Annotated in this window: 37 protein-coding genes (1 of these 37 running past the window's edge); 22 read left to right on the forward strand and 15 right to left on the reverse strand. The window is 45.3% G+C overall.

Annotation, left to right across the window (positions count from 1 at the left end; all coding sequences use genetic code 11):
* The 4 genes from QUF61_RS06770 to QUF61_RS06785 all read left to right on the forward strand — a co-directional run.
* A partial coding sequence (locus QUF61_RS06770) for a winged helix-turn-helix domain-containing protein (RefSeq protein WP_289681082.1) occupies positions 1-311 on the forward strand: 311 nt, incomplete at its 5' end.
* A gap of 6 nt (positions 312-317) precedes the next feature.
* Entirely contained in the window at positions 318-542 is a 225-nt protein-coding gene (locus tag QUF61_RS06775) for a hypothetical protein (protein ID WP_289681084.1), read from the forward strand.
* Between the two features lie 286 nt (positions 543-828).
* Positions 829-2,613, forward strand: a complete 1,785-nt coding sequence (locus tag QUF61_RS06780) for an ATP-dependent nuclease (RefSeq protein ID WP_289681085.1) — start codon at positions 829-831, stop codon at positions 2,611-2,613.
* Positions 2,600-4,495 (forward strand): ATP-dependent helicase, encoded by a 1,896-nt coding sequence (locus QUF61_RS06785; RefSeq protein ID WP_289681086.1) that lies wholly within the window; start codon positions 2,600-2,602, stop codon positions 4,493-4,495. The genes QUF61_RS06780 and QUF61_RS06785 overlap by 14 nt, the downstream gene beginning before the upstream one ends.
* Before the next feature lie 58 nt (positions 4,496-4,553).
* On the opposite strand, the gene QUF61_RS06790 is transcribed toward QUF61_RS06785, so the two are convergent.
* The 7 genes from QUF61_RS06790 to QUF61_RS06820 form a co-directional block, all read right to left on the reverse strand.
* Positions 4,554-5,801: a transposase gene (locus QUF61_RS06790; RefSeq protein WP_289681087.1), complete on the reverse strand. Its 1,248-nt coding sequence runs from the start codon at positions 5,799-5,801 to the stop codon at positions 4,554-4,556.
* A gap of 541 nt (positions 5,802-6,342) precedes the next feature.
* Positions 6,343-6,996 carry a histidine phosphatase family protein gene (locus QUF61_RS06795; RefSeq protein ID WP_289681088.1) on the reverse strand — a complete coding sequence of 218 codons (654 nt, stop codon included), beginning with the start codon at positions 6,994-6,996 and terminating at the stop codon, positions 6,343-6,345.
* The gene (locus QUF61_RS06800) at positions 6,993-8,663 is read right to left on the reverse strand and encodes a methyltransferase (RefSeq protein WP_289681089.1); all 1,671 of its coding nucleotides are present in this window, start codon (positions 8,661-8,663) and stop codon (positions 6,993-6,995) included. Before QUF61_RS06800 ends, QUF61_RS06795 begins: the two co-directional genes overlap by 4 nt.
* Positions 8,660-9,703, reverse strand: a complete 1,044-nt coding sequence (locus tag QUF61_RS06805) for a radical SAM/SPASM domain-containing protein (protein ID WP_289681090.1) — start codon at positions 9,701-9,703, stop codon at positions 8,660-8,662. The genes QUF61_RS06800 and QUF61_RS06805 overlap by 4 nt, the downstream gene beginning before the upstream one ends.
* Positions 9,696-10,997, reverse strand: coding sequence for a glycosyltransferase (locus QUF61_RS06810; protein ID WP_289681091.1), 1,302 nt, complete (start codon positions 10,995-10,997; stop codon positions 9,696-9,698). Before QUF61_RS06810 ends, QUF61_RS06805 begins: the two co-directional genes overlap by 8 nt.
* Entirely contained in the window at positions 10,994-11,917 is a 924-nt protein-coding gene (locus QUF61_RS06815; RefSeq protein WP_289681093.1) for an NAD-dependent epimerase/dehydratase family protein, read from the reverse strand. The genes QUF61_RS06810 and QUF61_RS06815 overlap by 4 nt, the downstream gene beginning before the upstream one ends.
* A 65-nt stretch (positions 11,918-11,982) precedes the next feature.
* Positions 11,983-12,258 carry a hypothetical protein gene (locus QUF61_RS06820; RefSeq protein ID WP_289681095.1) on the reverse strand — a complete coding sequence of 92 codons (276 nt, stop codon included), beginning with the start codon at positions 12,256-12,258 and terminating at the stop codon, positions 11,983-11,985.
* Between the two features lie 381 nt (positions 12,259-12,639).
* On the opposite strand from QUF61_RS06820, the gene QUF61_RS06825 reads away from it, so the two are divergent.
* Positions 12,640-13,113, forward strand: a complete 474-nt coding sequence (locus tag QUF61_RS06825) for an REP-associated tyrosine transposase (protein WP_289681096.1) — start codon at positions 12,640-12,642, stop codon at positions 13,111-13,113.
* Between the two features lie 24 nt (positions 13,114-13,137).
* On the opposite strand, the gene QUF61_RS06830 is transcribed toward QUF61_RS06825, so the two are convergent.
* Positions 13,138-13,464, reverse strand: a complete 327-nt coding sequence (locus QUF61_RS06830; protein WP_289681097.1) for a nitrilase-related carbon-nitrogen hydrolase — start codon at positions 13,462-13,464, stop codon at positions 13,138-13,140.
* 131 nt (positions 13,465-13,595) lie between these two features.
* Between QUF61_RS06830 and QUF61_RS06835 the strand changes: the two genes are divergently transcribed.
* Positions 13,596-14,216, forward strand: a complete 621-nt coding sequence (locus QUF61_RS06835) for a thermonuclease family protein (RefSeq protein ID WP_289681098.1) — start codon at positions 13,596-13,598, stop codon at positions 14,214-14,216.
* 211 nt (positions 14,217-14,427) lie between these two features.
* Here QUF61_RS06835 and QUF61_RS06840 read toward each other — a convergent pair whose 3' ends face one another.
* From QUF61_RS06840 to QUF61_RS06850, 3 genes are all read right to left on the reverse strand, one after another.
* A complete protein-coding gene (locus QUF61_RS06840; RefSeq protein WP_289681100.1) occupies positions 14,428-18,438 on the reverse strand; it encodes a ribonucleoside-diphosphate reductase subunit alpha in 4,011 nt (1,336 codons plus the stop codon).
* A 449-nt stretch (positions 18,439-18,887) separates the two neighbouring features.
* A complete protein-coding gene (locus QUF61_RS06845; protein ID WP_289681101.1) occupies positions 18,888-24,551 on the reverse strand; it encodes an ATP-binding response regulator in 5,664 nt (1,887 codons plus the stop codon).
* A 1-nt stretch (position 24,552) separates the two neighbouring features.
* On the reverse strand, positions 24,553-25,149 hold the full coding sequence (locus tag QUF61_RS06850) for a response regulator transcription factor (RefSeq protein ID WP_103918454.1): 597 nt from the start codon (positions 25,147-25,149) through the stop codon (positions 24,553-24,555).
* Between the two features lie 168 nt (positions 25,150-25,317).
* Here QUF61_RS06850 and QUF61_RS06855 point away from each other — a divergent pair, with 168 nt between their 5' ends.
* From QUF61_RS06855 to QUF61_RS06925, 15 genes are all read left to right on the forward strand, one after another.
* Positions 25,318-25,617: a hypothetical protein gene (locus QUF61_RS06855; protein WP_103918453.1), complete on the forward strand. Its 300-nt coding sequence runs from the start codon at positions 25,318-25,320 to the stop codon at positions 25,615-25,617.
* Positions 25,618-25,892: 275 nt separating this feature from the next.
* Positions 25,893-27,008 (forward strand): aminotransferase class I/II-fold pyridoxal phosphate-dependent enzyme, encoded by a 1,116-nt coding sequence (locus QUF61_RS06860; RefSeq protein ID WP_103918452.1) that lies wholly within the window; start codon positions 25,893-25,895, stop codon positions 27,006-27,008.
* A gap of 248 nt (positions 27,009-27,256) precedes the next feature.
* On the forward strand, positions 27,257-28,840 hold the full coding sequence (locus QUF61_RS06865) for a peptide chain release factor 3 (protein ID WP_103918451.1): 1,584 nt from the start codon (positions 27,257-27,259) through the stop codon (positions 28,838-28,840).
* A 580-nt stretch (positions 28,841-29,420) separates the two neighbouring features.
* Positions 29,421-29,657: a DUF6364 family protein gene (locus QUF61_RS06870; protein WP_289681102.1), complete on the forward strand. Its 237-nt coding sequence runs from the start codon at positions 29,421-29,423 to the stop codon at positions 29,655-29,657.
* Positions 29,654-30,091 carry a PIN domain-containing protein gene (locus QUF61_RS06875; protein WP_103918449.1) on the forward strand — a complete coding sequence of 146 codons (438 nt, stop codon included), beginning with the start codon at positions 29,654-29,656 and terminating at the stop codon, positions 30,089-30,091. The genes QUF61_RS06870 and QUF61_RS06875 overlap by 4 nt, the downstream gene beginning before the upstream one ends.
* Positions 30,092-30,094: 3 nt before the next feature.
* Positions 30,095-31,420, forward strand: coding sequence for a tRNA (N6-isopentenyl adenosine(37)-C2)-methylthiotransferase MiaB (gene miaB, locus QUF61_RS06880; protein ID WP_289681103.1), 1,326 nt, complete (start codon positions 30,095-30,097; stop codon positions 31,418-31,420).
* Between the two features lie 139 nt (positions 31,421-31,559).
* A complete protein-coding gene (locus QUF61_RS06885; RefSeq protein WP_289681105.1) occupies positions 31,560-33,962 on the forward strand; it encodes a transporter substrate-binding domain-containing protein in 2,403 nt (800 codons plus the stop codon).
* A gap of 46 nt (positions 33,963-34,008) precedes the next feature.
* Positions 34,009-38,712 carry a PAS domain S-box protein gene (locus QUF61_RS06890; RefSeq protein ID WP_289681107.1) on the forward strand — a complete coding sequence of 1,568 codons (4,704 nt, stop codon included), beginning with the start codon at positions 34,009-34,011 and terminating at the stop codon, positions 38,710-38,712.
* A gap of 140 nt (positions 38,713-38,852) precedes the next feature.
* Positions 38,853-39,578, forward strand: coding sequence for a substrate-binding periplasmic protein (locus QUF61_RS06895; protein ID WP_103918446.1), 726 nt, complete (start codon positions 38,853-38,855; stop codon positions 39,576-39,578).
* A gap of 5 nt (positions 39,579-39,583) precedes the next feature.
* The gene (locus QUF61_RS06900) at positions 39,584-41,809 is read left to right on the forward strand and encodes an ATP-binding protein (RefSeq protein ID WP_289681108.1); all 2,226 of its coding nucleotides are present in this window, start codon (positions 39,584-39,586) and stop codon (positions 41,807-41,809) included.
* Positions 41,810-41,856: 47 nt separating this feature from the next.
* Positions 41,857-44,913, forward strand: a complete 3,057-nt coding sequence (locus QUF61_RS06905; RefSeq protein ID WP_289681110.1) for a response regulator — start codon at positions 41,857-41,859, stop codon at positions 44,911-44,913.
* Positions 44,914-45,128: 215 nt separating this feature from the next.
* Complete coding sequence (locus QUF61_RS06910) at positions 45,129-45,512, forward strand: DUF6394 family protein (RefSeq protein ID WP_103918443.1); 384 nt, start codon at positions 45,129-45,131, stop codon at positions 45,510-45,512.
* A gap of 27 nt (positions 45,513-45,539) precedes the next feature.
* The gene (locus tag QUF61_RS06915) at positions 45,540-47,258 is read left to right on the forward strand and encodes a potassium channel family protein (protein ID WP_103918442.1); all 1,719 of its coding nucleotides are present in this window, start codon (positions 45,540-45,542) and stop codon (positions 47,256-47,258) included.
* Entirely contained in the window at positions 47,255-47,476 is a 222-nt protein-coding gene (locus QUF61_RS06920) for a hypothetical protein (protein ID WP_289681111.1), read from the forward strand. Before QUF61_RS06915 ends, QUF61_RS06920 begins: the two co-directional genes overlap by 4 nt.
* A gap of 149 nt (positions 47,477-47,625) precedes the next feature.
* Positions 47,626-50,553 (forward strand): laminin B domain-containing protein, encoded by a 2,928-nt coding sequence (locus QUF61_RS06925; RefSeq protein WP_289681112.1) that lies wholly within the window; start codon positions 47,626-47,628, stop codon positions 50,551-50,553.
* A gap of 271 nt (positions 50,554-50,824) precedes the next feature.
* On the opposite strand, the gene QUF61_RS06930 is transcribed toward QUF61_RS06925, so the two are convergent.
* From QUF61_RS06930 to QUF61_RS06945, 4 genes are read right to left on the reverse strand one after another with little or no spacing between them, the layout of a single operon-like run.
* Positions 50,825-52,555: a GspE/PulE family protein gene (locus QUF61_RS06930; RefSeq protein WP_103918438.1), complete on the reverse strand. Its 1,731-nt coding sequence runs from the start codon at positions 52,553-52,555 to the stop codon at positions 50,825-50,827.
* A gap of 36 nt (positions 52,556-52,591) precedes the next feature.
* On the reverse strand, positions 52,592-53,878 hold the full coding sequence (locus QUF61_RS06935) for a GGDEF domain-containing response regulator (protein WP_289681114.1): 1,287 nt from the start codon (positions 53,876-53,878) through the stop codon (positions 52,592-52,594).
* A gap of 24 nt (positions 53,879-53,902) precedes the next feature.
* A complete protein-coding gene (locus tag QUF61_RS06940) occupies positions 53,903-54,592 on the reverse strand; it encodes an RDD family protein (protein WP_289681116.1) in 690 nt (229 codons plus the stop codon).
* A gap of 2 nt (positions 54,593-54,594) precedes the next feature.
* Entirely contained in the window at positions 54,595-55,524 is a 930-nt protein-coding gene (locus QUF61_RS06945) for an RDD family protein (RefSeq protein WP_103918435.1), read from the reverse strand.
* A 327-nt stretch (positions 55,525-55,851) separates the two neighbouring features.
* On the opposite strand from QUF61_RS06945, the gene QUF61_RS06950 reads away from it, so the two are divergent.
* Positions 55,852-57,671, forward strand: the 5' portion of a protein-coding gene (locus tag QUF61_RS06950; RefSeq protein WP_289681118.1) for an autotransporter domain-containing protein. It continues 601 nt past the right edge of the window; 1,820 of the gene's 2,421 nt are visible here — the first part of the coding sequence; its start codon is at positions 55,852-55,854; the stop codon falls past the right edge of the window.

Below are 57,671 nucleotides of genomic sequence, written 5' to 3' on the forward strand. Positions count from 1 at the left end.
AGAGCAAAGAACGGGTATTGATTTATTTAAGTGCACGTAAACAAGGATATGCGCGAGAAATTGCCCAATTCTTTAACACCAGCGTGACACCCATCCAGAGACAACTGGATTTACTGGAAGAATACGGGATTTTATATAGTGAAACGCAAGGGCGAACCATATTATATGCACTCAATCCACGCTATCCACTCCATAAAGAACTCCGGCTATTAATGACCAAAGCCTTACAGTTTTATCCTGCGGAAGAACAGGAGAAACTGACGATGGAACGCCGTCGCCCACGTAGAAAAAATAAGCCGTTAAGCTTATGAAAAACTTTGAAAACATATCAAGGGGAATTGCTTTTATTAATTGTGACAGACTATATTAAAGATCGTTTGAGTGCTTATTTTTATTGGGATAATCAACAACCTTTTGTGCAGGCGGTAAATATTGCCAAAGAACAGGTTTTTGATTTGGAAAATATTCGGCAATGGGCTGAAGAAGAACACAGTAGTTCCCAGTCAGAATCGTGTAACACACTGATATTTAACGCATATTAGAATATTAGTGCTCACTAAGTTGTAAAAATACAACCTGGTTTATCAATGACTTGCAAGGCGACCGGGAATTGCTAAGAAGAACATGAACTGGAAAAATTTACTACATTTGAAAAAAAATTTATAGATAAACCCCATCTAAGTTGAAAATCACAATTTTTATCATTCCCGTGTACGTCATCCTGCGTAGGCAAGGACTGGAATCCAGGCATTGCAAATAGCGGCTGGATACCTACCTGTGTAGGTATGATATTAAGAGAAAATTTTTTCTGATTACAGGTTCCGTGAAATGAGTATTTTTATTGAAAAAACCCGCATTCGTAATTTTCGTTCTTTACGGCAAGTTGATATCACTCTCTCACCTAATGTCACGCTTTTGGTTGGTGCCAATAATGCCGGAAAAACCACATTCTTACGCGCCTTAGGCATTGCCCTGAATGCTGATCGTCGCTTTATCAGTCAAGACGACTTGTTTATTGATAAAGATGGAAATGCTCTCGGTGAGGATGAAAGGGCTATTTGGATTGATGTAAAAATCGTTCCTGCTGATGGTCGTAGTGAGTTTGACGATTTGTGGCTTGATGCATTTGGAGTTGACGCAAAGATAGATGCAAGTGGTCAGCAGTTTTTCGCATTCAGAACGCAGATAGAATTTGGTGTACTCAACAAACAAGCGCAAATAAAACGCTATGTTATTAACACTTGGGAATCTAATTCCGCTGACGAAAACTCGGAAGTCTCTGCGAACTTATCAGGTATTCCATTTCATTTTATTGATGCGCAACGGGATTTAAATGAAGACGTGCATCAGCGTACTTCTCACTTCGGCAGTTTAACCGGCAAAATTGAATATGATCAGGCTCAGCGAAGAGCCTTGGAAAATGCGCTTGCGCAGCTTAATGAAGATGCGGTTGCCAGAAGTGCAGTTTTATTGCATTTGCGCACTTCCTTGGCCGAACTCAATAAAACGGTGCAGGAAAGAGGACGCGGGGTTGAAATTACCCCGTTTCCAAAAAAAGTACGCGATTTACACAAAGGCATGAAAGTGCATTTTCAAGATGGTGGATCAGATACCTTCAGCCTTGAATATCACGGTATGGGTACGCGCAGTTGGGCATCTTTGCTGGCATTCAAAGCTAAAGTCAGTTGGGATTCTGCTGAAAAACAGGAAGAAAATGAACCATTTTTCCCTATTTTGGGTTTAGAGGAACCTGAAGCGCATTTGCATCCTAATGCACAGCGCCAGGTTTACCGGCAACTTGCGGAAATTAGCGGACAGAAAATTATCAGCACACATTCGCCTTATATTGCGGCGTTGGCGGATTTGTCTGAAATACGACATTTTTACAAAGCATCAGATATAACTGTATTAAATAGAATTGATACTGCAGCATTAAACACTGATGAGCGTAGAAAGTTAAAACGAGAAGTGCTTCAAAGTAATGGAGAGTTACTCTTTTCAAAAGCAATTATCTTATTTGAAGGGGAAACGGAATCACAGGCTTTACCAATATTTGCAAAAAAATATTGGAATATGGATCCATTTGAAATGGGATTAACTTTTATTGCTGTCAATGGTAATAACTATAAGCCATTTTTATTGCTGGCAAGCGCTTTCAATGTTCCGTGGTTTATTTTTAGTGACTATGATAAAACTGGTATAAAGAGAGGGGTTGATAACGCACTTTCTGATATTGGTTTGGATTCTGCAATGCCCCACTCAAATGCAGTAAAACTAAATATGTCGATAGAAGATTACCTCATCTCAGAGTCATATCAGTCTCAACTGAAAGCAGGTATTAATGCGTGGTACGCAGTTACAACAGCACCGGATACCGATCAGAGGCAAATAGACGCTGGAGTTACAAAAATAAACAGTTATACGGATGAAAAATTGTTACGTGACATATCCTCTGATAATGGCAAAGTTCGATATCCTTCTTTTTGGGCTAAAGAAATCATAAAGTTATCTGATGATCGTGCTATCCCTCCAAAAATACGAGACCTTTTCAACGCAATCAGCACAACAACACTTCATCCAATACAAGAGCAAATATCCAATGATGCTATCTGATGAACAGCAATATATTGTTGATACCTGGACTACTGACGGCGGCGCAATGCTTGTATCCGCCTCCGCCGGTAGCGGAAAAACCCGTGTATTGAGTGAATCAGTTCGGCGTTTGTTGGACTTTTCGCCGAAAGAAAAATTCCGTATTCTATGCCTGACTTTTACGAATAAGGCTGCGGAAGAAATGCAGGATCGTCTTAAAATTGTCAAAGGTATAAAGGGCAGGGCATTTATCAATACCATTCATGCGTTTGGTCTGGATGTTATCAAAGCTTATCGGCATGAACTTGGTTATATTGATATGCCGCATATCGTCGAAAAAGATGCAGACCGTAAAGATATTTTGAAAAAAGTGTTTCTACAAAGTCCTATACTTGAGCCATATTTTATGCACCTTGCTGAAAACTCACAGGAAAACAGCTTGGAAGTGCATCAAAAGAAAATACTGACAAATTCTTTGGTATGGATTTCCAATCAGAAAAAAAAACTGATTTTCCTTGATGATGATGCAACAGAATACAATGGCTGGAAACAAGAGCACTTTCACTTGTATAAGCTATACAGCCAACACTTACGTAATCAAAACCTGATTGAGTTTGATGATATTTTGCTATTGGCCTGGAAGCTTCTTTCCATTCCTTCTGTTGCATCTATTTATCAAAGATTATACCGCTATGTATTAGTCGATGAAGCGCAAGACTTAAATTTTACCCAGTATCAAATTATAAAAGTTTTATGCGGCGAGAATATTCGCAATATTTTGATGGTAGGTGATGCTAACCAAGCCATTCATGGTTATGCAGGGGCAAGTAAAGAGTATATGTTTACTGAATTTGTGCTAGATTTTTCCGCCAAACAAGCTAAGATAGAAAAAAATTATCGCTCATCTCAAACTGTATTAAATATAGCGAATACAATCATAAAATCTACACTAAATGATAGTAAAAATCAGTTTTTTAAAGGCATAGGTGAAATTCATAGCTTTGCAAATGAAAATGAAGAAGCACAGTGGATTGTTAACAAAATAACTAAGTTACTTAATTTGAACTCAGGTGAATTTGATGGTTCTGTCACACTAGATAAAATTGCTGTCCTGGCAAGAAATCGCTTTGTATTTTCAAGTCTTATTAATGTACTAGATAACAGTATTTTATCTTCTAGATATTTACTAAAAAAAGGTACGGATAGCTTACAACCTGAATCAATATTGATGAAATTTTTTGATTTAGGAATGAGGGTTATATGCAACCCAAAAGGTGATGTTTATCAGCGACAGTTACTTTCATTAGCTAGACTGGATTTTACTAAAAACAAACATACTACCGGCTTAGAGTTTCTTAAAAAACAAAAACTATCAATATACCCTCAATTGATAAATGCTTGGGAAGCTATTGATAAGAGTCATTCAAATTTCCCTAAAGCGCTCGATATGTTGCTTGAAAATCAGAGTGAGATTGACGATAAGGAACGTGAATATGCCCAAAAAGATATAGAAGAATGGCGTGCAGCATGGAAAAAATATATCACTAATACTCCTCCCAATACGAGAACTTTGGCTGACTTTCGGCGCTATACCGTGATGGGATTTAATAAAACTCATAGCACAACGGAGCAACTTACGCTTGCGACAGTCCATACTTCTAAAGGTCTTGAGTTTGATATTGTCTTTTTAATGGGTATGACTGAGGGTACATTTCCTGACTATCGCGCAAAAACCCAACAGGCGCTGGATGAAGAAAAAAATAATGCTTATGTAGCTGTCACAAGAGCAAAACGGCATATATATATCACGTATCCTCGGCAAAAAAGAATGCCTTGGGATGCTGATCATGTACAAAAGAAATCTAGATTTATTTGTAAATTATATGAATCTAAGCACGAATAAGCCGGTATCCGTTCAACCCGGTAGGTGGGCGAAATTCCGTCCAATGCACTTTGTGTTGTTACTGAACTGAAAACTCCGAAAAACTATTCTGAGATACCAACATACGCTTGCATCTCGGAATAAAGCTCATCAGAAATATGATGTTGCTCTCTGAATTTATGAATTTATTGACACTTTCTGCTATCAGCAGCTTTTTCAAACCTTGAAGAAAAAAGTAACGTGTAACCTTTCCTTTACCACCGCCTAAATCGCAAATCATTATAATCGTAGCGTTTTTTGTTAGTTCAGAGTCTATTTCATAAAAGTATCCGCCCACAAAAAAGCAGATGGCTATGATGTTCTTTATCGATTCCCAATCTCTGACTTGAAATTCTTCCCAGCCAAGCACCTCCTTCAAAAATTTGAAGACTGACTCAATCTTGCTGCGCAGCAAATAAATACGATAAATTTCTTGTGCTTCTAGATAAGAGTTGACCTCAATGGTCGTCATCAACAGCATCGGTTCTTTGTATAATTTTGAGCCATCTCTCTTATATAGCGTGGCACGGATGGTCGTATAATTATGACCATTTAGGTTGATTTTATCCCATTCTATTAGACACTTAGCATTTTGATAGCATTTGCCTTTTAAGGTAAGCTTGTTGATTAGATACACTTTCTGATTGGCAAACGTACTGTTGATTAATTTGATATGGACTTTTCGCCCCGTGTCTGGATTGATTTTCGCCTGGTTGGAATTGCGGCTTTTTTTAACGCGCACAACCGCATCATCACCCAGTTTGTCTTTGACGAACTCTAAGTATTCAATGCTGTCAACCGCTCTATCATGAACGTGGCAAAGCGATATATCAGGGGATGCTTGCTTAAAGGCTTCACTTTGTTTTTTCAGGTGTTTTTTTAGAATCACGCCCATATTGATAAGGCTTTCATCTTCTATTTTTTCCGCTATTTCAGCTTTTCTTATCGGGTTTTTGATATTGTCTTTGTGATAATCCTCCAGCTCCTTTTTGCAGATAAAATCATCATCTTTATTGCTGAAAACACTGATGTTAGACAGTGTCAGATTCTTTTTGCGCTCATCTAAAATCACGCTATTTAACGTGGTATAACCGTTAACTATCTTGCCATCCAAGGTTCGAACTTTGCCCTGGTTTTCCTGCTTTGAAGCATGAGGTTTGCGAATATCACAATGGTCACTAAAAATATACAAGCGACTGTTATTACATAGCTTTTCAACGCTATTTTTAATCAAGGCATTGGATATTTTTTCATCATCTAAAACCAATTTTAAAGAATTATCTATCAACTTTTTACTTCTCTCAAACTCACGTTTGTCATCACTAATTTGCCATAATTTTATCGTCTTGTTTTCAACAATTTTTTTAAAAGGTTTTCAGCTTTTTTTACGACTCTTGTGTCAATAAAACAGCTAGTTACCTTGTTGATATATCCTGTTAATGTCATGTTTTATCCCTACTTATAGTAGTTTAATTTAGTGATTGCAGTCAATTATAACTGCAATATAGTTTTTCGGAGTTTTCAGTAGCTTATGATGGTGTAAGCTATATTGATTGACTTTGGTGCTGGCTATAGCCTTCGAGGGAAGGGTTAATTACCAACAATATCAATCAATTGGAATTAACTAGGGGTTTGAGCAACCACCGCTTTCCCCCAAACCCCCGATTAATTCCAGGCTAACGAGTGCGGGTCGTGATCAAGCCTCATGTGAACCGAGCCATCGCCAAGGCATTGGGGCTAATTTGTCCAAAGTCCAATTTATTTAATTCAGGAGAAATTCAGTACACCCACATAAATAACTATGTGATTTGTACTTGTAGAGTGGATTTTTAGTAACAGTAATTGCGATAAGCTGTGCAGATGGTTTGCTGTTCATGCCAAAAAAATACACCTTCTAAATATTCAGGGCATTGATACTGAGTTATTTTTTGTTTGAGCAAACGCAAAGCGGTTGCTGCCACCAGCGAGTCGTGGGTAACAAAGACATGAATTCCTGCTTCAGTCCCTGTAATATTCAGCATATGCTGCACCAACAAGTGCGCTGCAAATGCTGGGTTTTCCATACCGGACAATACTTGCTCACTATTTACTAGGAATAGCATCATGCTTTCATGTCCTTGTTCTTGCCAATGCTGTCCAGCTTGTTGATCATCTAAAACATATACTCCTGGATCACCCAGCAATCGATCTGGAAAAATATTTATTTCAACACCGCTACCTTCGCGTAAGGCTTCGGATGTTTGTATACAACGCAACAAAGGACTGGAATGCAGTGTTTTTAGGCGTGAACTCAATTGCTTACCAAGTTCAATTGCTAGTTTTCTACCTTCAGGAATGATGGGTACATGATAGCAACTTTCATTAAGAGGTAAAGGTTCACGTACTGAATGCCTTAATAAGAGTGCAACCGGGCGATCAGCAGGTACTTTTTTTAGCCAGAGCAAAGTACTTGTTGGGATTCGCCAATGTGAATCGGTTCTCATTCTGCCTCCCCTACTATCACACTGGGTAAAGCATTGAGCTTATGTACGGCTGATAGCTTGAAATTAGCTTGTGCTAACAAATCCTTATAGCCAGATAAGCTACGTTCTCGCCCACCTGTAGCCATCAATAAATGTAAATCACATAAACCTCCTGCTGAATTATCTTCGGGCAATAACATCTCTACAATAAATACCTGTCCACCAGAACATAATGCTGTATGTGTACGTTGTAAAATATGTAGCGCATCGCTATCATCCCAATCATGTAAAACACGCGCTAATATCACTGCATCAGCGTCGGTTTCCCAATCAGAAAATAAGTCTTTTTCTAAATAGCTTAGGTGGGGATTTGACGGTATCTGTAGTTTAGCCTGAGCAATGACTTCAGGACGCTCCAGCAAAGTAACATGCATATCTGGATAGGTTTGTAATAAGTTATTCGTCAACACCCCTAGACCACCACCAGCATCAATAACATTTTCATTACCTTGTAAGCTCAATACAGTGAGCACTTCAGAATAATCATGTTGTGCATAGCTTGACAGCATTTGATGGTGGCGTTCTCGGCGTTGTTTATCATTTGCTACATTGGCAAAAATCATTGGTTTTTGCCATTGCCCATCACACTTTAATGCTTCAGATAAACTCATCCACATGGATGTAAAAGCACCTGCATACTCTTGTGCTGCGCCTGCCAATGTTAACGGATGTTTAGTTTGTAAATATTGACCACGTTCAGTGCAATACCAGGTATCTGTGTCTTGCTGTACTAAAGCTAATTCAGCCAAGGCTCGTAATAAACGCTGACTGCGCTCAACAGTTAGCCTACAATTATTAGCAATAATTTCAGTATTTGCTGGTAAGTTATCAAGTACACCTAATTCCACTGCGGAAGCAATGGTTTGAGTACGCCAAAAGCCAACCATATCTGCCGACAATTCAGCAAATTCACTGCGTAGAGCAGGTCTGAGTTGAACCAAGGTTTTACCTGTTTCATCAATTAGTTCTAAAGCACCGTTAAAGCACTCAACTCGTGCTTGCCCATTGTAGAAAGGTTCGACGGCGGTAAATCGATGTTTATAAATTGGTTTACCCTGTTGGTTAATATGCATCCAGCCCGCCTCATCTCTAGCGCGAGCAAAGCCTTTGTGAAAGACATCTAAATCTAAAAACCAAACTTGATGTAGGTATTCACCTTGTGTATTGATGTGGGTAGAATAGCCATTATCTGCCTGCACAACGGCAATATCCGTGCGAAAATCCCCTGCATAGCACCAACGCTGTGCATAAGCCTCTTTGCCATTAGGCTGAATATGCCAATACTCACCAGCGGTATTGCGCACACTACACCGCCTGCCCTGAAAATTGCCACACCAAGCATAGTTTTGTGGAGAAATAGCCGTACCTGTGGAATCAATATGATACCAGCCATCAACGGCAATAACTGCTGCCAAGCCTTCATAAAAGCCAAAGGTGCGCTGGAAATGCTGTGGGTAAGCGGCTTTACCGTCCGGGTGGATATGCCAGGCTTTATCATTTAAGCTCACAGCGGCAAGCCCCGGTGGATGAAAAGCCAGCACTTCGCTAAAGCGTTGCTCGTAGGCCGGAGTGTTTTGCCGTAGATGATGAGTATTATCAGGTGCGGGCTGTAATTTTTGCCAACTCATTGGCTCTCCTTAGGCTTACGCATATTACAAGCAATACACAATGGTTGTTGCTGGTAATTTTGCTGCAAAACTTGGTAAGCCTCGCTGTACCAGATGGCGGCCAAGCTTTGTTCATGCAAATTGCCAAAATTGCCTAAGCTACGCCGCTGTATATCTGGAGCACAGCAGGGATCAAAACGCCCTTGAGTATTGATCCAGGCTTCTTGTCCTAAAAATGGACATTCACCATCGAGCATCAGGTTTTGTGTTGCTTTGACTTCTAAGGGGTAAATGTTTTCCAGTAAAACTTTTTTTCCATTTGGCAAGCGGTCTGTTTCAGCAATAGTTTGCGCTTGTTCAACGACTTGATTCCAACGCTCTATCGCCTCTGCGTTACGGCGCAGAGATAGTGGCTCAATTGCTGAAAAATGCGCCCATAGGTGATGACCTTTCACCCGATCCACACCTAATTGTGCTGCCAGCTTGATGATGTCGGGCAATTCTGCCAGATTCGATTCTAAAAAGGTCAACTGAAATGTGATACGGCAATAATCGCCGCCTTGTGCTGCCTGTTCATTTCTAACTTGGATAAAGTGTTTAAGATTGTTTAAGGCTTTATCCCAACGCGCCCCCAACATAATTTTTTCGTGAGTTTTTGCTGTTGCACCATTCCAAGAAAATTTTACATCAGAAGTCACTGGTACAATGCGCTGCGCCCAATAGTCCACGCCACCTTTACCATTATGCTTGGGAAAGCTGCCATTAGTAGTGAGATTGAGTTTAACTTGATACTGCTGACAAAGTTCAAGAATACGTTCAAAATCATCATATAACAGTGGTTCTCCCATAGTTGAAGGAATTACCTCGCGCAAGCCTAAAGGTGCTGCTTCAGCAATAATTTTTTCAATCAAGGCAATCGGCATCCGCCGCTTTTGGCTTTGTGTGGTGCGCCGATTGGGGTTATGTTCTGAATGCTCTTCACACATGACGCAGCGAAAATTACAGTCATCTGGGTTGGTATCAAAGGTGATGCGCCAAGGGCTGGATGCTTGGTTAATCATGTTGCAACACTTTGTGGTAAATCGCTTCAATATCCTGTACATGGCTGGCTAAATCGGGAATATTGCCGTCTTTGCTTTGTGCGTAGCCATGTTGTCCAAGACGCTGCGCCAGTGCGGGATCATCAACAAAAACCTGCATTTGTACTGCCATATCATCAAGATTGCGATGCTCAAAACACAAACCATTGACTTGATGATGGACGTATTCACCCATGCCGCCTGCATTCGCGGTAATCACAGGGACTCGTGCTTGTAAGGCTTCATGAATTACCAAGGGCGAGTTCTCCACCCATACAGAGGGTACAACGATGGCATCTACATGATTAAATACATCTTGTACAATTTCTTGATTACGGTATTCACTACGCCACTCGATGTGCGCGGCTTTATCGGCTGGCAAAACCTGAGCTAAAGTGCGTAAGGCATCCGTCTCTTGTCCTCGTGCTCTGCCCCAAATGCGTAATTTAGCATCACCATTCACTTTCCCAAACGCTTGAATTAACTGATGAATACCTTTGGCGGGGATATGTGTGCCAATATAGCCAAAAGTAAACGGCTCGCCAGATAGTCGCTTGCGTCCCTGCAAACGGCTGACATCAAAACCATAATCTAAATAACGTAGTTTACTTTCAGGTAAGCCGAAATCATCACGATAACGGTTATGGAGATAACGTGCAGGTGCAATAAATACATCAACTAAATCCACCATTTCGCGTACATGCGCCATGCGTCGCGCCACCCAATCCGTCCAATAATTCACATCTTGCTCATATTCTGCCTCTGCACCAGAAAAATACCGTGCATAACAATGCTCAGCGCATTTGCGATCTGCTTGTCCCTCGCAAGCCGCCCATAAATTGTGAGGTTCTTCTGGAAACATTTGCATAAATTGCCCACGTGGACACATCAGCCAATAATCATGCAAGGTATAGACTATAGGAATCTGGTGTTGTGCAGCTTGTTTCACTAAGGAAGTAGATAAATGATTAAGATGGCCAATATGTACGACATCAGGTTTCAAGCTATCGAGTAATTCGGTAAAACGCTGATCTACAATTGTGTGGCGATAACGATCCTTATAATTGGGTAAATTAATGATATGTAGCTTAATTTGTGGTTGGTCTGCATCAAATTCTTCACGTAGAGTGTAATCCGGCGCAAAGGCATTTTCTTCACGAGTAAACACATGCACTTCATGGTGTTGTGCTAGACCATGACTGAGGGTTTGTGTATAGACTTCAGAACCTGCGTTATAACGCATCGGATAACCATGAATTACTTGTAAAATTTTCATGCAATGACCTCTGTTGTTGTGATTAATTCAGCCGTAAAATCTGCAATTAACTGTTTTAAGCCTTGCTCGATTGAAATTTGCGCTGACCAATTGAGCAGAGTTTTTGCACGGGTTGGATTACCATAAAACTTAGCCACATCAAAATTACGCTCTTTAGCTTCATGAATTTGTGATCTGCCTTGGCCTAACTGATTTGCCAGTGTCGCCAACTGCCCCAAAGTCGTTGCGTTGCCCGTCAACAAATGAATCGGCGGTAAATCCCGTACCCCAGCCTGCAAACGTTGCACAGCCGCCAAAATACCGCGCACCGTATCGCTGACATGGGTAAAATCAAAGGTATGATTTGTGCCATCGACACGCATTCCTTGCCCTAAAGCGGCTGCGTGAGCAAAAGCTGGAACGACCCGATCAGCATGATCCTTTGTACAACCATAGACATTCGACAAGCGCACAATGGCGGTTTGCAAGCCGTGCTGACGCGCTCCCAAAACTGCATTTTCTGCGTCACGTTTTGCATGAGCATACACATTCATCGGCTGCAACGGCATATCTTCATGCACTGGCAGACTTTCAGGTTGTCCATAAACCTCGCGGCTACTGGAAAAAATCACCCACGGCGGAGTTGTTTGTTCTTGCGCAACTTGCAGTACATTTCGCATTCCTTGGAAATTAGTCAAACGACACAGTTCAGGAGCTTGCTCGCCCCAAATCACTCGCGACACAGCAGCGAGATTAATCACTCCAACACAGCCCTGCATTGCCTGACGTAAGGTTTCTATCTGAGTAATATCGCCATAGTTTGCGTGTGTTTGTGGATAGGTTTTATCAAAAGCAATGACTTGGAAATGATGCTGGGATAATAACGGGGATAGGGTACGACCGATTAAACCCACTGCACCAGTAATAAGAATTTTAGACATGGATATTCTCCAAAAAAATACCTGCAAGCATTGCTTACAGGTAAATTTCAATCAATCAAAGAAAGTTAGTGAGTTTTTTTGTGGTTAGGATTTAACTGCTTGCCACGATCACCCTGAGCTTGATCGTATTGAGGATTTGTGCCAGGTGTCCCCTTATTGGGATTTTTAATATTGGCTTCATTATCTTCAGGTTTTATTTTCTTGCCTGCTTCGATAATGTAAGGAATATCTTGGATTGGTGGCATTTCTTCATATCCGCGACTTTTCCAATAAGCGGTGTGGCAGGGATTGAGTTGATTAGCGTGATTATCTCGCGCAGATTGGTCAGTTAAATGACTCATAATTAATGCTCCATAAATTAATAAATCTTCTCGGACAACTTCCACCGCATAACAGAGTCTCTACACGGCTTTTTGAGCATAAAACCAGGAAAGTGTCTTAGAAGAAAAAAAGTAAGGTCAGTTTACATCGGTAACTATTTAACGTTCTGCCAGACTCTGTATTGGATGGCAGATAAAACCACGTAAGCTATTTTTAAGGATAAATCTGAGACTACAAAAATGCAACTTTAAAAATAAAGACAGACAAAGAAAACCCGACCAACAAATTCTCCCACCGTTCCCAAATTTAACGGTAATGGTGGGCAAAATGCTGGTAAAGCACGTACCGCAACCCAATATTGTCACGGCATTTCGCCCCACATTTTTGCGGTATGATACGGCATGCCTCATTATATCCGCATGGAACAACCGGGCGGCTGTTATTTTTTTACCATTGTCACTTATCGGCAGCGATGCTTTTTGACTGATGAACTGGCACGGCATTTTCTGCATGAGGCGATTATCAAAATCCGGCAAAACCACTCTTTTGAAATTGATGCCTGGGTGTTGCTGCCGGATTATTTGCATTGCATCTGGACACTGCTAGAAGGCGATGATGATTATTCTATCTGTTGGAATGTCATCAAAATCTTGTTCACCCGCCGTGCAATACCGCATTATCACAATATCGAATGGATGAATGCATCAAAAATCAAACACTGCAAATCAACGCTTTGGCAACGTCGCTTCTGGGGGCGCATCATCTACGATGACCGCGACTATACTAACCACGTCGATTACATCCATTACAATCCCATCAAACGCGGCTGGGCCGAACATCCTCGCGATTGGTCATATTCTACCTATCATTGTTAAACTTGCTTTAAACTGAAACGACTACTAATGCAGCAGCACTTTTGCATTTTTATCAATAAGCACGGCACTGTTGTACATCGCTTCCCCGTCCCGTTCCGGCCAACCGGTGACAATTGCTATGGCATACTTTTGCGCAATGTTCTGTAATTGCAAAATAGATGCGCCATGAACTGGCTCAGATAGTGTATGGAAGGTTCGGGCATCCAGATGATAACCACTGATAAAAAGTTCTGCAGTAATCAGCATATCAGCGCCTTGCTGTGCTGCGTGACTGGCATATTTTTCAATGTATTCCAGGTTACGCTGTTTTTCGCCTGGAAACCCATTTGATTGCAGTATGGCTATTTTCATTTTAAATATCCCGTTCTTCAACATCTGCGCAGGCATATAAGCTTGCCCCGGATACTGCGATTTCCACCTGCTCCTGAACTACAGTATATAATAACGCCTAACAATAGCGGCTTAACGGTATGGAATCAAATATGAATCAGTGCAATATAAAAAAATTAATCATCGGTATTTTATTATGGGCAGGTGTTGCTGCTGTGCAGGCAGATTGTGTGGCAGAGTATACACCGGGGACAGGATTGGAATCTGGACGCCTGGAAATTCCATGTTTGCGGGTTTCCGGCAGTGAAGATGCCTTGAGTGCAGGTTTACGCCAGGAAGGTGGCAAATTTGCGGTTGATGCAGTCGTGCTTAAACCGGAGGCGGTATGGGTTGAGCCATCAAGTGTTTATGATGGTGATACCTTTCGCACTACTATTCCAGACTGGCCGGTATTTTTTGATAATATCCGTATTCGTCTCGCAGACATTGATACACCAGAAATCAAGGGACAATGCGATGCAGAAAAAAATGCGGCTTATGCGGCGCGTGATCGGCTCTCTGAGTTATTGCACGGGGCTTTAAAGGTCGAATTGAGAAATATGAGTCAGGGTACTTATTTTCGGGTTATTGCCGAAGTTTATGTTGATGGCGTTGCGGTTGCGCAAACCTTGATAGATGAAGGTCATGCAGTTGCTTATGATGGGGGTTCACGCGATAAAATGTATTGGTGTGATACCTTGTTGTCTCCAGATGCTACAAATGCCAGCCAATAAGGAAGTTTCTGCCTGTAATGGGCTAATGCTTTCACAGTCTCTGGAGATTGGGAATAAGAGGATTGAAACCTGACAGGTCTTCAAGACCTGTCAGGTTTTCCTGAAAACCTATAGGTTTGCTTCGGGAATGCAGTGCAGTGGATTTCCTGATATATCGGGGCCACAGTTCCGGGAAAGCCCTGTCGGGCATTCCCGAAGCAAAAAGCAGGTGTTATTGACAAGCCTCACATTCTGGATCATCAATGGAACACGCCGCCGGTAGTGGCGCAGAATTATCCAGATTGAGCATGTCGCTGGCATTCACCATATTAGCCTCAGTCGCTTGCACGGTGTTTTTCTCAACCTGGGTTGCGCCCATGCTACGCAGATAATAGGTGGTTTTCAGGCCGCGCAGCCAAGCGTGTTTGTATAACTCATCCAGACGTTTACCGGAAGGCTCGCGCATGTAGAGATTCAGTGATTGTGATTGATCCAGCCATTTCTGACGGCGCGCACCGGCATCAATCAACCATTTGGGATCGATTTCAAAGGCGGTGGCGTACAAGGCTTTAATCGCTTCCGGGATGCGCTCAATATCCTGTACGCTGCCATCAAAATATTTCAGGTCATTAACCATCATTTCATCCCATAAATCCAGGGCTTTGAGATCGGCAACCAGATACGGATTGACTACGGTAAACTCGCCGGAAAGGTTGGATTTCACATACAGGTTCTGGAATGTGGGTTCGATGGATTGCGTCACGCCGGAGACGTTGGAAATGGTTGCAGTCGGTGCAATCGCCATGCAGTTAGAGTTACGCATACCGTTGGTTTGTACCTGCTGACGCAGGCTGTCCCAGTCCAGGGTTTGTTTGTCGTCCAGTTCCAGATATTCGCCACGGCTTTCAGCCAGCGCCTGCAAACTGTCAATGGGCAATATGCCCTGACTCCATAAAGAACCATCAAAAGTCGCGTATTTGCCGCGCTCTTCCGCCAGCAGCGTGGAACCCAGTATGGCGTGATAACTGATAGCTTCCATCGCCTTATCGGCAAACTCCACGGCGGCATCTGAGGCGTAGGCAATGCGTTGTTTGTATAAGGCATCCTGGAAACCCATCAAGCCCAGGCCCACCGGGCGGTGGCGCAGATTGGAGCGACGCGCCTGCGGCACTGAATAGTAGTTAATATCAATCACATTATCCAGCATCCGCATCGCAGTTTTCAGGGTACGCGCCAGTTTTTCCATATCCAGCCCGTTTTCCGTGGTATGCGCAGGCAGATTAACGCTCATCAGGTTGCACACGGCGATTTCTTCTTCCGAAGTATTTAAAGCGATCTCTGTACACAAGTTAGAGGAATGCACCACACCCACATGCTGTTGCGGCGAGCGAATGTTACAGGGGTCTTTGAAAGTCATCCAGGGATGCCCGGTTTCAAATAACATGGTGAGCATTTTGCGCCACAGTTGTACGGCGGACACTTTTTTGTACTGGCGCAGTTTGCCCAGCGCGGCCTGTTCTTCATATTCGTGATAGCGCTGCTCAAAGGCTGCACCGAATAACTCATGTAAATCCGGGGTTTCATCGGGTGAGAACAAGGTCCATTCCGCTTCCTGATGTACCCGTTTCATGAATAAATCCGGCACCCAGTTGGCGGTGTTCATGTCATGGGTGCGGCGGCGCTCGTCACCCGTGTTTTTACGCAGTTCCAGGAATTCTTCAATATCCAGATGCCAGGTTTCCAGATAGGCGCAGCCGGAACCCAGGCGCTTACCACCGTTGTGCGCCAGGGCAGATGTAGTCATATAAGACTCATCACCTTCCACTTTTAAGTCATACACAAAAGGCAAGGGGGCAATGCTGCTTACTGAACGAATACGGGTGAATAGCCAGCCTTTCCAACTCAGCCAGTTTTGTTTGCTCAGTGCTTGACAGCCCACGCGCCTGGCAATTTCAGGGATGGCAGGAATGCGCAAGTCATAGGCTTTGCACACGCCTTTAAATTCAATTTGAGTGCCGTCGGCGCGTTGTCCGGTATGATCCTGCTCACGCTCACGATATTGCCCAGCACAAGGTACGCCCAGGCGTAATAATTGATAACGCAGTCCTTCAATCAGTGCCTGCGAGGTGTTGGTAAAATAAATTTCCTTGCCGCGACTAATACCACCGTCGGTTTCAATCAAGCCTTGTAGCAAAGCCAGGGTCTGATTTTTGGGTAAATGCGCGTATTGACGCGCAATGCGTTTATGACCATCAGCGTCATAAAGGTCTTCACGTTTGAAAATAAAACCGGTTGCGTTGCCACGGGCAAATTGTCCCGTTGTGGCATCGCGCACCAGTTCACAGCCCTGCGCCCAACTGATTTGCAGATAATTTTCGCGCTGGCCTTTCTCCCAGAAATGTATGCCCTGGTTTTGCAAATAATCACGCACAAACTGTAAATGCACGTCTTGATTAGGGTTGCCACACACGCCCCATTCCATGCCGTCCTGCGTACAGTGACCATCGCCTAACAAAATACCGTACAAACGCGCTTCATCTTCATCAAAATCCGCAACCGGCACCACTTCTTTAGGAATCACCTGGGCCACATAATCGCCTTTTTGCAGGGTTCCGGCATCCTGCCATTGTGGTGTAATTTTGCCTTTTTGCAGCCATTCATAACTGCGCTGATTGGCTTGTTCCATTGGTACGCCGGAGAGTGTCCACAGTGGGTGTCCACTGGTCACGCGCAATGGGGAAATTGCATGTTTTACCTCAATTTCCACCATAGGATCGGTTTGGTTATACGCCATGCGTTGCTGCACTTCACGATAAGCACCGTGCTGACCCAATACCAGATCCCCTTTTTCTATGTCTTTGATGGCTTTCACGCCCTCACTGGTGTGCAGCAAGGTATCCGGGGCAAAACACTGGTTTACCGCCACCAGCGTATCATTCGCCACTTTCATAAACGGCACGATGCCCTGAGACTTGCCGTTGGTGCCTTTAATCCATGCACCCATTGCGCGCACGGGTGTCCAGTCATTACCCAGACCTCCGGCAAATTTAGACAATAATGCATTATCACGAATGGCAGAATAAATACCATGTAAATCATCCGGCACGGTGCTGAGATAACAACTGGACAACTGTGAACGCAAAGTACCGGCATTAAACAAGGTTGGCGTGCTGGACATGCAGTCAAAGCTGGAAAGCAGGTTATAAAACTCAATAGCACGGGCTTCACGGTCGATTTCGTTGAGGCTCAGGCCCATCGCCACGCGCATGAAAAAGGCTTGCGGCAGTTCAAAACGCACTTCACCCCAATGCAGGAAATAACGGTCATACAGGGTCTGGAAACCCAGATAAGTAAACTGGAAATCACGCTGTGGCTGAATCGCTGCCGCCAGACGCTCCAAATCAAATTCTGTCAGGGTGGGGGAGAGCAATTCATAATCCACCCCGGCCTGGATATAACGTTTGAAATATTCAGTATACAGTTCAGCCATTTGCGTGGCATTAGCTGTGGTGGGCATGTGTTGCGCGCCATCACGACTGTTAATCAAGCCCAGGGTTTCCGAGCGCAGGGTATCGAGTAATAAACGTGCCGCGACATAAGTATAATTTGGCTCTTTTTCAATCAGCATACGCGCCGTCATCACCAACACGCGATTAACTTCTTCGGCGGGAATACCGTCATACAGGTTTTTCAGGCTGTCCGCCACCACCAGTTCGGGATCAACATCATCCAGATCGGCACAGGATTCCGCCACCAGTTCATACAAGCGGGTTTCATCCAGCGGATGCAAGTTGCCATTGTGATCGGTGACGTTCAAGGCACTGGTGCGACCTGGACGGGTGGCGCGCTGGGCGGCGTGCTGCTCGCGGTATAAGACATAATCACGCGCAACTTTATGCTCGCCAGCGCGCATCAGTTCCAGTTCTACCTGATCCTGAATATCCTCAATATGCACCGTGCCATTAAATTCCATGCGCCGACTGAGGCTGTTAATGACATTTTTAACCAGTTCTTCCGCGCTGTGATGAATCCGCTCGGGTGCCTGATCCGGGCGATCACCACCATGACCTTCAACAGCGATAAAGGCTTTGGTAATGGCAATGGCAATACGCGCCGGATCAAAGGGGGCTAATTGACCATTGCGTTTAATAACGCGGTATTGCGCGTAGCGGGTAGCATCCAGGGTGGGATCCAGGTCGCTGGTTAAGGTGGCGGTGGGGGTAGAAACATTTTCCGGTTTCATGAAAGCAGGACTCCAGATTTCAGGATAAACTTAAAAAGCAAAATAATTTTTATAAACAGGTATGCGTGAAACATGCTGAACGAGGCTGAGTTTTGTTCAGATTTAATGCAGGAATTTAGAGCAGGTAAGGCTCAAAAAAGGATGATGCAATCAACAAGGACGGCTATGATAACCTAAATTTAACACCAGTTAAAACACTGGCAACTTATTGATTAAATAGATGTTTTTATATTTTTGATTTAACAATCAGCAGCTTAGAATTTTTTTAAATTCAAAAAAAATTCTAATTAGCAATTTGTGATATTTAGTTTCATATCACTCAAATAGCCTTGGCTTTGAGCTACCAGTCCTGTGCAAGCGCGCAGTGAGTAATCCACAATACAACATTACCGATTCAAGGCATTGCCGGTATAAACTGAATCAAAATAAAACCTGAACTAAAGCAATCATTATTTTCCGCGCAGATAATATTTAATCAGCCTCAGTAACTGAGCCGGTTTAACGGGTTTGCGTAATAAGCGAAAGCCTTCCACTTTTGCCATTTGCAGACAATCGGTATTTGGGTCTTCGCCATAAAGTATCGCTGGCAGTGGTTTTTGCAGCGTATGTCTGAGTTGTTGTATGGCTTGAATTCCTGATCCACAGGACAGGCGATAATTCACCACCAGCACATCCGGGGCGACTTGCATCGATTCAAAATGCCGCTGGGCATCGTGCGCATCCCGGGCGGTGAGCACCTGACAACCCCATTTCTGAAGTAATACCTGTAAGGCTTGCACAGTCGCTAGATCATCGCCAATAATCAACACGCAGGCTGAAATTGTATTTTGTTGCACAAGCTGGTTTTTAGTTTCTTCAGAACTATCAGTGCTTACTTGCGCCAGAGGGATTTTTAATACAAAACGTGTTCCCCGGCCTGCTTGAGAACTTAAATACAAGGGATGCGCCAGCAATCCGATCAGATGTTTCGTAATCGCCAAACCCAAACCTAAACCCTTTTTGCTGTTTGAGCGTTGAAACCCCGATACCTGATAGAATTCCAGAAAAACCTTGTCTAATTGCGCCAAAGGAATGCCAATACCGGTATCTTTTACTTCAATTTCAACATAAGCAGATGAGGCTTCAAGCTTTGTCTGAATCACCGCTTTCATACCGGTATCCGGTGCTGCCGTCTCGTTTTCCCCAACTAAACGACAAAACAAACTTATTTTGCCATGCTCGGTATATTTCAACGCATTTTCCAGCAGGTTACGCAATATACGCTCTAACAGAACCGCATCGGTTTGCACCAGTGCCTCGCAAGATGTACAAAGCCACTGCAAACCTTCTGCTTTGACCATCTCGGCAAATTCATGATCCAGGCGGGCTAATAAGGGCTGCAAGCGGCAAGGTGCAATACTGGGTTTCACTTCATCCGCTTCCAACAGGGAAATATTTATCAACCCGTCAAACAGCTTTTGCATGGCTTGCAGGGAGTCTTTGCTTTTCACCACCAGTTCAAGCAAATCATCAGTGACCGCATGTTTTTCCATTGTGTCCAGAAACAAGCTCAGGGCATAAATGGGCTGGCGCAGGTCATGGGTGGCCGCGCTGAGCAGTCGCATTTTAGTTTGATGGGCTTCTTCCAGTGCCTGGGTGCGATCTTTTACTTTGATTTCCAGGGTCTTTGAATATTCATTCAGTTTCCCGTACAAACGGGCGTTTTCCAGAGAAATAGCAGCCTGGGCGCAGATGGGACGTAATACTTCCAAGTGGCTTGGGGTAAATATCGCGTGGGTTAAATCATTTTCCAGGTAAGCCAGTGCGTTGATCTGTCCTTGTTGCATGATTGGTAGGCAAAGTGCTGATTTGACCGGATGTTTCTGGAAATAAGCATCTTGCCCAAAGCGAGGATCTTCTGCCGGCTTATCGAGAACCAAGGGTTCTCCGGTTCTGACCGCGTAATGAATAAATGAAGTTGGAGCTTCCGTACTTTCCTCCAGCAGTACCGGAGAGCACAGGCGGCTTGATTCTCCTGCCTTGCCACTGGCTTGCACATACCAGTGATTTTCATCCGCAAATAACAAAACACCTTTGGTTGCGCCCGCATTACTGAGTAATAACCGCATTAAGCGGCCCAGCAATTTATCCAGGATGATTTCCCCGGAAACCGTTTGCAGCGATTGCAGCAAGGTATCTAAATCCAACCGGGTATTGCTGGTGATGATACTGCTTGCGGACACTTGCCTGGAAGCTGACGTTGTCATCGCCAAAAGTGCGGGATAACGGCTTTCTAAATCATGGACTTTAAGCACCGCCCCCCATTGCCGATAGCTTTCCCGCGCATCAAACAGGTAAATTCGGGCTACCCGGGTATTATTTTGTTCCAGATAAAAGCGGGCGGCAGCTTCACAGGCCAAACCCTGATCCTGAATAAAACCGTTTTCCGCAGCCCCGGCAATCGCTTGCTCATATCGGCTCGCTGCCCGCTCTGGATGCCCCTGCACCCGTTGCCATTCTGCTTCTACCAGCAGATATTTATGGCGGTAGTTCATCGGTGCACGGTCGGCATAGAGGTGCAGTTTTTTGCGGTTGGCGGCAGCCTTGTGGCGAAGTTGCCAGTCTTGCAGGCGATGGCTGCCTGTCGGCAGCATCGCCAGGTAGGTAAGGGCGGCGTAAAAATGAAAAAGTATTTCAAAAGGTGTGCCTAATGCGTCACTACTGAACGGCTCAGCTTTTCGGACATCTTCCAATGCCTTGGGAAAAGCGCAAAACAAATAACTGAAAAATAAGGTTTCTATATAAAGTGCCGCTCTAAAGCTGTTTTGGGATTCAGTCAGCCTCAGTGCACTGCCACCCTGGGTTTTTAATTTATGTAACCAGTCATCATTTTTGGAAGTTTTAGCTTGTAAAACCAGAGCAGTCTCAAAATATTCCTTATCTGCATAATGCATGATTTCCGTACCCACATGGGCATAATGCTGCTTGAATGCCGCAGACAGAGCAAGTATTTCTTGTTCATGTTGCCTGAGATTATGCCCCATATAAAAAGAATGTGCGCTGTAGGTGTAATAAGCATGTGACATGTATTCAAGATTACCGGTTTCCAGTCCCTCCAGAAAAGCGCTTTTTAATAAGGGCATAAAGTTTCTAAAAGGCCCTTTCCAATGCTTGAGGTGTGCGACGGCAGTAATCTTTACCGGAGCCTTAAACATGCCTTCCTGTTGCTCCGTTAATTTCAACGCCATTTCACCAAAAGCAAAACATTGTTTAATATCTTTAAATACAATACCCAGGATTATGCCGTATGCCGCATATGCCAATGGCGACTCCGGTGTATTGCCATGACAAACCGAAAGTTGAACCTGCTTGAACGTCAACAGCGGAAGAAAATCACGTTTCTTGCTGATGTTCACGGAAGACATCAAGCGAGCCAGAAAGCGCATACGGGTGATATGCAGGCGATCCGTTGATTGCACTAAATTCAGCAAATCTTCAGCTTGTTTGCCCCGTAAAATCCAACGGGTTTTGATATATTCCCAAAAAATATGAAATATCCTGGGTTTATCTGGAAAATGGATGCCAAGCAGATCTAAAGCATGCAAACCAACGTCAATCGCAGCGAGTAGATCATCATTTGCAGTTTTACTGTGCAAGCGGGTGACATATACGCCCATTTGATCCAAGACATCCCGTGCATGAGATGCGACTGCGCCAGCCAGTTCTTCCATACGCACCAGTTCGTTACTTTGCCATGCTGCCTCCGTCGCTTGCGTGTGCAGAGCCAGGTACAAATCATAATCACTATTCCAGGCATCTTCATTCAGCAAATCAATACCGGCTTGCAAATAGCGCAAGGCTGATTCATAAGCCATTTCAGATTTAGCCTTTTTGCCCGCAGTCAGGTTTAATCCTGCTAACTGTTTACGCTCTGCCTGATTGCTAAGCAGTGAAATACCCAGATTTAACTGATTAACCAGGCTGAAAATACCACTTTCCCGCTCTGTAATGGACCAGCCTTGTAGCAGACGCTGACCAATGCGGTAATGCAGAGCCGTTTTTTCATTTTCATTGAGCAAGGCGCAACCGGCCTGCTGGATGCGATCATGAGTAAAGCTGTATTCATTGCTATCATCGCTGGCGCGGATTAGTAATGCTTCTTCAGCAACCAGCTTATTTAACTGCCTAAGCAGCGATTTTGTCTCAAAATCACCTGCCAACACCAGGGTGGAGACTGTAAAATGCCGCCCCAGACAGGCCGCTATCTGCACAACTTGTTGCAGATGCTCCGGCAGCGCCTGTAATTTTTGCAGTAGCATTTCCACGACATTATCACTGACCCCGTAGGCTGCAATTTGAACCGGATCCCATTCCCAATGCCGGTGCTGAACATTAAAATACAAATATTTTTTTGCCGATAAAGCCGTGAGAAAGGTATTGATAAAAAATGGATTGCCACCGGTTTTACGATATGTCGGTTTAGCCAGGGACAAGGCTTGTGCCGGCATGCAGCGCAAACTGTCCGCCACCAGTTGAACACTGTCTTGCTCGCTTAAAGGTTTTAAGTTGAGCTGTTGCGGCAAAATTCCATTTTCCCGCATACTTGCCAGTGCATCACACAAAGGGTGAGCTGCATTGATTTCATTATCGCGATAAGCCCCCAGCAGCAGGAAATGATTTAACCCGGCAGTCTGGACTATGTGCGCCAGCAAGCACAAGCTTGCATTATCCGCCCATTGCAAATCATCCAGAAACACCACCAGTGGATGTTCGGCAGTTGCAAACAGCCGGATAAAATTTTGCACAGCCGATACAAAACGGCTTTGTGCTTGTTCTGTTGATAATTCTGTTATGGTTTCCGCTTTCCCGCTAATCAGGTTCAATTCCGGCAGCAGATTAGTCAGCAGTGCAAGATTTTGTCCCAGTGCCTGCTCTAAACGCTCACGCCAGCGCGCAAGCACTATTTCTTCTTCCGCCAATAGATACCTGAGCAGTGCACTGAAGGCCTGGACAATCGCCAGATAAGGCTGGCCACATTGATATTGTTCAAATTTACCCGCTACGAAATAACCGCGCCGGCGGGTGACCGGCTTATACAACTCTCTGGCCAGCACGGTTTTGCCAATGCCGGGACAACCTGTTAGCAAAAGTACCCTGGTCTGGCCCTTGCTGACTTCATCGAAAGTCTCAAGCAGTGCTGTTCTGGCTGCTTCACGTCCATAGAGTTTCTGGGAGATTTGCAGGGATGCCGGGAAATCCCGTTGCCCCAGGGGAAACCCAACTTTTTGCCCCGGCATTTGCAATCTCTGCAAACAGATTTCCAGATCTGCTTGCAGGCCGAATGCGGATTGATAACGCTCATCGGCATTTTTTGCCAGTAGCTTAAGCAGTATATCTGCCAGCATCGGCGGAATATCCTTTCTGAATTTCTCAGGTGCGGCAGGTTCCCTGGCAAGGTGCTGATGAATCCACTCCAGCGTGTTTTGGCTTGGCGTGGGAAGCTGAAAAGGCAGGCTGCCGGTAAGCAGTTCATAAAATGTCACGCCCAGCGCATAGAGATCCGTGCGGTAATCCAGCACCCGGTTCATACGCCCGGTTTGCTCCGGTGAGATGTAAGGCAACTGCCCCTGGAGCAGGTTGGGATTGTTAAAGCCCGGCATTTCTCTGGAAAAGGTGGTGGCAATGCCGAAATCAATCAACTTGATTTGCCCGGTTTGCGCGTTGAACACCAGATTGCCGGGATTGATGTCCTTGTGCATGATTTGCCGGTTATGAAGCTGACTAATGATTTCGCTGATTTTAAGCGCCAGCCCCAGAAATTCATCCAGCGTCAGTTTGCCCGCTAATTGCAGACGTTGCAGGGATTCTCCACCGAAATCCTCCAGCACCAGATAATGCTGCCCCAGATGCTGTTCCAGCGCATAAACGCCTACCACACCGGGTAGTTTCAGACTTTGCAGCAGTTCATATTCACGCTGAAAATCAGTAAGTTGCTGGACTTCATTGAGATATTTAAGAATAACCGGACATTGCCTTTGACGGCTGTAAGCGCGGAAAATACGCGTCCAGCGACTGGTGTATAAAGTTTCATCCAGTTCATAATCAGCCGCAAACAGAGAGAATTCTTCAGCCATCTCAAATCAACAAGATTTTTACCTTCAGCGCGACCTGCGTGCGATTACTCACATCAAGCACCCTGAATATCGCCGCAACATGGTGTTTCACCGTGGTTTCCGAGATATGCAGGCGGCGGGCTATGGCTTTATTGTTCAGCCCCTCGCACAACAGACGCAGCACGGCCACCTGGCGTGCGCTCAACTGATTAAAAAGTTTTTGTTTGGTATCATCTGGTGGCGGTTGGTAAACATACCCTTCCAGCACTAATTGTAAAGCATGTTGCATTGCTTCGGTGGTGAAGGACTTGGGAATATAACCAGCAGCACCCGCATCCAGCGCTTGCTGAATATCCAGCGGCGATTCCGAGGCGGAAAGTATGACAATAGGAATTTCAGGCACCTGCTGTTCCAGCACCTGATAACCCTTAAAATCCTCCATGCCCGGCATTTTCAGGTCCAGCAGGATCAAGTCCACATCCCCGTGTTCCGTCAACAATGCCAAAGCCGTGCTTATATCCCCGGCCTCCAGCACGATGACTTCGCTTTGCTTGCGCGTAAGTAGATAACGCATACCGTCGCGGAATAAGGGGTGATCATCTGCAAGCAGGATTTTCACAGTCACAGTTCTCTGTAATGAAAAAATAGCTTAAAAATCAAATATGTTTCGACTTCAAATTGAAATCTCTTAAAAATAGGCACTTTAGTGCCATATACAAAGCTTAAATTACTACAGATAATTATAACAGCAAGTTTTGCATAGAACAGAAGGTTGGAGAAAACACTCATGAATATACAAATCCTCCGGCAAGATTTACAAAACACTGTCATTCAAACCTTTATGCCTCCGCTATTACATTCAGGCAGCTTAAAAACCACTACGGTTAATAATCTGTGGCAAAAAGTCCATAGCATAAAGCATTCTATTGCCTATTTGCTTTTGAGCGTAGCCGTTATTTACTTCTTTACTTTATTGTTCGCTTTTGCTGCTGTAGCAGGTGGGGTGATTTTAATTTCAGTATTTTTATTCAAGATATTTCATCTCAAATCAAGAAAACAATGTGATGAACATTTAAAGTATTTTTAAACAGATAAGCAAAATGGCTTTACTTGCAGCGGGTTTAACCTGGGGTGGTGAAAATTTCCTAAGGAGTGAGGGTGAAATAAGTCCAGTTTCTGAAGTTATAAAATTCTCACTCCTAATGTAGCATAAAATCATATCCCACTTTTATTCTGGTGAAAATTGAAGGGCTGGCAGTCCTGCACAGATAATTTCCCACAACATAAAAAAATGGAATTCAGGTATGATTGGGTTTTGCTGATCATTTCGTCTGTTTTCCAATTTTTATAATAGCAATCACCATGTCACGTTTAAAATCTGTCACCCCGTTTTTGGTTATGGACATTCTGCGCAAAGCGCGCAGCCTTAAAGATGTCATTCATTTTGAAATCGGCGAGCCGGATGTGCCGCCCGCAGATGCTGTTAAACAGGCCTTAAGCCAGGCGGCGCTGGAGGGTAAGGTGGGGTATACCGAAAGCCTGGGCTTGTGGGAACTGAGGCAGGCCATCGCTGATTTTTATCAGCGGCGCTATGGGGTGACGGTGGCAGCAGAGCGTATTGCCATCACCGTAGGCACTTCCGGGGCGTTTTTAATCACCTATGCCATTTTGCTCAGTGCCGGGGAGCGTTTGCTGCTCACTGACCCCGCTTATCCCTGTTATAAAAACTTTGCGCATTTACTGGATATTAAGCCGGTATTTGCTCCCATTGATGCCAGCACGGATTATCAACTCACGCCGCAGCAAATCCGGGATTATCCCGGCATACGTGCAGTGCAGATTTCTTCGCCCAGCAATCCCATTGGCAATGTGTATCCGGCAGCAAGCTTAAAAGCGCTGATAGAAACCTGTGAAGCGCAGGGTGCAACCTTTATTTCCGATGAAATTTATCATGGCCTGACTTATGAGGAACCCGCGCATACTGCGCTGGAATTTTCCGATCAGGTGATTGTGATTAACAGCTTTTCCAAATATTTTTCACTGCCCGGTCTGCGTCTGGGCTGGGCGATTTTGCCGCCTAACCAGGTACGCAATGCAGAAAAAGTCATCCAGAATTTGTTTATTGCCGCGCCCACGCTGAGTCAGTACGGCGCGCTGGCAGCATTTGATGAGGCTTATTTGCGACAAACCACAGAAACCTATCGACAGCGCCGGGATTATTTATATCAGGCGCTGTCGGAACTTTTTGAGATAGAAACCCGTCCGCAAGGCGCGTTTTATATCTGGGCGAATGTTGAAAAATATACGGATGACAGTGTGTTATTTGCCAAGCAATTATTGGATGAAATCCGGGTTGCCACCACGCCGGGACTGGATTTTGGGCAGAATCAGGCACATAAATACCTGCGTTTTGCCTATACCCGGGATTTAGCGCATTTGCAGGAAGGTGTCAGACGTTTGCAGCAGTTTTTGCGTTAGCGTGAGATTTTGGTGGCTTTCATTTACTGAAAACGCTGGAAAAGTCCGTAAGTCATTAGATTTTAGCTGGCACGCATATGTGTAAGCCATTGATTTTATTGCAGGAGAAAACTTATTCGGAGTTTTCAAAAGCATAAGGTCAGCAAAAAAACAGCCATATCATGTCATTTTTACCCCAAGCCGCTGAATGTTATAATTTGATTTCATGTATAATTGACAGTTTTTAAACATAGATCCGCATTATCCTTATGTCCCTGATTGAAACTGAACTGCAAAAACGCCGCACTTTTGCGATTATTTCCCACCCGGATGCCGGGAAAACCACGCTCACTGAAAAATTGTTGTTATTTGGCGGTGCCATTCAAAGCGCAGGCACGGTGAAATCGCGTAAGTCCAGCCGTCACGCCACTTCTGACTGGATGGAACTGGAAAAACAGCGGGGTATTTCCGTGACTTCTTCAGTGATGCAGTTCCCTTATCGGGATAAAATTATCAATCTGCTGGATACGCCGGGGCATGGTGATTTTTCCGAAGATACTTACCGCACCTTGACCGCAGTGGACTCGGCGCTGATGGTGATTGATTCCGCCAAAGGCGTGGAAGAGCGCACCATTAAACTGCTGGAAGTCTGTCGTTTGCGGCACACGCCGATTATCACTTTTATTAACAAGCTGGATCGTGAAGGTTTAGACCCGATAGAATTGCTGGATGAAATCGAGAGCGTACTCGACATCCGCTGCGCGCCGCTGACCTGGCCTATTGGCATGGGTAAAGGGTTTAAGGGCGTTTATGATTTCCAGCATCACACGGTGACGCTGTTTGAGGCGGGTAATAATGATCTGACCAGCGAAGGCCAGACTTTTCAGGGCTTGAACTCACCGCAGCTCGCGGAAGCACTGGGTGAATACCGCCTGTCTGAATTAGAAGAAGAAATCGAGCTGGTTAAAGGTGCCAGTCATGAATTTGACCAGGAAGCCTTCCTGGACGGCACCTTATCACCGGTGTATTTCGGCTCAGCTATTAACAACTTCGGCGTTAAAGCATTGCTCGACAGCTTTACCGAATACGCACCTGCGCCGCTGCCCAGAGCCGCCAAGCAGCGTGAAGTGGTTGCCAATGAAGAAAAGTTCAGTGGTTTTGTATTTAAGATACAAGCCAATATGGACCCTGCCCACCATGACCGGGTAGCCTTCTTACGGGTCTGCTCCGGGCAATTTAATAAAGGCATGAAAGCCTATCATGATCGCATGGAACGTCCGGTGACGCTGGCCAATGTCATGACCTTTATGGCAGGCAGTCGCGAACAGACGGAAGCCGCTTATCCTGGTGACATCATCGGCCTGCCGAATCACGGCACTATCCAGATTGGCGATACTTTTACCCAGGGTGAAAAACTCAAATTTACCGGGATTCCGCATTTTGCGCCAGAACTGTTCCGCCGTGCAGTATTGCGTGATCCGCTACGGATGAAAGCACTGCTTAAAGGCTTGATACAACTCAGTGAAGAAGGTGCCACTCAGTTATTCCGCCCGTTGAACAGCAATGATTTGATTCTGGGTGCGGTCGGGGTGTTGCAGTTTGACGTGGTCAGTTGGCGTTTGAAAAACGAATACAAGGTGGAATGTACGTTTGAACCCGTGCAGGTGGCGACTGCGCGCTGGGTGGAATGTGATGATGAAAAAATGTTTGAAGACTTCAAGAAAAAAGCCTTTAACAATCTGGCGCTGGATGGTGGCGAGCATTTAACCTATATCGCCCCGACCAAGGTTAATCTAAGCCTGATGCAGGAACGCTGGCCGGACGTGCGGTTTATGGCGACGCGGGAGCATTAGTTTTTATTGACATTTGGGCGTTGGTATATTCCACCTTATTTCCATGTTGTTTGCGTGGAAATTTGCCATGCCTAAATGTCAGCAAAGCCTAATGTGAATAAAAAATATATTGATATAATAATTTTCGTTATCTTTTATAGCAATGTCTTATGCAACATTTGGCTATTCATTTTTTTATTAAATGAAACAGCTAACTTAGGAACGAGGATGAAATAAGAACCGAAACCGGGCGCAGGATTTTTATTCATTTTCAAGGCGTGAAAACAGGCGCATAGCAAGCTATGTAACTGTTTTCAGAACGCAGAAAATGGAGAAAAAGGCCAGCTTGGTTTCGGGAATTATAAAATCCTCGTTCCTTAATCATAAGTATTGTTCCGCTATTATTTCTGACAGCAGTATATATAGATCTCTATCGAAACAAAGGCAGTTGTCAAAAGCTTTGCTTCTTTATCATTTATACTCTGCCAGTTTTTATCTGCTGGGGTGTTTATGTCATATTCTTGGTGGAAAAGCGCATCTTTTGGGCTAAATTATTACCTATCGTTATTAACTTCTTCATATTCCATATGAGAGCCTTGCCATGCAAACAAAATTAACCTTACAGTTAGACGATAAATTAATACAACAAGCTAAAATTTATGCAAAGCAACATGAACTATCACTATCCCAAGTCGTTGCCGATTATTTTCAACGCTTAAGCCAGGAAACGGAGCAATCTGTGTCAGCACCAATTACCCGGTCTTTAATTGGGATATTGAAATCCAGTGATGTTGACGACAATGATTATAAAAAACACCTTGAGGATAAATATCTTTGAAAATTCTTTTTGATATTAATATTATCCTTGATGTTTTATTAAACAGAAAAGATTTTGTAAATCTCTCGGCGACTTTACTTGGTTTTGTGGAAAATAAAAGACTCGAAGGGTATTTATGCGCCACAAGCCTTACGACTATTGATTATCTAATAGCGAAAAGCCTTAATAGAAGTCAAGCAAGAATTGAGATTAAAAAATTATTAACACTGTTTCAGATTGCAGAAGTGAATCATAAGGTATTGCGTTTATCTGTGGAGTCTGAATTTAAAGATTTTGAAGATGCAGTGCAATACTATTCAGCTGAATGTCTTAAGCTCAACGGTTTAGTGACGAGAAACCTGAAAGATTATAAAACCGCTACACTACCTGTGTATTCGCCAGATGAGCTATGGCACATTATACAAACAGGGAAATACGATCAAGGAATGCACTAAGAAATGAGTAACAAGTTATATATCAAAACCTTCGGCTGTCAGATGAATGACTATGACTCTGACAAAATGGCCCTGGCCTTAGCCGCATCACACGGGCTAGAGCGTATCGACAACCCGCTCGATGCTGACGTGCTATTGCTCAATACCTGCTCCGTGCGTGAAAAAGCCCAGGAAAAGGTGTTTTCACAATTAGGCGCATGGCGGCCCTTAAAAGAAAAAAACCCTAAGCTGATTATTGGCGTTGGCGGCTGCGTTGCCTCACAGGAAGGCGAGGCGATACGCCAGCGCGCACCTTTTGTGGATTTGATATTTGGGCCGCAGACCTTGCACCGTCTGCCCGCCATGCTCAGACAAGCGCGGGCTGAACATCATGCCGTAATCGACATCTCTTTCCCGGAAATTGAAAAGTTTGATAAACTGCCGGAACCTGAGGCCAATGGTGTCAGCGCCTTTGTTTCCATCATGGAAGGTTGCAGCAAATACTGCACCTTCTGTGTAGTGCCTTATACCCGTGGCGAAGAAGTCAGCCGTCCGTTTGATGACGTGCTGGCAGAAGTTTCCGCGCTGGCAGAGCAGGGCGTGCGTGAAGTCAATTTACTGGGGCAAAATGTCAATGCCTATCGCGGCCTGATGCACGATGGCGATATTGCTGATTTAGCATTATTAATTCATTATGTGGCAGCGATTGATGGCATAGACCGCATTCGTTACACCACTTCACACCCGATAGAATTTAATGACAATTTAATCCAGGTTTACACTGAAGTACCAGAGTTGGTTGGGCACTTACATTTGCCGGTACAAAGCGGCTCGGATCGTATTCTGGCACAAATGAAACGTGGTCACAGTGCCTTGGAATATAAACAGAAAATTCGTAAATTACGCGCAGCAAGGCCCAATTTAAGCCTGTCTTCAGATTTTATTATCGGCTTTCCCGGTGAAACTGATTATGATTTCAAAGCCACCATGAAACTCATTGAGGACGTGGGTTTTGATCATTCTTTCAGCTTTATTTACAGCCCCCGCCCCGGTACCCCGGCAGTGGATATGGTGGATGACGTACCGCTGGAGGTGAAAAAATCCCGTTTATCGATTTTACAAACCCGCATTAATGCGATGGCGGGAGAAATCTCCAGAAATATGCTAGGTACGCAGCAAAAAGTGCTGATTGAGCGTTTTTCCAAAAAAGACCCCAAACAACTGGCAGGACGCACGGAAAATAACCGGGTGGTAAATTTTGACGGGCCTGCCGAGTTAATCGGGCAGTTTGTGCAGGTGAAAATTACCGAAGCATTGCCTAATTCTTTGCGGGGTATTTTTAGTGGATAATAAGTAGGTCATCATAATTATCACCTACTTAGGTATTTTTCCATCAGATTTAACAACATAAAGAGACAGCCCCGATAAAAATACAGCTAACCCGGATACTTATGAAATATCCGGGCTAAACATCCGGGAGTTCCTTACCATGAAAATTATGCAACAAATTGTTGCTGATAATTTATTCATCATGCTCATATTGGTGGGTATTTTTTTATCATTTTCCGCGCTTGCGCAACAAAGTGACTCACCAGTAGTCACATCAGCCTTGCCAAAAATCCTGGTGGTTGGTAGTGAACTGGATTATCCGCCTTTTGCCATTGTTAATGACAAGGGGGAGGCGGATGGTTTCAGTATTGATCTCTTTAAAGCGGTGGCGCGGGTGATGGATCTCGATATCCGTTTCCGGGTGGGGCCTTGGAATGAGGTGCGCGGCGCATTGGAAAAGGGTGAAATTGATGCGCTACCGCTTGTTTCCTATTCAAAAGAAAGAGAACAGGTATTTGATTTTACCACCCCGCATACTGTTTCTTATGCCGCCGTGTTTATGCGCACGGGAGAATCGGGTATAAGCTCAGAAAATGATCTGCGTGATAAGAAGATTATCACCATGCAATCTGATGCAACCCATGATTATCTGCTAAAAAATCAAATCAGCAAGCACCTGATACTGGTCAAAACAGTGCCCGAAGCCTTGCGCCTGCTTGCTTCTGGGCAGGGAGACTATGCTTTGCTGCCCAGACTGGTCGGTCTTCTGACCGCAAAAGAATTGGTACTGAGCAACCTCAAAATCACTGGCCCCAACATTGCTGTCTATGGTCGGGGATATTGTTTTGCAGTTAAAGAAGGAGATATTACATTACTGGCGCACTTGAATCAGGGACTCAGCATCATCAAGGCCAATGGTAAATATGATGAAATTTACGACAAGTGGTTTGGTGTCATTGATCCCCGTGGCGTTTCCATGGAAATCATCCGCTACTATGCAGTTATCAGTGCGGGTATTTTTTTTAGCCTGTTAGCTGTGGCGCTGTTATGGTCGTGGTCACTCAAGCGCGAGATCCGGCAACGTCAACAAGTGGAAGTATCACTGCAAAAAACTAATCTGCAACTTATTAAAGCAAAAGAGCTTGCGGAAACTGCCAACCACGCCAAAAGTGATTTCTTGTCAAATATGAGTCATGAACTGCGTACTCCGCTCCATGCCATTCTTGGTTTTGCTCAACTGCTGGAACGTGATCCACAAGCAACGCAGGAACAACAGGAAACACTGGGCATTATCAACCGTAGTGGGCAGCATTTATTGACCTTGCTCAATGATGTATTGGACATGTCAAAAATCGAAGTAGGCCGTATGACGGTGAATGAAGAAGTCATTGATTTGCCAAAAATGCTGCAAGATATTGTCGATATGATGTCCATTCAGGCAAAAAATAATGCGATTCAATTCACCTGGGAACCGAACCCGATATTACCTGCTTTCATCAAAACAGATGCGGGGAAATTACGTCAGATACTCATCAACCTGGTTGGTAATGCGGTTAAATTTACCCATGAGGGCGGGGTCAGTATGCGCGTGCAAAGTCATTGCAAAGAAAATATGCCAGGGGCAAAATACCAATTAAACTTTGAAGTTGAAGACAGCGGTGTTGGTATTGCTGAAGAAAACCTGGATTCTATTTTTGATACCTTTGTTCAAGCTGGCAACCATCACGCTAATGTAAAAGGCACGGGCTTGGGGCTGACCATTACCCGCCATTATATTCACTTGCTAGGTGGTGATATAGCAGTGATGAGCCAGCCTGGAAAAGGCTCCCTGTTCAAATTTCATATTGCAGTGACATTGGCGGATACTGTTGATGTTGAGGTGTACAGCCCACCTTCTCAGGTTTTCAAACTGGTACCGGAGCAGGCGGTTCCCCGTATATTGATTGTTGAAGACGTGCAGGAAAGCCGCTTGTTGCTGAAAAAATTATTAGTTGAAGCCGGGTTTAATGTGCAGGAAGCGTGCAATGGGCAGGAAGCCTTGCAATGCTTTGAACAATGGCAACCTCATTTTATCTGGATGGATATGCGGATGCCGGTGATGGATGGTTATGAAGCAAGCAAACGAATTCGCGCCATGCCAGATGGTAAAGAGACCATTATTGTTGCACTCACTGCAAGTGTTTTTAAATCCCAGAAACAGGAAATTATCGCACTGGGTTGTGATGATTTTGTGCGTAAGCCATTTCGTGAAGAAGAAATTTTTGACTGCATGGCGCAGCATTTAAACCTAAATTATGTACATAAATCAAAGAACTTACATCCCCAAGAGACTCAAGCTCAAACCAGCTTGGAACCCGCCTTGATTGTAAGCGCACTGGCTGAACTTCCCGATAATTTACGCGCCGAACTGGCGCAGGCGCTTAAGGAACTTGATGTCAATGCCGTGCTTGACGCTGTTCACCGTATCGGAGAAAGTGATGAGGTCTTAGCCGAGGCGATAATGCCTTATGCTAATAATTTCCAATATGAACAACTGGAATGTTTTCTGGCTCCCAAAATCTGAATTGATCGGATCAACCACAGAGAAAGCAGAACAGTAGGATATGAATATGCAGGCATTTCCTCCTTTACCAACAAATAAAAACATTCTCATTGTTGATGATGATGCTGAGGGTGTGCGTTTTCTTTCTCGCATCCTTAAGCAGGAACATTATACGGTCAGAGCCGCGCTCAATGGCACTGCGGCTTTCAAGAGTATCAAGACAAAAACACCAGACTTGATTCTACTGGATGTCAACATGCCGGATATGAGTGGTTTTGAGGTTTGTCGGCGATTGCAGGCAATGGAAGCATTTTGTGAAATTCCGATACTTTTTATCAGCGCACGTGAAAAAACGGCTGATAAACTCAAAGGCTTTGAAGTGGGGGGCAGTGACTATATTACCAAGCCATTTACCCCTGAAGAAGTACTGGCACGGGTAAAAACCCATCTCAAACTAAGCGCCTCCATGAAACAACTGGAGGCACAAAATACCCGTTTAGGGTTTCAGGCACAATTGCTCGACAGCATACATGAATCCGTCATCGCCACCGACCTGGAAGGACGGGTGGTTTACTGGGGCAAGGGTGCGGAACGCTTGTACGGCTATGTTGCAAACAAGGTGCTGGAACAACCGCTCAGTCTTATCATTGAAACTGGAACAGAAGAGGAAGAACGGGAACGCATTCACCAGGTTCATGCAAATGGGGAATGGCGCGGGCAATATCGACAAAAACATAAGAATGGCTCTACATTCTGGGTGGAAACTTTTATTTCCTCAGTGTATGACGAAAATCAAAAGTCTTGTGGTTTAATCAGTATTAGCCACAATATCAGCATGCAAAAACAAGGGGAGATGGAAAAGGAAGCAACCGCCGCCATCTCCCGTCTATTTCTTTCCGACATGGAACTGCCGGAGATCTACGTCCAATTGGTGGAAATTCTCGCTACCTGTCTGGAATACCCCATTGCTGCGCTGGAACTGTACGACCAGAGCGCCACCGAGATGATTTTTACCGCTGCTTACGGTATGCCGGAATTATCTTTGCCCTTGCGCGTGCCGATAACACAGACCCTTTCCGGCAGTGTAGCGCAAAGTGGTGAAGCGATGGTAGAAACACATGCCGGGCAAGGCCATGAATATCAGTTTCAGGCTTTGCATAAATTGCAGGTAGAAACCTTTCTCTGTGTGCCAGTCATCATCAAAGGCGCGGTATTCGCCACCCTATCCCTGTCTGACAAGGTAGTACGATCTGAGCCGGAAACACTGCTTCATACCATGCAAAATATTGCCAATCACCTGGCTTTGGATATTGCACGCAAGCAGGCCGAGAAGGCGCTGGAAAACCGTCAGATATTTCTGGAGGCGATTTTGGAATGCACGGCAAATGGTATTGTTACATGTAATAAGGCAGGCATTCTGTCCTATTTCAACCGGGCAGCAATGGTGTTCCACGGCTTGCCCGCAGAGCCGCTCCCACAGGAAGGCTGGAGCAAATACTACGATTTATTCCAGGAAGATGGCAAGACGCCACTGCCACTCTCCGATATTCCATTGGTTCGCGCCCTAAAAGGCGAAAAAGTGAAGAATGAGGAATGTGTTATTGCGCCTAAGGGGCTTCCAGCTCGCAGCATAAGCGTAACCGGTCAGATGCTGATTGATGCTGATGGCAATAAGCTTGGGGCAGTGGTCTCAATGAATGACATCACCGAGCGCAAGCAGGCGGAGCTTAAATTACGGGAAAGTGAAAACCGTTTCCGCCAACTGGCCAACTCATTGCCGCAACTGGTCTGGACCTGCCAAGCTGACGGAGCATGTGATTTCTTCAGTCAACAATGGCTCAGCTATACCGGCATTGACGCAGAATTGCAACTGGGCTTTGACTGGCTGCAACAAGTGCATCCCAATGATCGTAAACCCACTGTCGCAGCCTGGAATGCAGCCGTGCAGGCTGGTACGGAATTTCATGTCGAATTTCGCATTCGTCGCCATGACGGTATCTATCGCTGGTTTGACACCCGCGCTATACGTTTATTGGATGCGCAAGGTCGCACCATTAAATGGTTTGGTTCCAATACTGACATCACTGAACTGCGGGAAGCTGAACTCATGCGCCGCTTGATTCTGGATACGGTGGTGGAAGGTATTTTCGGGCTTGACGAAGACGGCCTATGTACTTTCATCAATCAAGCTGGTGCGAAACTCTTAGGCTATGAGATCCAGGATTTGCTCGGTCACTACCTGCATCCTTTGATTCACCCCACAGACCTTGAAGACAATCCCCTGCCGGAAGAACAGTGTTCGATCCTGTCCACTATCCACAGTCATGATCAAGACGGTACTGAGCAACGGTTTACCCGTGCTGATGGCAGTTATTTTCCAGCCTGGGTATATGCCAGATGCGTAGAGTATAACGATCATATTCGCGGTACGGTGGCAAGTTTTATTGATATAAGTGAGCGCAAAAACCTGGAAGCATCCTTGCGGGCCGAGCGTGATTTTGCAGAAAGCCTGATCAATACCGCCCCCGCCATTGTGCTGGTGCTGGATACACAGGGTCGGATTGTGCGTTTCAACCCATTTATGGAAAAACTTTCGGGCTTCCGTCTGGATGAGGTACAGGGCAAAGACTGGTTCGAGACCTTCCTGCCGAAATCTGACTGGAAAGGTATCAAACAGGTGTTTCTCTCCGCTATTAATGATATTCAAACACATGGCAATATCAACCCCATAGTGAGTAAAGACGGACGGGAACTGCCTGTTGAGTGGTCGGATCAGACCCTTAAGGATATTGATGGCAAGGTGACGGGCTTACTCTCTATCGGTCAGGACATCAGTGAGCGGCTTTTTGCCGAAAATGCCTTACGCGAAAGTGAAAATAAATTCCGTTCTCTGGTGGAAACAACCAGCGACTGGATTTGGGCCATAGACAAGAATGGGAAATATACTTACACCAGCCCCGCCATTAAAGATCTACTGGGTTATACGTCGGAGGAAGTGCTGGGCAAGACTCCGTTTGACATGATGTCCCCCTCGGAAGCCAGGCAGATACAGGTTAAATTCGCCAAGATAGTCGCTAAATATGGCCCCATTGTGCGCTTGGAAAATACCTGCCGCCATAAAGAGGGTCATGATGTTATCCTCGAAACCAGCGGGGTTGCTGTTTATGATGCATCCGGCAGCTTTCAGGGCTATAGAGGTATAGACCGCGACATTACCGAACACAAAAAAATACAACATGCCTTGCAGCGTTCCAGAGATGAACTGGAACAACGAGTCGAACAACGCACCAAACAACTTGCGACCACCAACCAGGCGCTGGCACAGGCGAAAGAAGCGGCAGAAGCGGCTAATCGCGCCAAAAGCATGTTTCTGGCGAATATGTCTCATGAACTACGCACGCCGCTTAATGCCATTTTGGGCTTCTCCCAACTCATGGCCCGCAATCCGGCAGTGACATCAGAGCAACAAAAGAATCTCACAACCATCAACCGCGCAGGTGAACACTTGCTGGCAATGATTAACGATGTATTGGATTTATCCAAAATTGAGGCAGGACAAATCGAGGTTCATCCTGAAACCTTTAACTTAAAACACCTGTTGCAAAATATGAGTGATATTTTCCACCAGCGTACCCAAGCTAAAAACCTGAAATTTACTCTGGATTTAGAAGCAAAGCTGCCGGCTTTGGTCAGAGCCGATCCCGGCAAGCTACGCCAGATTATCGCCAATCTGCTGGGGAACGCGATCAAGTTTACCGAGCATGGCAAAATAAGCCTGGGTGTACGCATATTGCCGCCTGTAACAGCAGCATCACAGTCTCGCCTGCAAGTAGCAGTGCAAGATACAGGACAGGGTATCGCAACCAGCCAACTCAACAGTGTATTCAAACCATTTATCCAGGTCGGCCCTACGACTTCCCAACAAAAAGGCACGGGTCTGGGGCTGGCGATTTCACGTATTTTTGTTGAATTAATGGGGGGGAAAATAACGGTGGAAAGTGTCTTAAACCAAGGTGCAAAATTTTATTTTGATATTCCACTAGAAATAATAGCACAACAAGTGGACAGCCATACATCGGATAAAACATTACAAGTCAATTGTTTACAATCAGGTCAGCCACAATGGCGAATTCTGATCGCCGATGATGATGCAGACAACCGGGCGCTGCTCAGCAAATTATTACAACAAGTGGGCTTTAATATACGGGAAGCGGTGGATGGCGCTGAAACAGTAGCACTTTTTCAAAGCTGGAACCCCCATTTTATCTGGCTGGATGTACGTATGCCCGTCATGGATGGCTATGAGGCTGCCAGAAAAATTCGTTCCTTAGCAGGTGGTGATAAGGTTAAAATTGTTGCGGTAACAGCTAATGCTTTTGAGGAAGACCGTAAAAAAATTCTTGATGCTGGTTGTGATGATTTTCTCAGCAAACCCTATATGGAACAGCAGATATTCCAATATATGAAAGTACAATTGGGATTACAGTATAGTTATAAGCGGCCCACTATCAAGTCTCCTGAGGTTTCAACCCAGCATTTGTCCACAGCCGATCTCAAAGTCGTACCAATAGCAATGTTAAAATCTTTGGAGCAAGCTGCACTGTCTCTGGATCAGGAAGAAATCAATAAGATTGCCCAACAAATTCATGAACAAAACCCCGTAGTCGCTAAACGTATCCAGAATTTAGTTGAACAATTTGATTTTGGATATTTATATGATACTTGTGAACAGGTTATATTTCAGGTAGGAAATCCAGATAATGAGAACTGATAGTCATCATTTTCCTGGAAGCTTCCATCTTTGTAAAAGATTGGAAAGGGGACAATCATCCTTGCCAGAGATATACTATATTTGGGGAATGTCCCCTGATTTATAGATGGAATTAAGTATTATTCCAAAGGAGAATCAATATGTATCGCATACTTATTATCGCTCTGTGTTGTTTATTGCCACTGGAAATGCCACTTGCTGCAACTTCCAAACTGATACTTAACACGTCCTACACCGCCCCGATTAATGCCCCGGATAAGTCAGGGGTACTGGATATTTTTTACCAGGAGCTATTTAAACGTCTGGGTATGGAATTTGAGATTCAGTATTTACCCGCCGAGCGGGCGCTGACCAATGCTAATAAAGGTATTGATGATGGTGATGTGTGCCGTATTTTGGATCTGGATAAAAAATATCCGAATCTGGTACGGGTGCCTGAAGTGGTGATGCAGTATGAGCATGTCATCTTTTCCCGCAAAGCTGATTTTAAGGTAACTGGGCCAGATGATCTCAAACCTTATGATGTGGGTGTTGTCAAAGGCTGGAAAATTATCGAGTGGAATACAACGACTGCGAACTCGGTGACCCTGGTTGATGCTGGTGAGCAATTGTTTGCCATGCTCGCTGATGGACGCATTGATTTGGCTATTATCGAGCGCATGGCTGGCATGATGCATATCAAAGCGCAGGAACTTAAAGATATTCATATTTTGGAACCCGCGTTTCTGGCGGGTGACTGGTATCTCTATTTGCATAAGAAACATCAGGATCTGGTACCGATAATTGATGCTGAAATTCGGCGCATGAAAGCCGATGGCAGCCACCAAAAGATATTTAATACGGCACTGAAACGTTACCAGGATTAGATTCCATGTTCAAGGCTATATCCAGAGGAATCGGACGCCGCTTTGCAATTTATATCTTATTATTCAGTTCGATCATCACTCTGGTGATCACGGCAATTCAGTTGCTTTATGACTACCATCGTGACATAAGCATCCTTGAAGCGCGCCTGCAAGAAATTGAAATCATTTATCAGGATACCTTATCAACATCTGTTTGGGTGCATAATGAAGAAGGGTTGCGCTTGCAACTGGAAAGTATGTTGCGTCTGCCTGCCATTATCTATGCTCAGGTCAAGGATGAGCTGGGCCAGGAAAAAACTTATAAAGGTAAGCATCGAGCGCAGCGGGTTATTCATCATACCTTTAAACTGAATCATATTCATCGTGATAAAACCATTGCTTTGGGGGAGGTGGTGGTACTGGCTGATCTGGATGTGGTTTATCAGCACCTCATTGATAAATTAGTTGTTATTCTTATCAGCCAGGGAATCAAAACCTTTCTGGTGTCGCTATTTATTCTTTTTCTGTTTCACCTGCTGATTGGTCGTTATCTTTCCAGGCTGGCGACTACGGCTCGTAAGATCAGCACAGGGGCATTCAAATCCCGGTTAAATATAGGCCATAACGATGAATTAAGTGATGTCTCCCAGGCTTTTAATGACATGACCCATGAACTGAATATGAACATGGCAAAATTAAAGCAGGAGATTGCACAACGGCGTAATGCCCAGCACAATCTGGAAATATATAAGGATCAATTAGAGGATAGGGTACGGGAGAAAACCGCAGATCTGCTCCAGACTAACCAGGCCCTGCAACATGCCAAAGAAATCGCAGAATTCGCCAATCAGGCCAAGAGCGATTTTTTGTCGAACATGAGCCACGAACTGCGCACCCCGCTCCATGCCATACTCGGTTTTTCTCAATTGCTGGAAGATGATCCACAAGCAACCCAGGAACAACAGGAAATGCTGGCTATTATCAACCGCAGTGGGCAACATTTATTGTCTTTAATCAATGATGTATTGGATATGTCAAAAATTGAAGCAGGCCGTATGACGGTGAATGAAGAAGTGATTAATTTGTCACAGATGCTGCAAGATATTGGCGATATGATGTCAATCCGTGCAAAAAATAATAATATTCAACTCCTCTGGGAGCTGAACCCGATATTACCTGCTTTTATCAAAACGGATGCAGGGAAATTACGCCAGATACTCATCAACCTGCTTGGTAATGCCATTAAATTTACCCAGGAAGGCAGGGTCAGTGTGTGTGTGCAAACTCATTGTGAAGAAAATACGCCAGGGGCAAAATGCCAATTAAGGATTGAAATTGAAGACAGTGGAATCGGCATTGACAAAGCACATCTGGAGAGTATTTTTGAAACCTTTGTTCAAGCAGGAACTTCTTCAGTCAATGCCAAAGGCACAGGCTTGGGCTTACCTATCACCCGCCATTATATTCAGTTGCTGGGTGGTGATATTACAGTGATGAGTCAGCCTGGAAAAGGCTCCCTGTTCAAATTTCATATTGCAGTGACATTGGCGGATGCTGTTGATGTCGAGATGCCCAGCCCTCCGCTTCAGGTTTTCAGGCTGGTACCGGAGCAGGCGGTTCCCCGTATATTGATTGTTGAAGACGTGCAGGAAAGCCGCTTGTTGCTGAAAAAATTATTAGTTGAAGCCGGGTTTAATGTGCAGGAAGCGGACAATGGGCAGGAAGCCTTGCAATGCTTTGAACAATGGCAACCTCATTTCATCTGGATGGATATGCGGATGCCGGTGATGGATGGTTATGAAGCAAGCAAACGAATTCGCGCCATGCCAGGTGGTAAAGAGACCATTATTGCTGCACTCACCGCAAGTGCTTTTAAATCCCAGAAACAAGAAATTATTGCACTGGGCTGTGATGATTTTGTGCGTAAGCCGTTTCGTGAGGAAGAAATTTTTGACTGCATGGCGCGGCATTTAAACCTAAACTATATATATAAATCAGAGGATTTATCTCCCAAGGAGACGCAAGCTAAAACCAGCTTGGAACCCGCCTTGATTGTAAGCGCACTGGCTGAACTTCCCGATGATTTACGCGCCGAACTGGCGCAGGCGCTCAAGGAACTTGATGTCAATGCCGTGCTTGACGCTGTTCAGCATATCGCAGAAAACGATGCGGTCTTAGCCGAGGCGATAATGCCTTATGCTAATAATTTCCAATATGAACAATTGGAATGTTTTCTGGCTCCCAAAATCTGAATTGATTCGGATTAAATACTGAGGACACAGAACAGTAGGATATGAATATGCAGGCATTTCCCCCTTTACTAGCAAATAAAAATATACTCATCGTTGATGATGATGCTGAGGGTGTACGCTTTCTTTCCCGAGTCCTTAAGCAGGAACATTATACGGTCAGAGCTGCGCTTAATGGCACTGCTGCCTTCAAGAGTATCAAGACAAAAACACCGGACTTGATTCTACTGGATGTCAACATGCCGGATATGAGTGGTTTTGAGGTTTGCCGACAATTGCAGGCAATGAAAGTATTTTGTGAGATTCCGATACTTTTTATCAGTGCGCAGGGAGAAACGGCTGACAAACTCAAAGGCTTTGAAGTTGGGGGCAGTGACTATATTACCAAGCCGTTTACCCCTGAAGAAGTATTGGCACGGGTAAAAACCCATCTTAAACTAAACACCTCCATGCAGGCATTGCGTACCAGCGAAAGTCGGTTTCACCAATTAGCCGACTCGCTGCCACAACTGGTTTTGACTTGCGAACCTGACGGAGCCTGTAATTTTTTCAGCCAGCAATGGCTCACTTATACCGGTGTCAGCAAAGCTCAGCAACTCGGCTTTGACTGGCTGCAACAACTGCACCCGGATGATCGCGCACCAACTATTGCCGCCTGGCAAAAAGCCATTGATAGTGGTACTGAGTTTCATACCGAGCTGCGCATTCGCCGTCATGATGGTGTCTATCGCTGGTTTGATACCCAGGTCATACATTTACGGGATGAGGAAGACCGCATTATCAAGTGGTTCTGGTCTAATACTGATATTACCGAACTGCGGAAAGCCGAACTGATGAGCCGTTTGATTCTGGATACGGTGGTAGAAGGTATTTTCGGACTCAACGAAGCAGGCATATGCACCTTTATCAACCAAGCCGGGGCGAAACTGTTGGGATACGAATCCACCAAGGGTTTACTCGGACAGCATCTGCATTCATTGATTCATACGCATAATATTGCTGGCGATCCTCTGCCGCAAGCACAACGTTCAATTATGGATAGCATCCACACAAGTAGTAAAAACAGCAATGAATATTTGTTTACCCGCAAAGATGGCAGCTTTTTTCCGGTTTGGGTATACGCCAAACCGATAGCGTATAACGGTGATATTCGCGGCACGGTGGCAAGTTTCATCGATATAAGTGAGCGCAAAAGGCTGGAAGCCTCCCTGCGGACCGAGCGTGATTTTGCCGAAGGCTTGATCAATACTGCTCCCACCATTGTGCTGGTATTGGATATGCGGGGCCGAATTATACGTTTTAATCCTTTTATGGAAAAAATCTCCGGCTACAGCCTGGATGAAGTCCGGGGCAAGGACTGGTTTGAGACCTTTTTTTCGAAGCATGACTGGAAACATATCAAACAGGTGTTTTTCTCTGCCACTGATGACATTAAGACGCATAGCAATCCCATAGTGACCAAAGATGGACGGGAGGTGCCTATCGAATGGTCGGAGCAAACCCTTAAAGATATTGATGGCAAGGTGACGGGATTACTCTCTATCGGTCAGGATATCAGCGAGCGGCTTGCTGCCGAGAAAGCCTTGCTGCAAGCCAGAGAAGAACTAGAGCAACGTGTCGAGCAACGCACCAAGCAACTTGCACTCCTCAATCAGGCGCTGGAACAGGCAAAAGATGCGGCGGAAGCCGCCAACCGCGCCAAAAGTATTTTCATCGCCAATATGTCCCACGAACTGCGCACCCCGCTCAATGCTATCCTGGGCTTTTCCCAACTCATGACCAATGCGCCTGATACCTTGCCGACACAAAAAGAAAACCTGAATACCATCAACCATGCCGGTGAACATTTGTTGGCCATGATTAATGATGTGCTGGACTTGTCCAAAATTGAGGCGGGCAAGATCGAGTTGCACCCTGAATCTTTCGATGTGGTGCGGTTGCTGCAAGATATTACCGAGATGTTCCGTATCCGTGCCCAAGCCAAAAATATTACCGTCAATCTGCTGCTGGCGGATAATATGGCACATTATATCAAAACCGATTCTGGCAAGTTGCGCCAGGTGCTCAGTAACCTATTGGGTAATGCGGTTAAATTCACCCAACAGGGAGAAATTAGCGTACACGCCGACATATTGCCGCTGGCGCATGAAATAGATCGCCAGTGCTTGCAGGTAGCGGTGCAAGACACTGGCAAAGGTATTCCACAAGCGCATCTTGATACTATTTTCAAGCCTTTTGTACAAGCTGCGCCAGATATGCTCGGTCAAAAAGGCACCGGCCTGGGTCTGGCGATTTCACATCAATTCATTGAACTGCTGGGCGGTGAGATGCGTGTGGAAAGTGTTGTGGGTGAAGGCAGTTGTTTTAGTTTCCAGATCGCAGTTGAGGTTTTGAATACTCCGGCAGATGTTCGTGGCACAGCGCAATCCAGGCAGGTTTGTGGTCTGCAACCCGGTCAACAGATTTGGCGAATTCTGATTGTTGAAGATGACCTGGATAACCGGATATTGCTCACCAACATATTGGTGCAAGCCGGTTTTAAAGTGCGGGCGTGCACCAATGGTGTAGAAGCTGTGGCGATGTTTCAAGATTGGTCGCCCGATTTTATCTGGCTGGATATCCAGATGCCGGTGATGGATGGTTATGCCACTGCAGCCAAAATTCGTACCCTACCCGGTGGAGATGAGGTTAAAATTGTTGCTCTGACCGCCAATGTATTTCAGGAGGATCAGGGTAACATCCTTGCCGCAGGCTGTGATGATGCGCTCAGCAAACCCTTTCTGGTGTCTCAAGTATTTGCAATGATGCACCAATATCTGGGGGTTGATTACCTGTATATCCAGGCTCAGACCGATGCGCCCCAAGCGCAGACGACGGCGCTGAGCCGTGAGGATTTGCAGAAATTACCACGGGCTTTATTGGAGGATTTGTATCAAGCTGCACTCTCTCTGTATGTGCAGGGTGTAGAAGATGTTACGGCAAAAATCAAGGTGCAATACCCGGAGATAGCAGAGCGCATTGAGAGACTGAGCCAACAATATCACTATGACCTTATCTGTGATCTCTGTGAGCAAATTTTGCAATCGGAGGAAAGCTCAAATGAGTGATGCTGTTCTTATGCGCCATACTGTGAAAAGGCAATATTTTTTTACTGATTTAGCTATTTTAAGTGAAGATGAAAACCTGCTGTGTCTTTGCTAGAATGCAGCATATCAACAATTTCTTAGTGGCATTATGATTTGGCTTATACCCCGTGAGGCACTCTGCTAAGGAATGAGGGTAAAATAATAGCTGAAACACCACTATTATCACCGGATAACTCATGAATTTTGAAAACGTTGTTTTTAGTTTTTTTATTGTTCTAGCACTTACCCTGAATTTTGGTTTTTTTATCGGGGATATCGATAATCCCGTCCATCATAATCAATATGAATTATTGGCCGCTATTCTGGTTAACCTGATCGCGACCATCTTAAAATTTGGGGATAAATCGCATGTTGGCGCTATTTTGCTTTCCACCAGCCTGGTTGCCGATATGCAGTTATTGCTGGCTGGCGGCATTTGGATTTTTGGCGTGCATATCACGGGGGAAACGATGACCCCCAACACTATGGTCAGTATTGTTTCACTCGCGGGTGGTGCGATGTTAGCGAATGTTATATCCGTGTTATTACTGGTCACTGAAACTGTTTTATTGCGGCGTTAAGCAGTGATTTTCCTGGTTTTACGGCGGATGCGTTTTCCGCTATTGGTATTGATTGCCATTTATTCCATTGTGCTGGTTGGACTGACCCTGATGCCCGGTCATATTGATGATGCAACGGGTGAAGTTCAGTATATTGATTTATTTCACGCTTTTTATTTTGTATCATTTATGGGTACAACCATAGGGTTTGGTGAAATTCCACAACCTTTTTCCGCTGCCCAGCGCCTGTGGGTCACTTTTTCGATTTATCTCACGGTAATTGCCTGGGTTTATGCCATCGGTACCTTAATTGCCTTATTTCAAAATAAATCCCTGCAACGCTCTTTACGGGAAATGCATTTTACTTCCAAGGTTAAAAACATCTGTTGCCCGTTTTATCTGATTTGCGGGTATGGAGAAACCGGACGGGCTTTGGTGGCTACCTTGGAAGCGCGTGGCATACGGGTGGTGGTCATCGAACAGAGTGAAGATGTTGCCAATACACTGATAATGGAAAATTATCCCATTGATGTGCCGCTGTTATGTGCAGACAGTCGTAAGCCACTGTACTTGCAGGAAGCAGGGCTGAATAACCCCCATTGCCAATCAGTGATTGCCGTCACCAATAATGACTCGATTAATCTGCAAATTGCAATTACCAGCAAACTGCTTAACCCCAAAGTGCAGGTCATTTGTCGTACCGGCAGCCAGGAAGTGGCTGCCAATATGAAATCCTTTGGCACTGATTATATTATGAACCCGTTTGAAGTATTCGCCGCAGGTCTGCACACCACCTTATGCGTGCCACATTTATATTTATTACGTGAGTGGTTTACCGGGTGCATTCAGAATATTAACTATACATTAGAGCAACCACCGTTTAAGGGATTGTGGATATTATGCAGTTATGGTCGTTTTGGTAAGGCGGTGTATCAGCGTTTGAAAAAGGAACCAGGGCTGCACATTATTATTATTGAAGCCAAACCTGAGTTAACCGGTTATCCTGAAGTGGAATATGTGATTGGTCAGGGTACGGAAGCCAGCACCTTGCAGGAGGCGCATATTGAGCAGGCAGTCGGGATTATTGCCGGCACCAATAATGATGTGAATAATCTTTCAATTGTAATGACGGCAAGAGAGCTAAGCAAAACGGTGGGGCATAAACTGTTTGTCGTCTTGCGCCAGAACCAGACGGATAATCACGATATTTTTCAGGCGGTGGGGGCTAATGTCATTATGCCTGGTAATCAAGCCATTGCTGATTATATTCGGGTGGTCTTAACCACGCCGATGCTGGTGGACTTTATGAAACTGGCAAAAAAACAGGGCGATGACTGGGCTAAAACGTTGCTGGACACTATTCACAGTTTTGCAGATCGGGATTTTTTAGAGCACTCGCCGGAAATCTGGGAAACCTGCATTGATGCCAGGCAGAGTCCTTCGGTACATCTTGCCTTGCAACAAGAGAGCAATATTTATCTGGGCGACTTATTACGCAATCCCAGAGCGCGTGAGCAGAAATTATCCATTATCCCTTTATTATTGCTGCGTGAGCATCAGTATACCTTATTACCCGATGAAGATGAGGCGTTACACTCTGGTGATCAAATTTTGTGGTGCGGCAGTCATGCAGCACGTTGGTGGTCGGAATGGGCGCATAAAGATCACTGGATACTGGATTACTTAATCACCGGCACCTTAAAATCACGCGGCACAGTGATGTGCTGGCTTAACAAATATGCTAAAAAACAAGGTATAAGCCCATGAGTGAAGACAAACTGATTCATGACTGTCTGGAAAACAGTCTGGAAAATATTTGCCAGCAAGGTTGTCGCCAGGTAAGCCAGGTTATTTTGCAAATGGAGCAAGGTGAAACCCTGCCTGAAACGGCGATGTTATCGGCAACGCAGCACCAGCTTTTATTAGTGGAGTTAAAAGCAATTATGGCAGTGTATGAAAAAACCGGCAGTTGTGATATTGATTAATGCCAGTATGCACTAAGCCGCTGAGTTCAGTATAAGATTTTTAAGATAACAACATAAAAATCAATAATTTGTTTTTATACAAAAATTATACTATAGGGGAATATTGAGGCAGTCCTAAAAATTACCTGATAATATTCAGGAGATTGATAATGATTAGAAAATTCATAAATTCAGCCTGGATAAAATACCTGCTAAGTGTATTTTTATTCATGCAACTACCTGCTGGCATAGTATCTGCGGCTTGTACTGAAGCGTTCATTGCGCCTTGCCTGCGTTCTATTCCTGCTAATATCGGCACGGATTTACAATTCTGGACGCAGCCATCCACGAATGATGGCTTGATTGAGAAAACCACCGAAGAACTGGTTTTACAGGGTGCAAAATGGACCAACGGCAGGCTTGATGCCAATGGTTATGCCGATGGTAATGCGATTATTTCCAGCACTAACTATAACCATGTTGGTGTCAGCAGCTATATTCAGCTAAAAATTCATGCTGATAACCAGTATCTGGGCATACAGGCAAAAGCAGAAGGTTTGCCTGTCGGCCTTATCACCACCCATCATTCTTTCCTCCAGAGCAAGGTGATTCCCGAAGATAGCTGGCTTTTTATGCGCACTCAAATTGAAACTACGGGTGCATGGCAGTATGTTATTGCGCAACAGAACTATGATGATGCCGGTGGCACAGTGTTACACAGCTATTCAGGCAGCTATACTCAGGCGCAAATAACCGCGCTCCAGGATGCACCTTTTATTATTTCGTTTTTTGATAACTATGGGGGAGAAAATACCTATCTCACCTTGGCGGAAGTAATTGTGACGGATGCTGAGCCGGTTATCCCCGATCCCGAACCTATTCCAGATCCTGTACCCGACCCTGTACCCGACCCTGTACCCGACCCTGTACCTGACCCTGATCCCATACCCGATCCTGAGCCGCAGTTAAGCTGCTCCCCACAAAATCTTACACTTTGTGAAACAGCGCGGGATTGTTTTTTTGAAGGCCAGGGAACCTGGTGTAATGATACCTGCTCAACGCAGGATTGTCCGATAGTTGCAAGAGAGCGGCCACAATGTGGCAGCTTCGATTCATTTAACAAGTTCTATCAGATTCCTTGCCTGAGTGTGGACAACGATCTTTATCAGGTGAGTTTAAGTGCTTATCCCCCCAATCCCTTCCAGCTTAAGCTGGAAAGCATCCGCCCCTATGAGGCTGATGCCGTTGATTATGATTGCGCAGAATATACCCCGGCAAGCAATAAACTGCATATCAGTTGTATTGATTTGGGAGAACAGGCCTATTGGGCAGATTTAAGGGTTGTTTCCATCAATCTGCTGGAACTGCAAAACGCGGGAGAAGTCAATTTACAGGCACCAGACTGGATTAAACATATCGACATCAATGTTGGCAGCCCCGAACCACTGGTAATGACGGTGGTTGACAGCAATGACCGTTATTATCGCTTTTACGGGGTGAAAGATGCGGCGAATCAGGTCTTATATTATGACAGGCTGGTGCTTGATCAATTCGATGCGCAGGGCGTGTTTAAGCATTATATGACACTGAATTTTGATGCACAAAGCAGGCTGACAGGGATTATTTTAGCGGAAGATGAAGGCCAGATAGCATTGGAATATTTGCCAGATACTCAGGTGAAGCTAACCGTGAATGCAGCTGATGGCAGCCAGGAAAGCGTTATGATCAACAATCCGTTTGCCTCACTGTTTGAGTATGCACAAGACGAAACAAGCCCATCGCTTACTCGCTCATTGGACGCATCCACCTCAATTAAAGTCGAGTACGTTGGCGGCATTCAGACTTGTGATGACAACACCCCGCCTGAAGTGTCTATTCAGCGCAACTTCAGCCCGGCCTTACAAGCCAGATACCCGTTATTGGCGCGCGCGTTTAATGCACAAAGCATATATTTTATAGAAGAGGCTTATCGGCTTGAAGAAAGTCCTGAAAACTTTAACTATAAATACAGCTTCAGCATTCCCGGACATGATTACGATGCCTGGAGCTGGCAATGCCGAAAAGATTATATTGTGGATGTGGGCACGGGCTTTATCGGTGGTTTTGCAAAATACCCCGCCGCCGCCTATTCGGCTTTTAACAGCATGATTAAAGATTATCGCGCAGGCTCCACGCAAAGCAGCACAAGCACGGTCATGGATACTGCAGCGGATAAGCTGGTAGGTGATTTGCCGTTGATTTCAACGCTGAGAAAAGTCTATGAGGCCGCGCAGCAGGAAGGCGTGGGTGAAGATGGCGGAGATATGTGCAGTGAAAGGGTTTATGATATTGCGCGGCAGCGTTTGCTGCATCCACAAACCCTCACCGTCAAGCATGACGGTTCCATCCAAACTGCGGTATACCAGCCGACAGTCAGATGGAATCAGGATACTGATGATTATATGCAGCTTGCGCCCTCATTTGATTTTTCAGCGCAATGTGATACCCAGGCCACAGCCATTGTGAGTGATTTTGACGGGCTGCATATTGAAAATTATGATCGCTGGGGCATTGGTCCCATGGCTCCGGGATTTGGCGTTGGCTGGTTTCAATCACAAGATGTGGCAAGCTACAACACCACGGGGGGAAACCCCGATGGTTATATCAGCTGGGTAGGCTCACAGGGAGACTGGTGGTATTTTGTCACCGCCTCAGACAAATACAGTGGAGATAAAAGCTTTGCTTTGAATAAAATGCTGAGTTTTGATCTGAAAACGGACAATAGCAAAGCACCCAATTACATGTCATTTATTCCTTTTGTGGTATTAAGCGGAACAGATGCGGCGGGTAATGCCATGCACCTATATCAGGCGCAAGCACTATTCCAGGTCGCCAAATACCCGGAACCGGGCAGTGACTGGACGAGTTACAGCATCCTGTTAAATGCCACTGCGGAATGGAAAATGGCTGACAATAGCAGCCTGAGCGGAGCCAGTAATGCCAGCGATGCCGATATACGCCAGATTTTGTCAACCTTAAGCAGTTTGCGAATCCGGGGAGAATACGGCTCTGCTGCTGCAACCGGGGCATTGGATAATGTGGTATTTGGAGGGAACTGACAGGCCGTGAAAAAATTGTTTTTATATGACGTTGAAGGTTACAAAACATATATGCTCAAGGTCAAAGCATAAGTCAGCCGGAATGTTTGCTGCATTGTGAATATTGGTGAGAAATGATGGTTTCGGGAAACCTTCCGGTGCAGGTTGCAAACCTGCACCGGCCTGGAGTTTTTGTTAGGGCGCACGGAAACAACCCAAGCAACACCATAAAGAGTGAGAATTTTTTCATCACCCAATTGGTGTCCCATACACGATATTCCCAGAACAAACACTAATGCGATTCCGTAACCCGCAGCACTTCTTCCACGCTGGTCAAGCCCTGCCAGGCTTTCAGCCAGCCATCTTCGCGCAGGTTGCGATAACCCTGGGTACTGGCTAAGTCTCTTAACTCCTGTATCGATGCACCTTGCAGGATTTTTTGTTGCAGTTCCGGGGTCATGTAGACGATTTCATAAATACCCAGTCGACCATGATAACCGCTGCCCTGGCACTCAGGGCAACCCACAGCATGTCGCCAGTTTTGCGGACTGTCTTTTAATGCGGATGGCAAAATCGCCTGACAATGCTCAATAATTTCCGGTAAAACCTGAGTCGGCTGCGCGCAATGCGTACATAGGGTACGCACCAGACGTTGTGCCTGCACGGCGCGCACGGAAGTGGCGACCATGAAGCCTTCCACGCCCATATCCATCAAGCGGGTAAACGCGCTGAGCGCGTCATTGGTGTGCAGGGTGGATAAGACCATATGCCCGGTGAGCGAAGCCTGTACCGCAATTTCTGCCGTTTCCAGATCGCGAATTTCCCCAATCATGACAATATCCGGATCCTGGCGCAAAATTGAGCGCAGCGCCTTGGCAAAGGTGTAACCAATATCGCTGTGCGCCTGTACCTGGGTAATATGGGGTAGTTGATATTCCACCGGGTCTTCCACCGTAATGATTTTACGGCTGCGATCATTGATGGCGTCAATGGTGGCGTATAGGGTGGTGGACTTACCGGAACCTGTCGGCCCTGTCACCAGGATAATGCCATGTGGTTCATTGACCCATTGTTTGAACTGCTGATAATGATCTTCCAGCATACCCAGTTGTTCCAGTTGCGTGGTGCCGCGCTCTTTGGGTAATAAACGCATGACAATGGACTCACCATGCACCCCTGGCAGGGTGGACACGCGAATATCCAGTTCCTCACCACTGACCCGGGTATTGAGCCGTCCATCCTGAGGTAGACGGCGCTCGGCAATATCCAGACCAGCGATGAGTTTAATGCGTGAGGCAATGGCGGCAAAACGCTCGCTGGGTAAATTCAGATGTTCGGTTAATACGCCATCTGTACGATAACGCACATAAAATATTTTTTCTTCAGGCTCGATATGCACATCCGAAGCGCGTTGATCAATGGCCTGTGACAGCATGTTGTTAACAAATTCCACCACTGGCGCGCCTTCTGCCAGTTCCCGCAAATGCCCCACCTCGTTGCCACTGCTCTGGTGTTCTCCGGCTTTTTCCAGTAGATCGATTAAACGATCCACATCCTGATTTCTTGCCAGCAGCCATTGTGGTGCGGGTTCGGCAAAATAAAAGGCGATGATTTCCTGCACATTGTCCGCCATGGGATCACGCGCCACGCAAAGTATCTGCTCATCTTGTTTCCAGGCGATGACTTCCTGATCCAGCCACCAGTCTACGGCAATCTGGCTGTCTTCTATAGCGGCTAACAGGGGTTGCGCATCAAATGGTAATTGCGCACCCTGCAACACCGGCAGACCCAGTTCTTCGCTGAGTACCCTCAGTAGTGCATCTTCTGAAATCGCGCCAATGCGCACCAGCACTGCACCTAAACGACCACCAAAGCGGTTTTGAAATTCCAGCGCACGCTGTAAATCCTGGGCATTAATTAAACCCTGCTGTTGCAGGCGTTCACCCAGTTGTGGCAGGCAAGATGGGGTGACGGCTTGTTTTGGGGGTGTGGTTTCTGCTGTTTTAATGACGACTTGAGGCATGGTGCTCTATTTTCCAATGGATATTTTTATATTCATTCAACGATAAATCAGAATTTTATTATTCTGATTTTTTTTCGCACGGTATAAGGCCTGATCGGCATGGCGCATCAATTCTCTTTGTGTCAGTTTAGAATTATTAAACTCCACAACCCCAAAAGAGCCACAAATCTGAAATGCAATACCTTCATAGGAATGAAAAAACTGTGCGCGCAACTGGTTTTCAATGCGGCGTAGACAGGAAACTGCTTTTTCAGCACGGGTACCGGGCAGCGCGATACAGAATTCATCACCACCTAAACGTCCGCAGACATCGGAGTTGCGCAATTGATGCAAAATCAGTTCGGCAAATTTAGCCAATACTTGATCGCCCACATCATGACCATGCTGATCATTGACCTGCTTAAATGAGTCAATATCACACAGACATAAACTCATCGGCAGACCCGTGCGCCGGGAGAAACTCATCATTTTATCCAGATGCTCCTGAAAATGATGGCGGCTGAATACCCCGGTTAAAGAATCATACCAGGCTTCCCGGCGCAGTTTTTCTTCCAGCAACTTGCGTTTGGTGATTTCATAACCCAACACAATCATACTTTTGCGTCGTCCATCATTGTGAAACAGTGGAGTGCGCACAATATCAAACCAACATTTTTCCGCATAGGCGTTACCGGGCAATTCCAGTTCTTCACGGTAAAAACCACCTTGCTCCCAGGCTTTTTGATCATTGATATTTAATGTATTCAATGCTTGCTTAAAAGCGTGGGGTTGCTCCGCCAGAATCTCATCATTCAAACCATGATAGGAGGTGTTTTCATCCAGGTTAAACATGCGTAGCGCGTATTCATTGGCTTCCAGCCAGCAGCCTTGAGCATCTTTTAATATCACTGCGCCCGGCATGGCTTCGAGTAAGGCCTGTAAATGCAGGTTGCGCTCTTCAATTTGTTCCTGATATTCCAGAATGCGCCGTCCGGCATTCAAGCGACTGCGCAGTTCTTCCGGGCGCACCGGTTTGGTCAGAAAATCATCAGCACCGGCATTAAGACCCATAATGCTGTCTTCAATACTATTTTTACTGGTGAGAAAAATACTGTAGATGAAAGGACAGTTTTTTTGTTGTTTAAGTTTGCGGCATAAGGTGATGCCATCCATTTCTGGCATCATCCAATCAATAATCGCAAGCCAGGGGGCATCGCGAATACTGCCAATTTCCAGGGCATGACGCCCGTCAGTGGCGACAACCGGTGTATAGCCCCAGGATTTTACCCATTCTGATAACATCAGCCGGGTGGTTATATTGTCTTCTGCAATTAATACATTCATGCTTTGTACGCGATTGAAAGGCTATCAGGATTGATACAAACCTTTAGCAAATTGCTGTAAACGTTCTGCCGACTGTTGCCCGGTTTGATCTGTCAAAGGCGTTGCCAGATTTGCCAATTCGACAACCCGTTTACGACCTAAAGTTGGCGCGCGCTCAGCAAAGGCTAAAACCGCACGCTGTTCTTCATCATTTAGTTGGCAAGGCAGTGGCAATGGATGCTTAGACAACAATATTGGCGCTGTACCCGGTGGCGTTGTATATACCACTATGGTGTCTGCCGCCATGTCACCCAGGCGTTGAAATTTTGCATTTAACAACATGGCTGATAAACCAAAGCCATAAAAAAATGGCAATATATCAACCGTGCGTAGCAAATTGCGCAACATTGAACCGGTCCAGCTAACCGGTACGCCATTGCTGTGTAATACTTTGATCTTAAATCGCTTCTTTCCAGGGGTTGCACCATCTGCATAGATTTCAAAGAATACAGGATAAAACCACTCAAGTAAAAAAATAGCCAGTAATAGCAAGCCCGAACCCAGGTCATCAAATCGCGCCAGAAAAATACTTAAAAGGGTATAAATCGCCAAACGCAGGAAAAAATCACTCAGCCAGGCCATTGCGCGTACCACAGGTCCTGCTAATTGCAGGTTTAATACCACCCCTTCCGGCGTTTCTATCGGGTAGTCGGTGTCTAACTGCTGCTCAGGCATGGCTAGGAGATTTGCACCACAATGGTATCGGCAATCATGTCATGCAGACACTGGCGGGAAGCCTGGAATATAAACAACACATCAATCAGATTCACAAAATCGCCCATCACTGGAATTATGCTCAGTAATATGATGGGTATGATACGCAGCCCGATAATACGGCCCAGACCACAACGATTGCCATTACTACGCACAATTTTGATATTGAGCATGTATTTACCGATACTTTGACCATTAAGATACAATAAACGCAGGTTAATTATTATTAAGAGCAAATAACCTACACCGACAATTGCAATAGCGATATTGACAAATACTTCTTTATCTTCACCATCCAGGTTTTCCAGCGTATTCATATCGGCGTTGCCCGTTATATACAATATGATAAAAGCCAGTAACAGCGGCACCATATAGGTCAGGGTATCCAGTAATGCCGCACCCAGGCGTTTACCACGGGTTGCCATCGGGCTGACATCAGTTTCTTCCCAGTCATCATCTACTGCGGCATCAGGTGCCTGATAAGGATTTTGCACCTCTGTCATGTCTGCTGTGCCGGTGGGTTTGTTTGTTGCTGCTGGGGTTGAGTGTGCTTTGGCTTGAGCTGTCTTGAGCTGTAATTCCTGGTCATAAGCGGTACGTTTATCATCATCGGATAACACATGCCAGGCATTACGCACTGCGCTCAATTGCGTTTGCGCTGCCTGCTTTATTTCTTCGGGCAGGGCATCGCGTGACAAACCTAACAAGTCATAATAAGTATTGTCCACCTGTCCGGCTTTTTGTTCATCATAAAGCTGGCGTTGTTCCGGGTTGGATAAAACGCCATAGGCTGTTTTGATGGCTTGTAAACGTTTTTGGGTGGCTTGTTTCAGTGTTGTCTTATTGGCTGCTGTCGCTGAAATGCCGAGTAATTGATAATAATTTTTTTTCATTGTATTTTACCTGAGTTCATGTGATAAAAAACTCGTGTATTGTCCCATAACACCCGCTTTGCTGCTTTTTCACCCAGTATTTCTATAAACCGAGTCATTTTAGTTGTGCTGGCATACGCTTCATACAGCATAACAGGATAGAACTCAATGTTTAAGAAGTGCTTGCCAAACCTTTGAGTTTTGGAAACAGAACTTTTACGAATTGTACATGTTCAGCAGGCAATAGAATCCGTTATAATCAAACACTTTGTTTGATAGCGTTTCTGGTAAGATTCACAGGCATTAATAAAATCCTCCCACATTGGAAGTATGCATAGAGATTAAATAATGGATAAAAAATATCACCTCCCCCTTTTATTCTGGCTATTGTTACTATTCTCGACACTGACCAGTGCCGCCGATTTATCCATGAATGTTTCCACCAGTCCCGCACAGGGTGTATTACGCCAGGATTTAACTTATACCGTCACCTTGTTTCCGGTGCGGGTGGGGGATTCCAAAGTGGTGAATGATGTTGTTTTGACTTATGGCCTGCCACCTGATTTTACGCTGATTTCTGCCACACCATCACAAGGCACCTGTACCAGCGGGGATATTGTGGAATGTGAAGTTGGGGATTTAAGCGACAGTCAGAATATCGTGTTTGTGGTACAGCCCCAGCAGACCGGCAGTGTCACCAGCAGTTTTTTTGCTTCGGGTTTAAGCCTGGATAGCATCAGCGGTGATGTGACAACCAGTAAAAGCAGCGTAAGTGTTACCACCGCAGTCAGTGACCCGCCACCGATAGAAATTGCTTTTACCGCCACAGAATATAGCGTCAGTGAAGATGGCAGTCTGGCAAGCATTACCGTCAGCCGCAGCGGCACGGATGAGCGCGCAATCAGTGTTGATTTTCGCAGTGAAGACGGTACTGCCGTATCCGGGCAGGATTATGATGCCGCCACAGGTACTTTGGCGTGGACCCAAGGCGATCTCAGCGACAAAAGTTTTAGTGTGCGTTTAATCGATGACAAAGAAGCGGAACGTAATGAAACCATTAATCTGATTTTGGAAAACCCGGTGGATGCCGACTTAGGACAGGCTAATGCAGTATTGACCATTGTCGATGATGAAACCACCGGGCAGATTGAGTTCAGCAGCGTTAGTTACCGGGTGTCCGAAGATACGGGCAGCGCAACCATCACCGTGGTGCGTAACGGCGGTTCGGATACCGCGATTACCGTTAATTACAGCACCAGCAACAGCAGCGCCATTGCCGGAGAGGATTATACCACTGCGCAAGGCTCCTTGTTCTGGAGTCATGGCGATAGGGTTGCAAAAACCTTTGCAGTGGATATTATCAATAATCCGGTGATTGAAGGCGACCGTGCCTTAACCCTGATATTAAGCGCGGCTGATGATGCGATTTTAGGCCAGCGCACGGCAACCCTGACCATTGTTGATGAGTTCAGCGAAGAAGATGCCGTTGCAGCTTTGGAGTCGGCAGCGCGCAATCCAACCCAATTGGCGATGGCTGGCCCGATTGGCAAGCTTTGTCAGTCGCGGCAGGCGGGTACGGATTTACAGGCGCTGTGCCGGGAATTGATCTTAAATGCAGGCAGCAACCCCAGCGCGGTGGCGAATGCCCTGCAACAATGGGCACCGGAAGAATACGCCACGCCGGGACGCATGGCAGTGGAATTTTCTTCCCGTCAGTTTCGTAATATCAGCAGTCGTTTAATGGCACTGCGTGGTGGTGCGGCAGGGGCTGAGGTGAATCTGGAAGATCTCAGTATCGACGTGCAGGGTACGCCCTTGCCAAACAGTCTGGGCGAGCCGGTTTCCGGGCAGGAAAAACCCGGCAGTCTGCCACCTGCGGTTGCGCATAAATACGGTTTGAATGAATTAGGCGTGTTTGTCAGTGGTAATGCCAGTTTTGGTTCCCGCGATGCCAGTGATAAGGAATCAGGTTTTGATTTTGAAAGTCAGGGCATGACTTTGGGTTTGGATTACCGGGTCAAAGACAGTTTTATTTTTGGTGCAGCCCTGGGTTATGGCAAGGCTAAATCTGACTTTAATCAAGGTGGCGAGATTAAAGCGGATGCAGTGACCACTTCTTTTTATACAACATTTTATAAGCCTAAAAAGTTTTATCTGGATGCCATTTT

It is taken from the genome of Candidatus Venteria ishoeyi (assembly GCF_030378065.1).
Lineage (GTDB): Bacteria > Pseudomonadota > Gammaproteobacteria > Beggiatoales > Beggiatoaceae > Venteria > Venteria ishoeyi.

What these genes read in the sequence shown, in the direction of transcription:
- QUF61_RS06780 (WP_289681085.1), top strand. Translation starts at nt 829, where the DNA reads ATGAGTATTTTTATTGAAAAAACCCGCATTCGTAATTTTCGTTCTTTA.
- QUF61_RS06785 (WP_289681086.1), top strand. Translation starts at nt 2,600, where the DNA reads ATGATGCTATCTGATGAACAGCAATATATTGTTGATACCTGGACTACT.
- QUF61_RS06795 (WP_289681088.1), bottom strand. Translation starts at nt 6,996, where the DNA reads ATGAGAACCGATTCACATTGGCGAATCCCAACAAGTACTTTGCTCTGG.
- QUF61_RS06800 (WP_289681089.1), bottom strand. Translation starts at nt 8,663, where the DNA reads ATGAGTTGGCAAAAATTACAGCCCGCACCTGATAATACTCATCATCTA.
- QUF61_RS06805 (WP_289681090.1), bottom strand. Translation starts at nt 9,703, where the DNA reads ATGATTAACCAAGCATCCAGCCCTTGGCGCATCACCTTTGATACCAAC.
- QUF61_RS06810 (WP_289681091.1), bottom strand. Translation starts at nt 10,997, where the DNA reads ATGAAAATTTTACAAGTAATTCATGGTTATCCGATGCGTTATAACGCA.
- QUF61_RS06815 (WP_289681093.1), bottom strand. Translation starts at nt 11,917, where the DNA reads ATGTCTAAAATTCTTATTACTGGTGCAGTGGGTTTAATCGGTCGTACC.
- QUF61_RS06820 (WP_289681095.1), bottom strand. Translation starts at nt 12,258, where the DNA reads ATGAGTCATTTAACTGACCAATCTGCGCGAGATAATCACGCTAATCAA.
- QUF61_RS06825 (WP_289681096.1), top strand. Translation starts at nt 12,640, where the DNA reads ATGCCTCATTATATCCGCATGGAACAACCGGGCGGCTGTTATTTTTTT.
- QUF61_RS06830 (WP_289681097.1), bottom strand. Translation starts at nt 13,464, where the DNA reads ATGAAAATAGCCATACTGCAATCAAATGGGTTTCCAGGCGAAAAACAG.
- QUF61_RS06835 (WP_289681098.1), top strand. Translation starts at nt 13,596, where the DNA reads ATGAATCAGTGCAATATAAAAAAATTAATCATCGGTATTTTATTATGG.
- QUF61_RS06840 (WP_289681100.1), bottom strand. Translation starts at nt 18,438, where the DNA reads ATGAAACCGGAAAATGTTTCTACCCCCACCGCCACCTTAACCAGCGAC.
- QUF61_RS06845 (WP_289681101.1), bottom strand. Translation starts at nt 24,551, where the DNA reads ATGGCTGAAGAATTCTCTCTGTTTGCGGCTGATTATGAACTGGATGAA.
- QUF61_RS06855 (WP_103918453.1), top strand. Translation starts at nt 25,318, where the DNA reads ATGAATATACAAATCCTCCGGCAAGATTTACAAAACACTGTCATTCAA.
- QUF61_RS06860 (WP_103918452.1), top strand. Translation starts at nt 25,893, where the DNA reads ATGTCACGTTTAAAATCTGTCACCCCGTTTTTGGTTATGGACATTCTG.
- QUF61_RS06865 (WP_103918451.1), top strand. Translation starts at nt 27,257, where the DNA reads ATGTCCCTGATTGAAACTGAACTGCAAAAACGCCGCACTTTTGCGATT.
- QUF61_RS06870 (WP_289681102.1), top strand. Translation starts at nt 29,421, where the DNA reads ATGCAAACAAAATTAACCTTACAGTTAGACGATAAATTAATACAACAA.
- miaB (WP_289681103.1), top strand. Translation starts at nt 30,095, where the DNA reads ATGAGTAACAAGTTATATATCAAAACCTTCGGCTGTCAGATGAATGAC.
- QUF61_RS06885 (WP_289681105.1), top strand. Translation starts at nt 31,560, where the DNA reads ATGAAAATTATGCAACAAATTGTTGCTGATAATTTATTCATCATGCTC.
- QUF61_RS06890 (WP_289681107.1), top strand. Translation starts at nt 34,009, where the DNA reads ATGCAGGCATTTCCTCCTTTACCAACAAATAAAAACATTCTCATTGTT.
- QUF61_RS06895 (WP_103918446.1), top strand. Translation starts at nt 38,853, where the DNA reads ATGTATCGCATACTTATTATCGCTCTGTGTTGTTTATTGCCACTGGAA.
- QUF61_RS06900 (WP_289681108.1), top strand. Translation starts at nt 39,584, where the DNA reads ATGTTCAAGGCTATATCCAGAGGAATCGGACGCCGCTTTGCAATTTAT.
- QUF61_RS06905 (WP_289681110.1), top strand. Translation starts at nt 41,857, where the DNA reads ATGCAGGCATTTCCCCCTTTACTAGCAAATAAAAATATACTCATCGTT.
- QUF61_RS06910 (WP_103918443.1), top strand. Translation starts at nt 45,129, where the DNA reads ATGAATTTTGAAAACGTTGTTTTTAGTTTTTTTATTGTTCTAGCACTT.
- QUF61_RS06915 (WP_103918442.1), top strand. Translation starts at nt 45,540, where the DNA reads ATGCGTTTTCCGCTATTGGTATTGATTGCCATTTATTCCATTGTGCTG.
- QUF61_RS06920 (WP_289681111.1), top strand. Translation starts at nt 47,255, where the DNA reads ATGAGTGAAGACAAACTGATTCATGACTGTCTGGAAAACAGTCTGGAA.
- QUF61_RS06925 (WP_289681112.1), top strand. Translation starts at nt 47,626, where the DNA reads ATGATTAGAAAATTCATAAATTCAGCCTGGATAAAATACCTGCTAAGT.
- QUF61_RS06930 (WP_103918438.1), bottom strand. Translation starts at nt 52,555, where the DNA reads ATGCCTCAAGTCGTCATTAAAACAGCAGAAACCACACCCCCAAAACAA.
- QUF61_RS06935 (WP_289681114.1), bottom strand. Translation starts at nt 53,878, where the DNA reads ATGAATGTATTAATTGCAGAAGACAATATAACCACCCGGCTGATGTTA.
- QUF61_RS06940 (WP_289681116.1), bottom strand. Translation starts at nt 54,592, where the DNA reads ATGCCTGAGCAGCAGTTAGACACCGACTACCCGATAGAAACGCCGGAA.
- QUF61_RS06945 (WP_103918435.1), bottom strand. Translation starts at nt 55,524, where the DNA reads ATGAAAAAAAATTATTATCAATTACTCGGCATTTCAGCGACAGCAGCC.